At 68.8% G+C, this 57,671-nt stretch carries 49 protein-coding genes and 1 pseudogene (1 of these 50 only partly in view); 23 read left to right on the top strand and 27 right to left on the bottom strand.

Annotated features, from left to right (window positions below; translation table 11 throughout):
* On the bottom strand, positions 1–865 hold the 5' portion of the coding sequence (locus tag ACZ7KI_RS25920; protein WP_470275658.1) for a heme o synthase. It extends 116 nt beyond the left edge of the window; only the first 865 of its 981 coding nucleotides appear in the window; the start codon lies at positions 863–865; the stop codon falls past the left edge of the window.
* A 299-nt stretch (positions 866–1,164) separates the two neighbouring features.
* Here ACZ7KI_RS25920 and tkt point away from each other — a divergent pair, with 299 nt between their 5' ends.
* The 6 genes from tkt to pgl are packed head-to-tail and all read left to right on the top strand — an operon-like array spanning position 1,165 to position 9,321.
* Positions 1,165–3,267 carry a transketolase gene (gene tkt / locus ACZ7KI_RS25915; RefSeq protein ID WP_470275657.1) on the top strand — a complete coding sequence of 701 codons (2,103 nt, stop codon included), beginning with the start codon at positions 1,165–1,167 and terminating at the stop codon, positions 3,265–3,267.
* Positions 3,268–3,277: 10 nt separating this feature from the next.
* Complete coding sequence (gene tal / locus ACZ7KI_RS25910; RefSeq protein ID WP_470275656.1) at positions 3,278–4,390, top strand: transaldolase; 1,113 nt, start codon at positions 3,278–3,280, stop codon at positions 4,388–4,390.
* Between the two features lie 8 nt (positions 4,391–4,398).
* Complete coding sequence (locus tag ACZ7KI_RS25905; protein ID WP_470275655.1) at positions 4,399–6,018, top strand: glucose-6-phosphate isomerase; 1,620 nt, start codon at positions 4,399–4,401, stop codon at positions 6,016–6,018.
* Entirely contained in the window at positions 6,015–7,544 is a 1,530-nt protein-coding gene (gene zwf, locus ACZ7KI_RS25900) for a glucose-6-phosphate dehydrogenase (RefSeq protein ID WP_465503401.1), read from the top strand. Before ACZ7KI_RS25905 ends, zwf begins: the two co-directional genes overlap by 4 nt.
* On the top strand, positions 7,541–8,545 hold the full coding sequence (gene opcA / locus ACZ7KI_RS25895; protein ID WP_470275654.1) for a glucose-6-phosphate dehydrogenase assembly protein OpcA: 1,005 nt from the start codon (positions 7,541–7,543) through the stop codon (positions 8,543–8,545). The genes zwf and opcA overlap by 4 nt, the downstream gene beginning before the upstream one ends.
* Positions 8,542–9,321: a 6-phosphogluconolactonase gene (gene pgl, locus ACZ7KI_RS25890; RefSeq protein WP_470275653.1), complete on the top strand. Its 780-nt coding sequence runs from the start codon at positions 8,542–8,544 to the stop codon at positions 9,319–9,321. Before opcA ends, pgl begins: the two co-directional genes overlap by 4 nt.
* A gap of 408 nt (positions 9,322–9,729) precedes the next feature.
* Here the strand turns inward: pgl and ACZ7KI_RS25885 are convergent, their stop codons facing one another.
* Entirely contained in the window at positions 9,730–10,062 is a 333-nt protein-coding gene (locus ACZ7KI_RS25885) for a hypothetical protein (protein ID WP_470275652.1), read from the bottom strand.
* 281 nt (positions 10,063–10,343) lie between these two features.
* Between ACZ7KI_RS25885 and ACZ7KI_RS25880 the strand changes: the two genes are divergently transcribed.
* Positions 10,344–11,546 carry a sensor histidine kinase gene (locus tag ACZ7KI_RS25880; RefSeq protein ID WP_470275651.1) on the top strand — a complete coding sequence of 401 codons (1,203 nt, stop codon included), beginning with the start codon at positions 10,344–10,346 and terminating at the stop codon, positions 11,544–11,546.
* 16 nt (positions 11,547–11,562) lie between these two features.
* Here the strand turns inward: ACZ7KI_RS25880 and ACZ7KI_RS25875 are convergent, their stop codons facing one another.
* From ACZ7KI_RS25875 to ACZ7KI_RS25845, 7 genes are all read right to left on the bottom strand, one after another.
* Positions 11,563–11,904: an RNA polymerase-binding protein RbpA gene (locus tag ACZ7KI_RS25875; RefSeq protein ID WP_034311760.1), complete on the bottom strand. Its 342-nt coding sequence runs from the start codon at positions 11,902–11,904 to the stop codon at positions 11,563–11,565.
* A 65-nt stretch (positions 11,905–11,969) separates the two neighbouring features.
* Positions 11,970–12,200: a preprotein translocase subunit SecG gene (secG, locus tag ACZ7KI_RS25870; RefSeq protein ID WP_470275650.1), complete on the bottom strand. Its 231-nt coding sequence runs from the start codon at positions 12,198–12,200 to the stop codon at positions 11,970–11,972.
* A 139-nt stretch (positions 12,201–12,339) separates the two neighbouring features.
* On the bottom strand, positions 12,340–13,125 hold the full coding sequence (gene tpiA, locus ACZ7KI_RS25865) for a triose-phosphate isomerase (RefSeq protein WP_470275649.1): 786 nt from the start codon (positions 13,123–13,125) through the stop codon (positions 12,340–12,342).
* Positions 13,125–14,333: a phosphoglycerate kinase gene (locus ACZ7KI_RS25860; RefSeq protein ID WP_470275690.1), complete on the bottom strand. Its 1,209-nt coding sequence runs from the start codon at positions 14,331–14,333 to the stop codon at positions 13,125–13,127. The genes tpiA and ACZ7KI_RS25860 overlap by 1 nt, the downstream gene beginning before the upstream one ends.
* 9 nt (positions 14,334–14,342) lie before the next feature.
* Complete coding sequence (gene gap / locus ACZ7KI_RS25855) at positions 14,343–15,347, bottom strand: type I glyceraldehyde-3-phosphate dehydrogenase (RefSeq protein ID WP_034311751.1); 1,005 nt, start codon at positions 15,345–15,347, stop codon at positions 14,343–14,345.
* A 178-nt stretch (positions 15,348–15,525) separates the two neighbouring features.
* Positions 15,526–16,713 carry a winged helix DNA-binding domain-containing protein gene (locus ACZ7KI_RS25850; protein WP_470275648.1) on the bottom strand — a complete coding sequence of 396 codons (1,188 nt, stop codon included), beginning with the start codon at positions 16,711–16,713 and terminating at the stop codon, positions 15,526–15,528.
* Between the two features lie 45 nt (positions 16,714–16,758).
* Complete coding sequence (locus tag ACZ7KI_RS25845; RefSeq protein WP_470275647.1) at positions 16,759–17,181, bottom strand: nitroreductase/quinone reductase family protein; 423 nt, start codon at positions 17,179–17,181, stop codon at positions 16,759–16,761.
* A gap of 86 nt (positions 17,182–17,267) precedes the next feature.
* Here ACZ7KI_RS25845 and ACZ7KI_RS25840 point away from each other — a divergent pair, with 86 nt between their 5' ends.
* Positions 17,268–18,191 (top strand): AraC family transcriptional regulator, encoded by a 924-nt coding sequence (locus ACZ7KI_RS25840; protein ID WP_470275646.1) that lies wholly within the window; start codon positions 17,268–17,270, stop codon positions 18,189–18,191.
* An 854-nt stretch (positions 18,192–19,045) separates the two neighbouring features.
* Here the strand turns inward: ACZ7KI_RS25840 and ACZ7KI_RS25835 are convergent.
* Genes ACZ7KI_RS25835 through ACZ7KI_RS25815 form a run of 5 tightly spaced genes read right to left on the bottom strand, consistent with a single transcriptional unit; the run spans position 19,046 to position 26,487 of the window.
* The gene (locus tag ACZ7KI_RS25835) at positions 19,046–19,462 is read right to left on the bottom strand and encodes a PIN domain-containing protein (RefSeq protein ID WP_470275645.1); all 417 of its coding nucleotides are present in this window, start codon (positions 19,460–19,462) and stop codon (positions 19,046–19,048) included.
* On the bottom strand, positions 19,452–19,718 hold the full coding sequence (locus tag ACZ7KI_RS25830; protein WP_470275644.1) for a type II toxin-antitoxin system Phd/YefM family antitoxin: 267 nt from the start codon (positions 19,716–19,718) through the stop codon (positions 19,452–19,454). The genes ACZ7KI_RS25835 and ACZ7KI_RS25830 overlap by 11 nt, the downstream gene beginning before the upstream one ends.
* 50 nt (positions 19,719–19,768) lie before the next feature.
* A complete protein-coding gene (locus tag ACZ7KI_RS25825; protein ID WP_470275643.1) occupies positions 19,769–24,235 on the bottom strand; it encodes a coiled-coil domain-containing protein in 4,467 nt (1,488 codons plus the stop codon).
* A gap of 9 nt (positions 24,236–24,244) precedes the next feature.
* Complete coding sequence (locus tag ACZ7KI_RS25820; RefSeq protein ID WP_465503659.1) at positions 24,245–24,985, bottom strand: hypothetical protein; 741 nt, start codon at positions 24,983–24,985, stop codon at positions 24,245–24,247.
* A 47-nt stretch (positions 24,986–25,032) separates the two neighbouring features.
* Complete coding sequence (locus ACZ7KI_RS25815) at positions 25,033–26,487, bottom strand: hypothetical protein (RefSeq protein WP_470275689.1); 1,455 nt, start codon at positions 26,485–26,487, stop codon at positions 25,033–25,035.
* 406 nt (positions 26,488–26,893) lie between these two features.
* On the opposite strand from ACZ7KI_RS25815, the gene ACZ7KI_RS25810 reads away from it, so the two are divergent.
* The 5 genes from ACZ7KI_RS25810 to ACZ7KI_RS25790 all read left to right on the top strand — a co-directional run bounded on the left by ACZ7KI_RS25810 (position 26,894) and on the right by ACZ7KI_RS25790 (position 32,809).
* Positions 26,894–27,331 carry a PPOX class F420-dependent oxidoreductase gene (locus ACZ7KI_RS25810; protein ID WP_470275642.1) on the top strand — a complete coding sequence of 146 codons (438 nt, stop codon included), beginning with the start codon at positions 26,894–26,896 and terminating at the stop codon, positions 27,329–27,331.
* Between the two features lie 309 nt (positions 27,332–27,640).
* Positions 27,641–30,145 (top strand): PQQ-dependent sugar dehydrogenase, encoded by a 2,505-nt coding sequence (locus tag ACZ7KI_RS25805; protein ID WP_470275688.1) that lies wholly within the window; start codon positions 27,641–27,643, stop codon positions 30,143–30,145.
* Between the two features lie 215 nt (positions 30,146–30,360).
* Positions 30,361–30,972: an RICIN domain-containing protein gene (locus tag ACZ7KI_RS25800; protein ID WP_470275641.1), complete on the top strand. Its 612-nt coding sequence runs from the start codon at positions 30,361–30,363 to the stop codon at positions 30,970–30,972.
* Positions 30,973–31,019: 47 nt separating this feature from the next.
* A complete protein-coding gene (locus ACZ7KI_RS25795; protein WP_470275640.1) occupies positions 31,020–31,964 on the top strand; it encodes a hypothetical protein in 945 nt (314 codons plus the stop codon).
* Between the two features lie 335 nt (positions 31,965–32,299).
* Positions 32,300–32,809, top strand: coding sequence for an NUDIX domain-containing protein (locus tag ACZ7KI_RS25790; protein WP_470275639.1), 510 nt, complete (start codon positions 32,300–32,302; stop codon positions 32,807–32,809).
* Here ACZ7KI_RS25790 and ACZ7KI_RS25785 read toward each other — a convergent pair.
* Positions 32,784–33,395 carry a TetR/AcrR family transcriptional regulator gene (locus ACZ7KI_RS25785; RefSeq protein ID WP_470275638.1) on the bottom strand — a complete coding sequence of 204 codons (612 nt, stop codon included), beginning with the start codon at positions 33,393–33,395 and terminating at the stop codon, positions 32,784–32,786. The genes ACZ7KI_RS25790 and ACZ7KI_RS25785 overlap by 26 nt on opposite strands.
* An 84-nt stretch (positions 33,396–33,479) precedes the next feature.
* Between ACZ7KI_RS25785 and ACZ7KI_RS25780 the strand changes: the two genes are divergently transcribed.
* A complete protein-coding gene (locus ACZ7KI_RS25780) occupies positions 33,480–34,349 on the top strand; it encodes a sterol desaturase family protein (RefSeq protein WP_470275637.1) in 870 nt (289 codons plus the stop codon).
* Here ACZ7KI_RS25780 and ACZ7KI_RS25775 read toward each other — a convergent pair.
* Together ACZ7KI_RS25775 and ACZ7KI_RS25770 are read right to left on the bottom strand one after the other, a co-directional pair.
* Positions 34,346–35,350, bottom strand: a complete 1,005-nt coding sequence (locus ACZ7KI_RS25775; protein ID WP_470275636.1) for a glucosyl-3-phosphoglycerate synthase — start codon at positions 35,348–35,350, stop codon at positions 34,346–34,348. The two genes, ACZ7KI_RS25780 and ACZ7KI_RS25775, sit on opposite strands and share 4 nt — an antisense overlap.
* Before the next feature lie 484 nt (positions 35,351–35,834).
* Positions 35,835–36,743 (bottom strand): hypothetical protein, encoded by a 909-nt coding sequence (locus ACZ7KI_RS25770; RefSeq protein ID WP_470275635.1) that lies wholly within the window; start codon positions 36,741–36,743, stop codon positions 35,835–35,837.
* Positions 36,744–36,824: 81 nt separating this feature from the next.
* Between ACZ7KI_RS25770 and ACZ7KI_RS25765 the strand changes: the two genes are divergently transcribed.
* From ACZ7KI_RS25765 to ACZ7KI_RS25750, 4 genes are all read left to right on the top strand, one after another.
* Positions 36,825–39,599 (top strand): FHA domain-containing protein, encoded by a 2,775-nt coding sequence (locus tag ACZ7KI_RS25765; protein WP_470275634.1) that lies wholly within the window; start codon positions 36,825–36,827, stop codon positions 39,597–39,599.
* Between the two features lie 190 nt (positions 39,600–39,789).
* A complete protein-coding gene (locus tag ACZ7KI_RS25760) occupies positions 39,790–41,004 on the top strand; it encodes a glycosyltransferase family 4 protein (protein WP_470275633.1) in 1,215 nt (404 codons plus the stop codon).
* Positions 40,998–41,705, top strand: a complete 708-nt coding sequence (locus tag ACZ7KI_RS25755) for a class I SAM-dependent methyltransferase (protein ID WP_470275632.1) — start codon at positions 40,998–41,000, stop codon at positions 41,703–41,705. Before ACZ7KI_RS25760 ends, ACZ7KI_RS25755 begins: the two co-directional genes overlap by 7 nt.
* Complete coding sequence (locus ACZ7KI_RS25750; RefSeq protein WP_470275631.1) at positions 41,702–42,655, top strand: prenyltransferase/squalene oxidase repeat-containing protein; 954 nt, start codon at positions 41,702–41,704, stop codon at positions 42,653–42,655. Before ACZ7KI_RS25755 ends, ACZ7KI_RS25750 begins: the two co-directional genes overlap by 4 nt.
* A 21-nt stretch (positions 42,656–42,676) precedes the next feature.
* Here ACZ7KI_RS25750 and whiA read toward each other — a convergent pair whose 3' ends face one another.
* The 4 genes from whiA to uvrC are packed head-to-tail and all read right to left on the bottom strand — an operon-like array spanning position 42,677 to position 47,515.
* Complete coding sequence (gene whiA / locus ACZ7KI_RS25745) at positions 42,677–43,666, bottom strand: DNA-binding protein WhiA (RefSeq protein ID WP_061980674.1); 990 nt, start codon at positions 43,664–43,666, stop codon at positions 42,677–42,679.
* Between the two features lie 18 nt (positions 43,667–43,684).
* The gene (locus tag ACZ7KI_RS25740) at positions 43,685–44,662 is read right to left on the bottom strand and encodes a gluconeogenesis factor YvcK family protein (protein WP_470275630.1); all 978 of its coding nucleotides are present in this window, start codon (positions 44,660–44,662) and stop codon (positions 43,685–43,687) included.
* Entirely contained in the window at positions 44,649–45,506 is an 858-nt protein-coding gene (gene rapZ, locus ACZ7KI_RS25735) for an RNase adapter RapZ (protein ID WP_034311885.1), read from the bottom strand. Before rapZ ends, ACZ7KI_RS25740 begins: the two co-directional genes overlap by 14 nt.
* A gap of 50 nt (positions 45,507–45,556) precedes the next feature.
* Positions 45,557–47,515 carry an excinuclease ABC subunit UvrC gene (gene uvrC, locus ACZ7KI_RS25730; protein ID WP_470275629.1) on the bottom strand — a complete coding sequence of 653 codons (1,959 nt, stop codon included), beginning with the start codon at positions 47,513–47,515 and terminating at the stop codon, positions 45,557–45,559.
* Between the two features lie 239 nt (positions 47,516–47,754).
* Here uvrC and ACZ7KI_RS25725 point away from each other — a divergent pair, with 239 nt between their 5' ends.
* Positions 47,755–48,492 (top strand): S1 family peptidase, encoded by a 738-nt coding sequence (locus ACZ7KI_RS25725; protein WP_044850378.1) that lies wholly within the window; start codon positions 47,755–47,757, stop codon positions 48,490–48,492.
* Positions 48,493–48,585: 93 nt separating this feature from the next.
* Positions 48,586–49,365 carry an exodeoxyribonuclease III gene (locus ACZ7KI_RS25720; protein ID WP_465466573.1) on the top strand — a complete coding sequence of 260 codons (780 nt, stop codon included), beginning with the start codon at positions 48,586–48,588 and terminating at the stop codon, positions 49,363–49,365.
* Between the two features lie 695 nt (positions 49,366–50,060).
* Here ACZ7KI_RS25720 and ACZ7KI_RS25715 read toward each other — a convergent pair.
* The 5 genes from ACZ7KI_RS25715 to rpe form a co-directional block, all read right to left on the bottom strand.
* Positions 50,061–50,504 (bottom strand): PH domain-containing protein, encoded by a 444-nt coding sequence (locus tag ACZ7KI_RS25715; protein WP_470275628.1) that lies wholly within the window; start codon positions 50,502–50,504, stop codon positions 50,061–50,063.
* A gap of 17 nt (positions 50,505–50,521) precedes the next feature.
* Positions 50,522–51,028, bottom strand: a complete 507-nt coding sequence (ribH, locus tag ACZ7KI_RS25710) for a 6,7-dimethyl-8-ribityllumazine synthase (protein ID WP_007029653.1) — start codon at positions 51,026–51,028, stop codon at positions 50,522–50,524.
* Positions 51,025–52,299 (bottom strand): bifunctional 3,4-dihydroxy-2-butanone-4-phosphate synthase/GTP cyclohydrolase II, encoded by a 1,275-nt coding sequence (locus ACZ7KI_RS25705; protein ID WP_177242276.1) that lies wholly within the window; start codon positions 52,297–52,299, stop codon positions 51,025–51,027. Before ACZ7KI_RS25705 ends, ribH begins: the two co-directional genes overlap by 4 nt.
* A gap of 53 nt (positions 52,300–52,352) precedes the next feature.
* Positions 52,353–52,976, bottom strand: a complete 624-nt coding sequence (locus ACZ7KI_RS25700) for a riboflavin synthase (protein ID WP_037320883.1) — start codon at positions 52,974–52,976, stop codon at positions 52,353–52,355.
* A 111-nt stretch (positions 52,977–53,087) separates the two neighbouring features.
* A complete protein-coding gene (gene rpe, locus ACZ7KI_RS25695) occupies positions 53,088–53,756 on the bottom strand; it encodes a ribulose-phosphate 3-epimerase (RefSeq protein WP_061980667.1) in 669 nt (222 codons plus the stop codon).
* A gap of 145 nt (positions 53,757–53,901) precedes the next feature.
* Here rpe and ACZ7KI_RS25690 point away from each other — a divergent pair, with 145 nt between their 5' ends.
* From ACZ7KI_RS25690 to ACZ7KI_RS25680, 3 genes are all read left to right on the top strand, one after another.
* Positions 53,902–55,137, top strand: a complete 1,236-nt coding sequence (locus tag ACZ7KI_RS25690; RefSeq protein WP_470275627.1) for a sensor histidine kinase — start codon at positions 53,902–53,904, stop codon at positions 55,135–55,137.
* The gene (locus tag ACZ7KI_RS25685) at positions 55,134–55,793 is read left to right on the top strand and encodes a response regulator transcription factor (RefSeq protein WP_470275626.1); all 660 of its coding nucleotides are present in this window, start codon (positions 55,134–55,136) and stop codon (positions 55,791–55,793) included. The genes ACZ7KI_RS25690 and ACZ7KI_RS25685 overlap by 4 nt, the downstream gene beginning before the upstream one ends.
* Before the next feature lie 224 nt (positions 55,794–56,017).
* Positions 56,018–57,136, top strand: coding sequence for a serine hydrolase domain-containing protein (locus tag ACZ7KI_RS25680; protein WP_470275625.1), 1,119 nt, complete (start codon positions 56,018–56,020; stop codon positions 57,134–57,136).
* Here the strand turns inward: ACZ7KI_RS25680 and ACZ7KI_RS25675 are convergent.
* Positions 57,133–57,567: pseudogene (locus ACZ7KI_RS25675) on the bottom strand (flavoprotein); the annotation flags it as partial. The gene ACZ7KI_RS25680 and the pseudogene ACZ7KI_RS25675 overlap by 4 nt on opposite strands.
* Positions 57,568–57,671 lie beyond the last annotated feature (104 nt).

The following is a 57,671-nucleotide window of genomic DNA, read 5'->3' as shown; positions in this document are numbered from 1 at the left end:
CGCCGCGCCGCACCGCCGCGTTCAGGCTGTGCGCGTAGAAGAGGAACCAGCCGCCCGCCAGGATCGCGAACGTCGTGTAGATCCAGCTGGTCACGGGGACCAGCAGCAGCGTCCAGGCGACCATCACCCACGAGTAGATGACGATCTGCCGCGCGACGTGCTGCGGGGTGGCGACCACCGGCAGCATCGGCACGCCGGCGCGCTCGTAGTCGTCGCGGTACTTCATGCCCAGCGCCCAGGTGTGCGGCGGGGTCCAGAAGAAGATGACGCCGAACATCACGAACGCGGGCCACTCGACGGTGCCGGTGACGGCGGCCCAGCCGATGACGACCGGCATGCAGCCGGCCGCGCCGCCCCAGACCACGTTCTGTGACGTACGCCGCTTCAGCACCAGCGTGTAGACGAAGATGTAGAAGAGGATCGTCGCGACGGCGAGGATCGCCGAGAGCAGATTCACCGTGAAATAGAGCACGACGGCCGACAGGACGCCGAGTGCGAGGCCGAAGATCAGCGCGCCGCGCCGGGGCACCGATTCCTTCACCAGCGGACGGCGCTTCGTGCGGTTCATCACCTTGTCGATGTCCGCGTCGATGACGCAGTTCAAGGCGTTGGCACTGCCGGCGGCCATGGTGCCGCCCACGAGCGTCGCGAGCACCAGCCAGGGCGACGGGATTTCCCGGCCTGCCAGGAACATCGCGGGAATCGTGGTGACGAGGAGCAGCTCGATCACCCTGGGCTTCGCGAGGGCGGCGTACGCGCCGACGACCTGGCGGATTGTTCGCCGGCCACCGTGCGGTCGTTCACCGGTCGGATGTACGGCGCTGGTGCTGTCACTGCGTCCGTGCGCAGCGTTCACCAACGACATTTCACTCCCTGCGTCAGTTTTCGGGCCGGGTCCCGCCAGGCTTCCGGGTGATGTGGCGGCCCCGGATCCCCGCGTTCTGAACCCTCGCTCGATGTTAGACGTGCTGTTTCCAGAGGGTGATCGCGGGTCCTTCACCGGCCGAACCATTAGGCTGGCCGGGGTAGCTCGCGGCGTGCTTCTGCGAACGGTCCGGAGCAGGAATATCGTCCCTTCCGGATCGATTGAGATTAGTAGCGGTGCACGTGGGTTATCCACGAGGGAAGAGAAGCCACAACCTGATGACGGGGAGTTCGAGTTCAGTGTCCGAAACCGCCTCTACCAGCGAGAAGAACCCACTCCTGGAGCGCAACGTGCCCGCCGACTGGACCGACCTCGACACGCGGGCCGTCGACACCGTCCGGGTGCTCGCCGCGGACGCGGTCGAGAACTGCGGCAGTGGCCACCCCGGCACCGCGATGAGCCTGGCGCCGCTCGCCTACACGCTGTTCCAGCGGACGCTGCGCCACGATCCGGCGGACCCCGAGTGGCCCGCTCGTGACCGCTTCGTCCTCTCCGCCGGTCACTCGAGCCTCACCCTCTACATCCAGCTGTACCTCGCCGGGTTCGGCCTGGAGCTGGAAGACCTGAAGCAGCTACGCAAGTGGGACTCGAAGACCCCGGGTCACCCGGAGTACCGCCACACCAAGGGCGTCGAGACCACCACCGGCCCGCTCGGCCAGGGCCTGGCCAACGCGGTCGGCATGGCGATGGCGGCCCGCCGCGAGCGCGGCCTGCTGGACCCGGACGCTCCGCAGGGCGAGAGCATCTTCGATCACTACGTCTACGTCGTCGCCTCCGACGGTGACATCGAGGAAGGCGTCACCGCCGAGGCCTCGTCGATCGCCGGTCGCCAGGAGCTGGGCAACCTGATCGTCTTCTGGGACGACAACGAGATCTCGATCGAGGACGACACCAAGATCGCGCTGTCCGAGGACGTCGTGAAGCGCTACGAGGCCTACGGCTGGCACACCCAGGTCGTCGAGGGTGGCGAGGACGTCGTCGCGATCGAAGAGGCCATCAAGGCCGCCAAGGCCGAGACCGGACGCCCGTCGTTCATCGCGCTGAAGACCGTCATCGGGTACCCGGCGCCGAAGAAGATGGGCACCGGCAAGGCCCACGGCGCCGCGCTGGGCGCCGAAGAGGTCGCCGCGGTCAAGGAGATCCTCGGCTTCGACCCGGAGCGGACCTTCCAGGTCGACGACGAGGTCATCGCGCACACCCGCCAGGCCGTCGAACGCGGCAAGACCGCGCGCGCCGAATGGCAGGAGAAGTTCGAGGCGTGGGGCGCCGCCAACCCGGAGCGCAAGAAGCTCGCGGACCGGATGTCGACCCGCACGCTGCCCGAGGGCTTCGCGGACAACCTGCCGAAGTGGGAGCCGGACGCCAAGGGCATCGCGACCCGCAAGGCCTCCGGTGAGGTGCTCAACGCGCTCGCCGAGCCGCTTCCCGAGCTGTGGGGCGGTTCCGCGGACCTCGCGGAGAGCAACAACACCACCATGAAGGGGGCCGACTCGTTCGGCCCGGAGAAGGCTTCCACCGAGATGTGGAAGACCAGCCCGTACGGCCGGACGCTGCACTTCGGCATCCGTGAGCACGCGATGGGCTCGATCCTCAACGGCATCGCGCTGCACGGCGGCACCCGCCCCTACGGCGCGACGTTCCTGATCTTCTCCGACTACATGCGCCCGCCCGTGCGGCTGGCCGCGCTGATGAAGGCGCCGGTCACCTACGTGTGGACGCACGACTCGATCGGCCTGGGCGAGGACGGCCCCACCCACCAGCCGATCGAGCAGCTCTCCGCCCTGCGCGCCATCCCCGGCCTCAACGTCGTCCGCCCGGCAGACGCCAACGAGACCGCGTACGCGTGGAAGGCCGTCCTGGAGGACGTCCACCACCCGTCGGGCCTCGCGCTGACCCGGCAGAACGTGCCGGTGCTGGAGGGCACCAGCGCCGAGGGCGTCAAGCGAGGCGGTTACGTCCTCGCCGAGGCGTCCAACGGCAGCCCCGAGGTCGTGCTGATCGCGACCGGCTCCGAGGTCCAGCTGGCCGTCGAGGCCCGCAAGACCCTCGAGGCCGACGGGATCCCGGCGAGCGTCGTCTCGATGCCGTGTGTCGAGTGGTTCGACGCGCAGGACCAGTCCTACAAGGACTCCGTCCTCCCGCCGTCGGTCAAGGCACGCGTCTCCGTCGAAGCCGGTATCGCCCAGTCGTGGCACCGCTTCACCGGTGACGCCGGGGAGAACGTCTCGATCGAGCACTTCGGTGCTTCGGCCGACGCCGCCACGCTGTTCCGCGAGTTCGGTTTCACCGCGGAGGCAGTCGTCGACGCCGCCCGTCGCTCGATCGCCAACACCAAGAACTGAAGGGGAAAGCATGAGCAACGACAAGCTCGCTCAGCTGTCCGAGGCAGGCGTCTCGATCTGGCTCGACGACCTGTCCCGTGAGCGACTGAACACCGGCAACCTCGCCGACCTGATCCGCGACAAGCACGTCGTCGGCGTCACCACCAACCCGACGATCTTCGCCAACGCGATGTCGAAGGGCGAGGCCTACGACGAGCAGACGAAGGAACTCGCCGCCCGCGGTGCCGACGTCGAGGCCACCATCCGCGAGCTGACCACCACCGACGTGCGCAACGCCGCGGACCTGTTCCGCGACGTCTACAACGCCACGAACGGGGTCGACGGCCGGGTGTCCATCGAGGTGGACCCGCGGCTGGCCAAGGACGCCGACAAGACGGCGGCCGAGGCGCAGGACCTGTGGAAGACCGTGGACCGGCCGAACGTGCTGATCAAGATCCCGGCCACCGAAGAGGGTCTTCCCGCGATCACCAAGACGCTCGCCGAGGGCATCAGCGTGAACGTGACGCTGATCTTCTCGGTCGACCGCTACAAGGCGGTCATCGAGGCGTTCTTCGCCGGGCTGGAGCAGGCCAAGGCCAACGGCCACGACCTCAAGGGCATCCACTCGGTCGCGTCGTTCTTCGTGTCCCGTGTGGACACCGAGATCGACAAGCGGCTCGACGCCATCGGCACCGAGGCTGCCACCGCGCTGCGCGGTGAGGCCGCCATCGCCAACGCGCGCCTCGCGTACGCGGCGTTCGAAGAGCTGTTCTCCTCGGACCGCTGGAAGGCGCTCGCCGAGGCAGGCGCGAACGCGCAGCGTCCGCTGTGGGCCTCGACCGGCGTGAAGGACCCGCAGTACTCCGACACCCGCTACGTGGACCAGCTCGTCGTCAAGGACACGGTCAACACGATGCCGGAGAAGACCCTCGACGCGGCCGCGGACCACGCCGACGTCACCGGTGACACGGTGACCGGCAAGGGCCCCGACGCGCAGATCGTCTTCGACAAGCTGCGTGTGGTCGGCATCGACATCGAAGACGTCTTCAAGGTCCTCGAGGACGAAGGCGTCGAGAAGTTCGAGAAGTCGTGGACCGAGCTTCTCGAGACCGTCAACGGACAGCTGGCAAAGGCGAAGGACTGATCTGGACCATGGCAGGGGAAACGACCGGCGTCGAAATCGCCGACGCCGCCCTGGCCGGCAAAGCCGCTCCGTTCGCGGAGCGGCTTGTCGCCGACCAGGTCGCATCGAAATTGGCGTCCCAGGACGCCACACTGTGGGGTCCCGAAGCCGAGTCCGAAGCGTCGATCCGTCTCTCGTGGACGACGCTGCACAAGTCCTCGCGGCCGTTGATCGGCGAGATCGAGGCACTGCGGACCGACCTGCGCTCGGAAGGGGTCGACCGTGTCGTCCTCGCGGGCATGGGCGGTTCGTCGCTGGCACCCGAGGTGATCGCCGCGACCGAAGGGGTCGCGCTGACCGTCCTCGACACCACCGACCCCGGCCAGGTGGCCGACGCGCTCGCCGGTGACCTGGAGCGCACGGTCATCGTGGTCTCCTCGAAGTCCGGCGGCACCGTCGAAACCGACAGCCACCGGCGGATCTTCGCGAAGGCCTTCACCGAAGCGGGCATCGACGCGGCCCGGCGGATCGTGGTCGTCACCGACCCCGGCTCCCCGTTCGCGGAACTGTCCGAAAAGGAGGGTTACCGCAAGGTCTTCCTCGCCGACCCGAACGTCGGCGGCCGTTACTCGGCGCTGACCGCGTTCGGCCTCGTCCCCGCCGGGCTCGCCGGCGCGGACATCGCCCGCCTGCTCGACCAGGCCGCGGCCGTCGCGGGCAACCTGGCCGAAGACGTCACTGAGAACCCCGCGATCAAGCTGGCTTCGGCCTGGGCCGCGGCCCACGAGGACGGCGCGGAAAAGGTCGTCATCGGCGACACGGGTTCCGGCATCAAGGGCTTCGCCGACTGGGCGGAGCAGCTGATCGCCGAGTCCACCGGCAAGCAGGGCACCGGTCTCCTGCCGGTCGCCGTCGAGGGGCCGGACTCCCCCGGGTTCGCCGACGCGAAGTCCGACGCCACCCCGGTGGCGGTCGGCCAGGCCGAAGGCGCCGCGAAGATCTCGGTCACCGGCCCGCTCGGTGCCCAGATGCTGCTGTGGGAGTTCGCCACCGCGCTCGTCGGCAGGCTGCTCGGGATCAACCCGTTCGACCAGCCCGACGTCGAGGCCGCCAAGAAGGCCGCACGGTCCCTTTTGGACAACCCGGACGCGCTCAAGGGCGGCGAAGAGCCGTCCACTGTGGACGGCGCGGTCCAGGTGTTCGGTTCGGCGGGCGTGGCCACCGACGGAAAGCTCGCGGACATTCTGCGGGCTTTCTTCGATTCCGCACCGGAAACCGGGTACATCGCGGTGCAGGCCTACCTCGACCGGCTCGACGATGCTTCGACGTCCCTCCTGCGCGGCGAGATCGCCAAGCGGACCGGACGGCAGACCACGTTCGGCTGGGGACCGCGGTTCCTGCACTCCACCGGGCAGTACCACAAGGGCGGGCACCAGAACGGTGTCTTCCTGCAGCTCACCGGCGCCGTCGAGCAGGATCTCGACGTACCGGACCGGCCGTACACCCTCGGGGTGCTGCAGCACGCGCAGGCGCTCGGTGACGGCCAAGTGCTCGCCGAGCACGGTCGTCCGGTCCTGCGCCTGCACCTCACCGACCGGGCCGCCGGCCTGGCCGAACTGGTCCGCGCGGTACAGGAGGCCGGCGAGTGACACGTGCCTGGAACAACCCGCTGCGCGATCCGCGCGACAAGCGGCTGCCGCGGATCGCCGGGCCGTCCAGCCTGGTGATCTTCGGCGTCACCGGTGACCTCGCCCGCAAGAAGCTGATGCCGGCGATCTACGACCTCGCCCACCGCGGGCTGCTGCCAGCCGGGTTCTCCCTGGTGGGCTTCGCCCGCCGCGACTGGGAGCACCAGGACTTCGGCGAGCTCGTGCACGATTCGGTCAAGGAGCACGCGCGGACGCCGTTCAAGGAGTCGGTGTGGAACCGGCTCGCCGAAGGCATCCGTTTCGTACAGGGCACCTTCGACGACGACGAGGCCTTCGACAAGCTCGCGCAGACGGTCAAGGACCTCGACGCCGAACGCGGCACCGGTGGCAACACCGCGTTCTACCTGTCGATCCCGCCGAGCGCGTTCCCGGTGGTGACCAAGCAGCTCGCCCGCTCCGGCCTCGCCGACGCGAGCGAGGAGACCTGGCGCCGCGTCGTCATCGAGAAGCCGTTCGGCCGCGACCTCAAGAGCGCCAAGGAGCTCAACGAGATCGTGAACGACGTCTTCCCCGAGGAGTCGGTGTTCCGCATCGACCACTACCTCGGCAAGGAGACGGTGCAGAACCTGCTGGCGCTGCGGTTCGCGAACCAGCTGTTCGAGCCGATCTGGAACGCCAACTACGTGGACCACGTGCAGATCACCATGGCCGAGGACATCGGCCTCGGCGGCCGCGCGGGGTACTACGACGGCATCGGCGCCGCGCGCGACGTCATCCAGAACCACCTGCTGCAGCTCCTCGCGCTGACCGCGATGGAGGAGCCGGTCTCGTTCGCGCCGCGTGCTCTGCGAGCCGAGAAGGTCAAGGTGCTTTCGGCGACGAAACCGCTGGGGCCGTTCGAAGAGACGACCGCGCGCGGACAGTACGCGGGCGGCTGGCAGGGCGGCATGAAGGTGCCCGGACTGTTGCAGGAAGGTGGCTTCGCGAAGGACTCGACGACCGAGACCTACGCCGCGGTGACCCTCGAGGTGCAGAACCGCCGCTGGGCGGGGGTGCCGTTCTACCTGCGGACAGGCAAGCGGCTCGGCCGCCGGGTCACCGAGATCGCCGTGGTGTTCAAACGGGCGCCGCATCTGCCGTTCGACTCGACCTCGACCGAGGAACTGGGTCAGAACGCGCTGGTGATCCGGGTGCAGCCCGACGAGGGCATCACCCTGCGGTTCGGGTCGAAGGTGCCGGGGACCACGATGGAGGTCCGCGACGTCACCATGGACTTCGGCTACGGGCACGCGTTCACCGAGTCCTCGCCCGAGGCCTACGAGCGGCTGATCCTGGACGTGCTGCTCGGTGAGCCGTCGCTGTTCCCGGTGAACGAAGAGGTCGAGCTGTCCTGGGAGATCCTGGACCCGATCCTCGACGCCTGGGCCAAGAAGGGCGCGCCCGAGCAGTACCCGCCGGGTTCGTGGGGCCCGCCGTCCGCGGACGAAATGCTGGAGCGTACCGGCCGGAATTGGAGGCGTCCGTGATCATCGACCTGCCGTCGACCACGACGTCGCAGCTGAACAAGAAACTCGTCGAGATCCGCGAACAGGGCGGGCAGGTGGCGCTCGGCCGGGTGCTGACGCTCGTCATCGTGGCCGACGACGACGAAAGGCTCGAAGAGGCGATCGAGGCCGCCAACGACGCCAGCCGGGAGCACCCCTCGCGGGTGATCGTGGTGGCCAAGGGCGCGCGGACCGCGGCACCGCGGATCGACGGCCAGATCCGGGTCGGCGGCGACGCCGGCGCGAGCGAGGTCATCGTCCTGCGGCTCTACGGCCCGCTGGCCTCGCAGGGGCAGAGCGCGGTCGTACCGCTGCTGCTGCCGGACGCGCCGATCGTCACCTGGTGGCCGGGTACCGGTCCCAAGGCGCCGGCCAAGGACCCGCTCGGTGAACTGGCCCAGCGCCGGATCACCGACTCCGCCGCGGAGAAGGCGCCGATAAGAGCTCTCACCACGCGGGCGAAGTCCTATGTGGAGGGTGACACCGACCTGGCGTGGACCCGGCTGACCAGCTGGCGCGCGCAGCTCGTGTCCGCCTTGGACCTTCCGCCGCACGAGAAGGTCACCGGGGCGACCGTGACCGGTGAGGCCGACTCGCCGTCGACCGAGCTGCTCGCGGGCTGGCTGGCCGAGTACCTGAAGGTGCCGGTCAAGCGGGTCAAGAGCACCGGCGCCGCGGGCATCATCTCGGTGACGCTGGACCGGCGTTCCGGTCCGGTGGAGCTGCACCGGCCGGACGGGCGGGTCGGCACGCTGACCCAGCCCGGCCAGCCGACTCGCCGGATCTCCCTGCAGCGTCGGGACAACAAGGACTGCCTGATCGAGGAGCTGCGTCGGCTCGACCCGGACGAGGTCTACGAGGCTTCGCTCCACGGGCTCTCGAAGATCTCCTCCGGCACGGCCACCAAAGCCGTCCCGGCGAAGAAGGCTCCGGCGGCTTCCAAGAAGAAGACCGCGGTCGCCGCGAAGAAGAGCGAATCATGAGCAAGACGGAGGTCGTCGTCTACGCGAACCCGGACCTCCTGGCCGCCGCCGCGGCGGCCAGGCTGGTCACCCGGATCGTGGACGTCCAGGCGGCCAAGGGCTCGGCTTCGGTGGTGCTCACCGGCGGCGGCACCGGGATCGCGATCCTGAAGGAACTCCGCGAGTCCAGTGCCCGTGACGCCATCGACTGGTCGCGTCTCGACGTCTACTGGGGCGACGAGCGTTTCGTCCCGGCGGACTCGGACGAGCGCAACGAGAAGCAGGCCCGCGAGGCCCTGCTCGACCACGTCCCGATCGACCCGAAGCGGGTGCACGCCATGGCACCCTCGGACGGCGAGTTCGGCGACGACGTCGACGCCGCGGCCGCCGCTTACGCGGAGGTCCTGGCGGCCGACGCCCGTCCCGAGGACCACGGCGACGTGCCGTCGTTCGACATCCTGCTGCTCGGCCTCGGCGGGGAGGGGCACACCGCCTCGATCTTCCCCGAGAGCCCGGCGGTGTACGAAAAGGAGCGTTCGGTCGTCGCGGTGCGCAACTGCCCGAAGCCGCCGCCGACCCGGATCTCGCTGACGCTGCCCGCGATCCGTCGCGCGCGGGACGTCTGGCTGGTCACCGGCGGCGACGCCAAGGCCGACGCCGTCGCGCTGGCGCTGGCCGGCGCGGGCGAGGTACAGATCCCGGTGTCGGGAGCACGCGGCGATCGCCGCACGCTCTGGCTGCTGGACCGGGGTGCCGCTTCGAAGCTCACGAAGATCTATCAGCCTCCGACGGCCTGACCCTTTTTGCGCGTGAAGGCCCCTTCCCTGAGTTGAGCCGCAAAGCCAGGAACTTAGGGCCGGTGGGCCGGATGGGTCGTGAGTGGCGAGTGTCGTTCTAACGACACCTACCACTCACGACCCCGTCGACCAACCGGAACCACGCCGCGAAGGTATCCCGCCCGAGCTCGGAGAGCTTTCGCCGGTCCGACGCTGGTGAAGTGTTGGAAGTCCGTGAAGGCCTCCTTCCCTACTTTGAAGGTAGGGAAGGAGGCCTTCACGGACCACGGTATACGGTCAAACAGTATTCAATCAGACATTTCAACTCGACCTGTGTCCCTTGTGGACGATCGAGAGCGTCACGTGTGAAGGCCTCCTTCCCTCGGCCGAGCCGAGGGAAGGAGGCCTTCACACGCTTCAGGTCAGGACTCAGTCGGGCAGGTCGTAGTCGGCGCTGACGGACTCCCAGCCGGCCGGGCAGAAAGCGGTCGCGGGGACGCCCTTGTTCGTCCAGTCGCTGTAGAAGACCTGCCAGTTGCCACTGGTCGACTTGCACCGGACGCCCACCCGGAACGCGATGTCATAGCAGGTTCCCCCGGCCCGGTCGCTGAGGCGCCAGATCGGATCACAGTTGGCCATCAGCTGGACCGCCGACTCCGACCCGGTGCTCGTGGCGGGGGCGGCGGAGGCGATTCCGGCCCCCATGGTGGCCAGGACGCCGGCCACGGGCAGGCCGGCCAGGGCGAGCAGGGACTTCCTCATTGTTCTCCTTCGTCTTCGGGCCAGGAAGATCGAAATCTAGAGGGAGCCGCTGTCAGCGGACTGTCACGGTAAAGTCCGATTCGATCCGACCGACCGAACGTTCATGCACTTGTCCGCAGAACGGACAGTGACCAGACAGTCGCTAGCCCGACTGGGGGAAACTTACCGCCTTCGTACATCCACCCGTTAGCATCCGCACATTTGTTCGTTCCTGCGCGTCCCGATCGGGCGAAGAACACGTCTCACCATCCAAGTCCACAAGACGAGTGAGGTCGCCAGCGATGAGCACAGAGGGTCTCTCGATGCCAGGTATCTCGGTGGGCGGCTCCGGAGCGGACGCCGCCGACCGGATGCGCCGTGCCGCCGGGGTCATGTCGTTCGCCAAGATCAAACGTCCGGCGCTGGTCGCGCTGGGCGTCGACACGCTCGCGATCTTCCTGGCCGCGCTCGACGTCTGGCTGGTGATCCCGGAGAAGGCCCAGCCGTACTCCATCTATCTCTCCGGCGCCGCCTGCCTCGGTCTCGCCTTGCGCCGCAAGCTGCCGTTCCTCGCGGTGATCGCCACGGTCCCCGGTTTCCTGGCCGGCTGGTCCCAGCTCGCCGCGATGATCGCGCTCGGCTTCCTCGCCACCCGCAAGCAGATGCACTGGCAGACCTGGACCGGCTTCGCGCTCGTGTTCACCTGCCGGTTCGTCCAGTGGCCGTTGCCGGACTTCGTCGAGCTCAGCTGGCGCGAACACGTGCTGGACGGCATCTACGGCGTCATCGTCGCCGGGATGCCGGTCGCCATCGGCCTGCTCATCGGAGCGCGGACCGAGATCTCGCAGAAGCTGTCCGAACTCGCCGCCAGCCGCGATCGCGAGCGCCGCTTCCACGCCGACGCCGTCCGCGCGGAGGAACGCGCCAGGCTGGCACGGGAGATGCACGACGTCGTTTCGCACCAGATCACGCTGATCGCGATGCAGGCCGGCGCGTTGCAGGCGCAGACGACCGACCCCCGTTCGCTCGAAACCGCGCAGGTCATCCGGAAACTGAGCACCAAAACGCTCGAGGAACTGCGTTCGCTCGTGAGCGTGCTGCGCTCGGGTTCCGAGGACGACGGGCCGCGGCCGGGGATCAACGAACTCGACCGGCTCATCCGGGGCTCGGACGTCCCGGTGCACCTCACCGTCGAGCGGATCCCCGAACTGCTGCCCAGCCAGGTTTCCGCGGCGGCCTACCGCACCGTGCAGGAATGCCTCACCAACGTGCACAAGCACGCACCGGGCGCCACCGCGACCATCCGGATCCAGGGTGAGCACGGCTCACTCAAGGTCGAGATACGCAATGAGCGCGCCCGGACCGCCGGTGCGGCCCTGCCCTCGGGAGGGCACGGGCTGACCGGTTTGGCCGAACGCGCTCGACTGCTGGGTGGGAGCTTCGAGACCGCCGACACCGAGGACGGCGGGTTCCGGGTGCGTGCCCGGTACCCGCTCGACCGGTGAGCGTCCAGAGCGGAGGCTAGATCTCCCGGCGCTGGCGCAACCGCTCCAGCGCCTCGGCGAGAATGGCCTCGCCGTCGGCGTCGGAACGCCGTTCCTTCACGTAAGCCAGGTGGGTCTTGTAGGGCTCGGTCCGCGGCGCGGCAGGCGGGTTCTTCTCGTCCTGCCCACCGGGAAGCCCGCAACGCGGGCAGTCCCACTCGTCGGGAATCTCGGCGTCCATCGAGAACGAGGGCTGCGCCTCGTGCCCGTTGGCACACCAGTAGGAAATGCGGCGCCTCGGCGCCGACTCACCCCGTTCCGATTCGCCCGAAGGACCGGCACCCACACGGGTGCCTCGAATCGCGTTACCGCCAACCATGAATCCTCACACCTATAGGGATCGGCGGCGCGCCCCCCATAGGCACGCCGAAACACCTGGATCGATCAGACCTTGAGCAGGAGCCCGAGGCCGATGATGCTGATCAGCCACACCGCGCCCAGGCCCAGCGTGATCCGGTCGAGGTTCTTCTCGGCCACGCTCGAGCCCGAGAGGCTCGATTGCATACCGCCACCGAACAGCGAAGACAGACCGCCACCGCGGCCGCGGTGCAGCAACACGGCGACCACCAGGAAAAAGCTCGTGGCGATCAACAGGATTTGCAGGAACAGCTTCATGTCATCCTCTGCGCTCTTGGAGAATGCAGGAAAACGGTGCGTGCTGGCGGCTGTTGACCACCAGGACACACCGTACTCCTGGACTCGTCCACTGCTGTGTGACGGACCGGATACACAGGTTACCCGGTAGGTGCCCCGATCAGGGCAGGGGCCCGCCCGCGGCGAGTGCGCAGAGTTTGGTGAACTCGTCACCATCCAGGCTGGCACCACCAACGAGGGCACCATCGATGTTCTCGCAGGCGACGAGGTCACTGATGTTGTTGGCCTTCGCCGAGCCGCCGTAGAGCACGCGGACCGAAGACGCGACCTCGGCGCCGTATTTCTCGGCGAGGGTGGCACGGATGGCTCCGCACACCTCCTCGGCGTCCGACGGGGTCGCGACCTTGCCGGTCCCGATGGCCCAGACCGGCTCGTAGGCGACGACGACATCCTTGACCTGCTCGGCCTTGAGCCCCTTCAGGCCCTCGACCAGCTGGGCCGTGGTGTGGGCGATGTGCTCGCCCGCCTCGCGGACCTCGAGCTTCTCCCCCACGCACAGGATCGGCTTGATCCCGTGCTTGAGCGCGGCCTTCACCTTCTTGTTGACCAGTTCGTCGGTCTCGCCGTGGTACTCGCGCCGCTCCGAGTGCCCGACGGTGACGAAGCTGCAGCCCAGCTTCGCCAGCATCGGGCCCGACACGTCACCGGTGTAGGCACCGGAGTCGTGCGGCGACAGGTCCTGGGCGCCGTAGGTGAGCGACAGCTTGTCGCCGTCGGTCAGCGTCTGGACGCTGCGGATGTCGGTGAACGGCGGCAAGACCGCGACGTCGACCTTCGCGTAGTACTTCTCCGGCAGGGCGAAGGCGATCTTCTGAACCAGCGCGATGGCTTCGAGGTGGTTCTGGTTCATCTTCCAGTTGCCGGCGATGAGCGGTTTGCGCGCCACTAGTCGTTCTCTCCCAGCACAGCGACTCCGGGCAGTTCCTTGCCCTCCAGGTACTCCAGCGACGCGCCGCCGCCGGTCGAGATGTGCGAGAAACCGTCCTCGGGCAGGCCCAGCTGCCGCACGGCCGCGGCGGAGTCGCCACCGCCGACCACGGTGAAGGCGTCGCTCTTGACGAGCGCCTCGGCCACGGCACGGGTGCCACCGGCGAAGGACTCGAACTCGAACACGCCCATCGGGCCGTTCCAGAACACGGTCGCCGCGTCGGCCAGCTTGCCCGCGAACAGCTCACGCGACTTGGGACCGATGTCGAGACCCATCCGGTCGGCAGGGATGGCCTTCGCGTCGACGACGTCGAACTCCGCGTCGGCCGCGAAGCCCGTCGCGGCGAGGACGTCCACCGGCAGGATCAGCTCGACGCCGCGTTTCTCCGCCTCGGCGAGGAACCCGCGGACCTGCTCGAGCTGGTCCTCCTGCAACAGCGAGTTCCCGACCTCGTGGCCCTGAGCCTTGAGGAAGGTGTACGCCATGCCGCCGCCGATGAGCAGCCTGTCGACCTTGGTCAGCAGGTTGGCGATGACACCGAGCTTGTCCGAGACCTTCGCGCCGCCGAGGACGACGACGTACGGCCGCGCGAGGTCCTCGGTCAGCTTCTTGAGGACGTCGACCTCGGCCAGCACCAGACCGCCGGCATACGCCGGAAGCGCCCGCGCGATCTCGTAGACCGAAGCCTGCTTGCGGTGCACGACACCGAAGCCGTCGGAGACGAACGCGCCGCCCGGGACCAGCGCGGCCAGCTCGGCGGCCAGTTCCTGGCGCTCCGCCTCGACCTTGCTGGTCTCGCGCGCGTCGAAGCGCACGTTCTCCAGCAGGGCCACCTGACCGTCGGTCAGGCCGGCGACGGTGGCCTTGGCGGACTCGCCGACCAGGTCATCGGCCAGCGGCACGTCGACGCCGAGCAGCTCCGTGAGCTTCGCGGCGACGGGCGCGAGCGAGAACTTCGGGTCCGGCTCGCCCTTGGGACGGCCGAGGTGCGCCGTGACGACCACCTTCGCGCCCGCCTCGGCGAGCCGCTTGAGGGTCGGCAGGGCCGCGCGGACGCGGCCGTCGTCGGTGATCTTGTCCCCGTCGAGCGGGACGTTCAGGTCGGAACGTACGAGTACGTACCGGCCCGAGACGTCCTCGCCCAGCAGGTCTTCGAGGTTCTTCAGCGCCATGGGTCAGGAGAGCTTGTTGCCGACGAGCTTGACGAGGTCGGCGAGGCGGTTGGAGTAACCCCACTCGTTGTCGTACCAGCCGACGACCTTGACCTGGTTGCCGATGACCTTGGTCAGCGGCGCGTCGTAGATGCAGGACGCCGGGTCGGTGACGATGTCGGCCGAAACGATCGGGTCGTCGCTGTAGCGCAGGATGCCGGCCAGGGGGCCCTCGGCGGCGGCCTTGTACGCGGCGTTGATCTCCTCGAGGGTCGCGCTCTTGGTCAGCGTGACGGTGAGGTCGGTGGCCGAACCGGTCGGGACCGGGACGCGGACCGCGTAGCCGTCGAGCTTGCCGTTGAGCTCCGGGAGGACCAGGCCGATGGCCTTGGCGGCACCGGTCGAGGTCGGGACCATGCTCAGCGCGGCGGCACGGGCGCGGCGCAGGTCCTTGTGCGGCGCGTCCTGCAGGTTCTGGTCCTGCGTGTACGCGTGGATCGTGGTCATGAGGCCCTGCTCGACACCGAAGGCGTCGTTCAGCACCTTGGCCAGCGGGCCGAGGCAGTTGGTGGTGCAAGACGCGTTCGAGATGATGTTCTGCGAACCGTCGTACTTGTCGTCGTTGACGCCGAGCACCACGGTCAGGTCCTCGCCCTTGGCGGGCGCGGAGATGATGACCTTCTTGGCCCCACCGGCGAGGTGCGCCTTGGCAGCGTCACCGGTGGTGAAGAAACCGGTCGACTCGACGACGACGTCCACGCCGAGGTCGCCCCAGGGCAGGTTGGCCGGGTCGCGCTCGGCGAGTGCCTTGATGGTCTTGCCGTCGACGACGATGCCCTCGTCGCTGACGCTGACCTCGCCCGGGAAGCGGCCGAGGATGGAGTCGTACTTCAGCAGGTGGGCCATGGTGGCGACGTCGCCGAGGTCGTTGAACGCGACCACCTCGATGTCGTGACCGGCGGCCTGCACGGCCCGGAAGAAGTTGCGGCCGATGCGGCCGAAGCCGTTGACACCTACGCGAACCGTCACTGCTGCCACTCCCTTGAGACTCGTCCGGGATCGCCCCGGAAAGACGTCCGTTACTCGGGCGCAACCCTAGCGTGCGCGCTCGGGCGGCCCTCTTTGCCCTGACGAGACTTCCACCACTCGGTGGGTCAGGTCAAGAATCGATTAAGACCACCGCCACCAGGAGCTCTGCGGAAAACTCTCAGCTTCGTTGTGCTAGCCGTCGCTCCAGCGGCGTACGCATCCGTGGCGTGACTCGCACCTCTCCGAACCACTCGGCCAGGTGGTTCGCCTCCGCCTCGACGGCCCGTTCGACGTCCGCGCCGACGTCCTCCAGGAAGTGATGGACCACCTCACCGTCGGGACGCTGCGCCCAGCCGCCGACGATCCGGCCGTCGGCCCAGACCGTGGGGCCGATGTTGCCGGTGCCGTCGAACAGCGGCGCCCGGTGCGGGCCGAGGTACCACTCGCGGTCGAGCCATCCCATCGACGTCGGGTCGAGGGAAGGAAGCAGCGCGACCCACGGCTCGGGTTCCGCGACGGGCTCCACATCGTCGGCGAGCAGCACGCCGGGGACGCCGTCGAGATCGACCTCGATCGGCTGAACGGCCGCGAGCGCCTTCTTGGTCTGCCCGACCGTCCAGCCCGTCCACCACCGCAGATCCGCGATCGGCGCCGGTCCGTAGGCGTAAAGCCACTTCCGGGCCAGTTCGGCTCTGGCCTCGTCGGCGTCCCACACCGCGAGGCCATGGGGAAGCCAGTCCGCCATCGTGGCCCAGTAGTACTGGCTGCTGAGCCAGCTGCCGCGCGGACGCCCGCGCACGATGCGGCCGTCGACCGCGAGCTGGAACAGGACCCGGCTGGTGACGTTGGCGATCGCCTCGTACGGCTTGCCCTTCGACATCAGGAGCTGCTGCCTCAGCCGGGGCTCGTCCTCGGACAGCTGTTGTGCCGTCGCGGACCCGCGGGCCTTCAGAGCGCGCTCTGTCGCGTCCTCGACCTCGGCCAGCCAGCGTTCCGGATCGGGCACGTTCTCCGGATGCCCTTGCTGGCCGAGGTGCTGTTCGAGCAGGCGGCGCTGTTTCTTGGCGATGTCGGCCGAACAGGCCGCCTGGACGAGGGCCGCGTTCTCGCGCCCGGCCACGAAGACCGTGCGGCGCATGCCGAGGATGCGCACCAGCGTGCGCTCTTCGTAGAGCGCGTTTTCCAGTTCCGCGACGCCGTCACCCTTGACCCTGGCCCACGCCGAAAGGTGGACCGTCGCGGGATCCGTGGCGTGCAGTGCCACGACCGCGTCCGCCGCGGCGTGCACCGACGAGGCGGGCGTGGCGAGGTGATGGCGCACGGCGAGCCGGGCGCGCCGCTGCCGGAGACCGATCTTGGGGAGCACGGATCGGTTCTACCACCGGCTACCGACAAACCCGGTCGCCGGCTTTCAGATCCGCTCCAGCTCGATCACCGGGATGACCCGGCTGGTCTTGCGCTGGTACTCGGCGAACTGCGGCTGGTCGGCGGCCTGCTTGGCGTAGATGTCGTCGCGCTCGGCGCCGGTGAGCACCCGCGCGCGCACCGGGAAGGTCTCGGTGCCGAACTCGACCTTGGTCTCGGGGTTGGCCACCAGGTTGTGGTACCACGCCGGGTTCTCGTCGGCGCCGCCCTTGCTGGCGAAGATGTAGATCCGGTCGTCCTCCACGAACGGGACCAGCGGCGCGATCCGTTCGGTGCCGGACTTGGCGCCGATGTGGTGCACGAGGATCAGCAGGTAGCCCTCGAACATCCCGCCCGCCTTGCCGCCCTTCTCCCGGAATTCGGCGATGACGCCGCGGTTGATCTCATCGAAGTCGAACGTGTCTGCCATGGCGCGATCATATGAAGCACAGCGTGGTCGTATCGATGCCTGAAACAGCCATGAACATATCCATCTGTCGCACTATCCTCGGCGGTATGGACCTGTTGGCCGAGACACTCGCCGTGGGCGGCGTCCGCGGCACCGCCGGCGCCCGGATCGAGGCGTCCGGGCCGTGGGGGATCCTCTGGCACGGCATCGCGGGCGCGGCCTTCTACGCCGTCACCTCCGGCACGGCCTGGCTGGAGGTGACCGGCCACCCGCCACGGCAGCTCATGCCCGGCGACGTCGTCCTGCTGCCGAACGGACCCGAGCACACCTTGCGCAGCGCCCCGGACGCGCCGGTCATTCCCAAGCTGTGCGCGGTGGCGGAGAAGGCGCGGTCCTGCGGTGGGGTGCTGCGCCTCGGTTCCGGGGAGGTGCAGACCCATGTCTTGGGCGCCTCCTACGACTATGACCCGGCCGTGTCCATCCAGGTGCTCACCACGCTGCCGGAACTGGTGCACATCCGCGCGTCCCACGGCGGCGACGGCCTGGACGACACCGTCCGGCTGCTGTCGCGTGAACTCGCCCGTCCGCAGATCGCCACCGAGTTCGTCCTCAACCGGCTTGTCGACATCCTGCTCGTCCAGTTGCTCCGCGTCTGGCAGGCCGAAAAACCGGACGAGACACGCGGAACCTGGCTTGGCGTCCTCGGCGATCCGCTGGTCAGCGTGGCACTGGCCAAGCTCCACGAAGAACCGGCGAAACCGTGGACCACCGACCTGCTCGCGGCGGAGCTGGCGACCTCACGCAGCACGCTGACCCGCCGCTTCCGCGAAACCACCGGCCGGACCCCCGGCGACTACCTCACCCAGTGGCGAATGGATCTGGCCGCGGTCCGGCTCCGCGACACCGACGACACGGTGGACAGCATCGCCCACTCTGTCGGCTATACGTCGGTCTACGCGTTCAGCCGGGCGTTCCGGCGGGCTCGCCGTCAGGCGCCGGGGCGGTACCGCGCCGCGGCGCGGGAGAACTGACGACCGGCCACTTCCTTCTGCTCGGGTCAGATGAGGGGCCGGGCGGGAGTGTCCCGGCGAAGTCGCATAACTGCTGGTCGGCTCCATTGCTAGGGCGGGGTCAAGGCGAACGTGCCGTGGTGGCCCCGGCGGGAGCGGGCTCACGCAAAAGGCCTCACCCGGCTTCTGACCGTCTATAAGGGACACTTTTCGAGTCAAATGTGCCCGATTTGGGAGACTTGCACGGTTTCGAGAGGGGGTCATGAGTGATTTGAGTCGTTCTATTGAGGGGTAAGGCAAAGGTGGCGTGGTGGGTGGTAAGTCCGTGAAGGCCTCCTTGAGGGACTCTGGGTCCCTCAAGGAGGCCTTCACGGACTTCAAGACGGGACGTTGATGTCACAGCCGTCCCACTGTCACCAGGGATCACGCCTGACGGTAGTGAAGGGCCCCTTCACTACCGTCAGCGTAGGCAAGGAAGCCTTCACCACCAGGGAAACGCGTAGGCAGCAGCGACCACAGCCCGCGACACGACACGTTTGACTTACCCCTCAATAACCCTCATTAACACTCACGACCCCGCACGGAAACGTATTTAGCGGCATCAATCGGACAGTCGATCGGCTGGCGGTGTCCCTTGTGGACACTGAAGCCCCACTGGCATCCAGAATCAGGCCTGCCCCACCTCGGCTCGACCTTGACCAACGGAAGATCAGGGACGTTGAGTGTCCCTGATCCTCCGTTGATCAAGCTCCACGACCGGCACATGCGGCCCCGCGACAATGCAGGAATAGTCACCTGACCTGCAAGACCGGGACTTTCCCGGGCCCTTGCGCCAGACGCAAGCAAGGGGGCCTTCATGTCCTTAGCCCCTAGGATCAGCTTCCTGGGCGGGTGACCGGTACGACGTCGAGAAGTTCTTTCAGGCCATCGAAATCCTGCGGATTCGTGGTGTACAACGGCATCCGATGCGCGATGGCCACACTGGCGATCATCAGGTCGGCCACACGCCGCCGCGGCGTCCTGCCCATCGCGAGCACCGACGCCGAAACCCGGCCGAAGATCCGTGCCGCCTCGGTGCCGAAAGGCAGCGGGTCGAACTCGGACTCGACTCGCTGCAGCAGATCCGTGCGTCGCGCTCGTTCCGCCGGGTCGTCGGCGTAGTGCGGCCCCGCCGACAGCTCGGCGAGCGTGATCGTGCTGATCGACATCAGATCCGGCAGCTGGGCGTGGTCGATCGCTCGCCGGAGGATGAGGATGTTCGTGTCGAGCAGCCCGTGGACCTCAGCGGCCATAGGGATCGTCCGCTTCCCCGGCCAAGGCCTCGTCGAGGTCCGCACGGAAGCTGTCCGGGTCGATGAGCGGAGCGTTCGCCGAACCCGCGGCGAACTGGTCACGGGACACGGCGTGCCGTCGGCACAACGGAACCAGCTGGGCGATGGGTGAGCCGCTACGCGTCACGGTGAAGGTTTCACCGTGCTCGACCGCGTCCATGATCTCGCCGGACCTGTTCCGGAGATCACGCTGAGAGATCTCGTGCTGAACGCTCATATTCCGCATCTTAGCACCGGGTGCCCCAAGGTGCTACAGCGTGCCACACCCTAGGCGGTCTCCTCTTCCTGGCCCGGTTCGTCCGACGGCCGCGTGAACAATCGCGTCGCCGAGAGCCGCGCGACGCCGTCCGGATCCCCGAGTTCGTCGGTGGCGTTGCGGATCGTCGCGTCGACGGACAGGTACTTGCGCCCCGCCCGCAGGTCCGCGTCGTTGCGAAGCCGCACGATGAGCGGGAACTCGCTCAGCGCGCCCGCGTCGAACAGGCCGGTCGTGTAGATCAGCTGGACACCCAGCGCCTCGGCCACCGCCCGCTGCAGCTCCAGCAGATACCCGGCCGACGCGCGGCCGATCGGGTTGTCGAGGAACAGCACACCGGAGTGCCGGTTGCGCGCCTTGCCCCGGTTGTTGGCCCGCAGCGCGGCGAGCGTGCAGTACAGGATGATCGCCGCGGTCAACTGCTGGCCGCCGGAGAACACGTCCCGGATCTCCGAGACGCGCTGCCGTTCGGTCCTCAGCACGGAATCCGGCTTCAACATGTCGACGCGGAAACCTTTGGGCGCGGCGGCCTGCACGCCGCGCAGCACGAGCGACAGCCCGTCCCGCTTGACGTCGCGGCCGTCGGAGGTCTTCCCCACCGCGGCCTCGTCGACGACCTCGCCCAGCTTTTCCGCGAGCACGTTGTCTTCGAGTTCGGTGAAGCGGATCCGCAGGAACTCCTGGCCCGACCAGTCGCCGAGACCGTCCGGCAGCCGCGAAACCCGTTGTGCCGCACGGAGAGTGCGCAACGCGCCGTCGACCATGCCCTGCAGGCGGGTGATGATGCCGCCGCGGTGGCGGTCGATCTGCGCGAGGTCGTCGGTGAGCGTGCGCAACCGCGGGCGCAACGCCTCGGCCCATTCCGCGGCGTGCGCGGGCAGCTGGTCGCGGCGGACCGAGATCACCTGCTGCCGCACGGGGGTGCTGAGCTTTTCGAAGCGCTTGTCAGTGGCGTACTGCGCCAGCTGGTCGGCCGCGGCGCGCACCCGGCGGTCACCGGCGTCGGCTGCGTCCTGTGCCTCGGTGAGGGCGGTGTTGAGCCGGGAGTGCTTGGTCCGCGCGGATTCGACGTCGCCGTCGAAGGCCACCGCGTCGTCCTCTTTGGACAAAAGGTGCGCCATCGACTCGGCCAGCAGGCCGAATCCGGACGCGGACGTCTTCGCGGACTCCAACGTCGCTTCGGCCGCGGCGCGGCGCTCCTGCAGTTCCTCCCATTTCCGGGCGGCCGCCGACACTTCGAGGCTCGCTTCGTCGATCAGCTCCAGGCCGTGCTCGATGTCCTTCGGCCTGGCGTCGAGGGCGAGCGCGGACGGCTGTTCCGGAAGCTGGCTCAGTTCCGCCTTGCGGGTGGCGACGAGACCGACGATCTCGGTGCGTTCCTCCTCCAGCACCGCGACGGCCCGGTTCGCCCGCGCCTGCGCGGCCGCCCGCGCCGAAGCGTCGGAACCGTCCGGCGTCTCCAGCAGCATCAGGGCCCGCTCGCGGACGGCGTCGTCCAGTGCCTCGACGGCCGCCCGTGCGGACGCCTCGACGCTTTCCGCCTGGTCGAGTTCGGCCCGCAGATCGCTGCCGACCTCGACCTTCGAGTAGGCCTCGAACGCCGACGCGAAGGTGCGGCGCAACGCGTCCACCGGTTCGGCGGGCGTGGGGTCGTTTTCGGTGACGTCACTCGAACCCGGGACCTCGGCAAGTTCCGACTTCGCCGTCGTCGCCGTGCGGCGGTGCCCGTCGGCGGTCCGCTGTTCCTCACCGGCCTGCTCGCGCAGCCGGGACGCCTTCACCGCGGCTTCGGACGCCGTCGACTCGGCTCGCTCGGCGGTCTCGGTCGCGCGTTCGACGTCGTCCATCCATTCGGGAATCTTCGCGGCCCGCGTCGCGAGCGCCTCCAGCCCACGAGCCCGCTCCCCCGCCTCCGCCGAAGCCGCGCGCAGCTCGGGAATCCGCTCCCGCAACCCGGTCGCCTTCTCGCCGAGACGCTGGAATTCCTTCTCCGCCTGGTCCAACGCGGTCTGCGCGGTCTCGTGGGCGGTACGCGCGTTCTGCAGCTGTTCGGCCAGCGTCGCGATGCTCCCGGGCGGGTAGTCCTCGCGCCAGGTCTTGAGTTTCCACGACAGCGCGGCGTCTTCGGCCAGCGAAGCCGCCAGCGCTTCGAGGCGACGCTGCCGTTCCGCGTGCCGGAGCGCGATGGCCTCACGCTCGGCGTCGGCGGCTTCCTCGTCGTACATCGCCGGGTTGGGCGGAACGAGGAATTCGATACCCGCCTCACCCGGCAGGCGGTCGGTCGTGGTGGCCTCGGTGGTGGCGACCGGGATGATCGTGGTGGGCAGCAAACGCCGCTCCGCCAGCACCTTTTCGGCGAGCCGGACCTGCTCCGGTTCGTTGAGCAGGATCCCCGAGACCAGCTGGGGCGCGCGGGCCAGCACGGCCGCCCGCCGCTTCTTGTCCAAAGTGGACAGATAGCGCCAGCCGGACCACGCGTTCATCCCCGCGGCTTCCAGCGCGTCCAACGCGGCCTGGACCTCTTCGGTGGCGGGCAGGAGACCGCCGGAACCGAGCGCGTTCAGCGCGCGCTCGTCGACGGACTCCTCCATCCGCAACGCCGTCTGTTCCTTCTCCGCGGTCGTCCCTGCCTCGCGAAGACGTTCCAGCAGTACCGGGAGATCCGTCTCCAGCGCGACGTCGTCGGCGCCGAGGAGTTCGACCAGCCGGGGTTCGACGGCGAGCGCGTCGGTGCGCCGGTTCGCGCGGTCCAGCTCTTCGGCGGCGCGCTCCAGCCGGTCCTTCGTGGACCCGGCGAGCCGGTGCGCGTCGTTGACGGTCGCCTGCGCGGCACGCAGGTCCTCGGTGACGCGTTCGAGTTCCTGTTCGCGGCGGACGAGTTCGGCGGCGGTCGTCTCGGCCTCCGCACGGGCCGCCCGCGCCGCGTCGGCGACGTCCGCCCCGGCCTTGAGCGCGCCGGACCGGACGGCTTCCGCGATCTCCTCCCGGATTTCGGCGATCCGGGCGCCCAGTCCGCGGGCCTCCGCCCGGCGCGAGGCGGCGAGGTTCGCCGATTCGTCGCGTTCCGCCTGGGCCTTCTCCGCTTCGGCACGCAGAGCGTCGGCGTGGGCTTCGGCCTTCGACGCCTGATCGGTCGCGTTCTTGGCCAGCGCCAGCAGACCTCGGGCGAGCGCGGCCGCGGCGGTGTTGCGTGCCTGCAGCGCGGGCTGTGCCTTCTGCTCGCGATTCCCCACCAGTTCCCGGAAATCGCGGGCCTTGCGGGCGGCGTTGAGGTGGTTGAGCACGGTGGCGCATTCACGCCAGGCCTCGGCGGCGGTCTTGGCCTCGGCGAGTTCTCCGTCGATCCGCTTCTTGCTCTCCTGCGCCTCGTCGAGCCGCAGTTTCCCGACCAGGCGCCGGAGTTCGGTGACCCCGGCGGCGAGGCGGCGGTGGTCGCCCTCGGCCAGCTTCTCGGCCGACTTCACCTCGTCGACGTGCTGTTCGAGCCCGCTCAGCCGCTCGTTCTCCAGCTTGTCCCGCGCGGCGACCTGACCGGCCAGCGTCCGCATCTCGGCGCGGGCGGCATCGGCGAGCTTCCGTGACGCGGCGGCGACGCCTTCCTCCTCCGCCAGCGGCGTGAGCAGATCGAGCGCGCCAGCGACGAAATCCCGTTCCGACAACAGATCCCCGCGCTGGGCGAGATTGTGCGCGTAGGTCGCGACGACCTCGGCGAGGTCCTTCGGTTCGTCCTCCGACAGCACCGCGCGCAGCAGGAACTCGACGAACGCCTCGTCGGTGTTGAACGCGAAGGCGTCCGCCGCCTCGCCTTCACCGGCGTTCATCGCGCGCTGGTACCGGAAAAGCTCGGTGTCGAGACCGAGGCCGTCCAGCCGGGACGTCCACTCGTGGTGGCGCCGGGTCCAGAACAGCTCCAGCTCCGGCTCCCCGCCGTGCACCTTGTCGAGCTGGTCGTGGAACCCCGACATCGTCAGCAGCCTGCCGTCCGACGTCAGCGGCAGTGAGTCCAAGTCCAGCGAAGGCGTGGGGCGGAAGCAGTACCAGGAGTCGACGAGGTTCTCCGAATCCGCCGACACCACGTGCCCGCGCCATTCCGACACCTTGCCGGTGATCACCCGGTGGCCGGTCTCGACCTGCAGCCACTCCAGCACCACATGCGAGACGTCCTTGGCTGCGACGAACTTCTCCAGCACCTTGGTGTTCGTCGTACCGACGACCTGACGGCGGCCGGGCAGCATGACCGAGAAGATCAGCTTGATCAGGACGGATTTGCCGCCGCCGTTCTCCAGGAACAGCACGCTCGCCGGGGACGGCCGCCGCGGCGGCCCCTCGCCGGCCAGGTGGATCCCGGCGCTGAACAGCGCGTCCTGTTTGGGCGCGGTGATGGCCGCGCCGACGCCGCTGAAGTCCAGCACGACGTCCTGGTAGCGCGCGCCGGCCGGGCCCACCGAGTGCAGGCGAACCCGCGAAAGCTCGTACATCTTCTCCCCTTAGAGCGTGTCCGACGCGGCCGCGCGCAGCGTCCCGCCGCCGTTGGCGACCGAGACCACGTTCAGCGCGAGCAGATCGTCGAAAGCCGCGTCGGCGGCGAGTTCGCGGACCTGCACCTGATAGCGCGGTGTGGTCCGGTAGGTCCCGCCCTGTTCCCCGCTGACCTGGACCAGGAAACCCTGATCCGCGAGGAAGCGCAGTGCTCGCGCGACCATGCCGCGGGTGGTGTCCGACGCCAGCCTGCCGTCCTTGGTCGCCGCCGCCGCGGGACGCCTCGCGTAAGCGCGCCAAGCCTGTTCGAGTTCGGGCGCGTCGGCGAGCGGGTCGTTGTTCGCCTCGGCCTCGGCCGCGCGTTCGTCGAGGATCCGGCAGGCCTCCCGCACCATCGCGTCCACCTGTTCGACGCTGACGCGGCCGATGTAGGTGTCGTTGGCGAGGTCGTCGGGGCGCGGATAGCCGAGCGCGGCGGTGGCCAGGTGGATGAGGCCGTGCAGGACCTTCTCGGTCTCGCGGCGCTCACGGATCTTGCTCTGGCGCGCGTAGCTGTCCATCTTGATCTCGAAGACGGACTCGTCGGTCGCCGCGAGCACCGCACCGGCCTGGAGGTTGACTTCGAGCACCATCAGCCCGAGTCCGGCCGCGACCGCGTGCGTGAGCTGCTTGAACGCGCTGTCCTCGCCGTAGCGCCGGACGAGATCGCCGTAGACGACGTCTCGCGACGGCAACTGCTTCGGGCGCATGCCGAACGAGACCAGCCGGGCCGCGGATTCGACGTCCCCTGATGTCGTCACGCGACCTCCTCCTCTTCCTGGTCATCACGGTCCACCCGCGCCGACGAAAGCAGCAGATCCGCTCCGCCGAACTCGGGGTCTTCGAGCAGCGTGCCGTCGTCGACGGCCAGCAGCACCTGGCGCTCCCCCAGCCGGAGCGCCGCGCCGACCTCGGGACTGTAGGCGTGCACCGCCCGCAACGCGACCAGAGCGGGCAGCCCCGGGTCGATCCGGCGCGCCTCTTCGAGCAGCCCGGACAGCCGTCGCGGCACCTCGGGCAGGTCGAGCAGGTCGTCGGCGAGGCGCCACTGCTCGTCGCCGAACTTGTCGGTGACCTCGGCGGGCATCAGCTCGGGTTCGGGGATCTCGCCGACGAGCTGGTCGCGTTCCGGTGCCGGCCGCAGCAACAGCGACACCAGCGAGGACAGCGACGGCACGGTCGGCGGGGAGATCCCGGCGCCGGCGTGGAAGAACGATTCCGCGGGTGCGACGGCGTCGGCGATCGGCAGGCCCAGCGTCGGCATCAGGAGCTGGCCGAACAGGTCGATCGTCGCGCGCTGCGGCGGCCCGGAGAACTGCTGGCGGTCCTGTTCGGCGCGGAACACCGCCCCGGCGTCGGCCAGCCGGGACTGGAGCCGGGTGTGGCGGCGGATGCAGTCACTGACGATGTCGACGAGTTCGGCGGCGCGGCGTTTGCGGTCGAGGTCCTCGGTCTCGTCGCGGGACGCGGTGATGTTCTTGAGGATCGCGTTCTCGGCGCGGAAGCGGGACTCGATATGGGACAGCGCCTGGTCCAGCAGGTCCGGGACCTCGCGTTCCCAGTCGACCGCGCGGACGTCGCGCCGGGTGGCGTCCAGCTTGGCGCGCAGCGTCTCGCCGTACTGGACGGTCCGGTAGCGGGCCTGCTCGGCGGCGAGCTTCGCGTCGGCGAGGCGGCCGCGGTTGATCAGGTTCTCCAGCTTGACCTCGGCCGCGATCTGCGCGGATTCGACGTCGGTGTCCAGCGCGCCGACGAGGACGTTGATCGCCTCGTCGGTGGCGCGCAGGTAGACCTCACCGTCGGGCGCGGCCAGTTCGACGAGCAGTTTGAAGTCGAACTGGCGCCGCTGGTAGCCGCCGCCGGGGCCGATGGAGCCGTAGACGCGGCGGAACCCGCGATCGGTGGTGCCGACGTTGATCAGGTTGTCGAGCACCCAGCGGGCGACCTTGGCGTGCTCGTCCGGGGTCCGGCCGGGAGCCTGGAGCGCGACGAACGGCAGCAGCCGCACGATCACCTGTTCGTGGTCGGCGCCGGTGTCGAAGTCCATCGATACGGTGACCTGGTCGATCGTGTGCAGCGCGATCTCGGCCATCTGGTAGATCGTCGCGTCCGCCCAGTCCAGCTTCGCCTTGCGCGCGTCGAGGTCGTGCAAGGGCGCGGTGCAGGCCAGCGCCTTGAGGCGGCGGGTCAGCCCCTCGTCGGCCAGCCCCATCCCGGTCAGCTCGTCGTCTCGCACAGCAGGCCAGGCTAGTCGCCGCCCCCGGCACCCCGCACGGGTGACCGGCCTCGGCCCGGCTGTGGCTCGCGGGACTGGATGAGGATCGAGGGTCCAGTGCCCCCTCGGCGTCTCTTTCGGATCTTTCGGATGCCAGGCATCCGGTGCGCTTTGCTCGCGGTGAAGTACGTGATGGTCCCCTTCTTGCTGTCGGGCGGACACGCGTGATCCGACGGAGAACACCCGACGAAACCTGCCGCTCCCGCGTGTCATCCATTCAGTCACACGTGTCCTCCGTCTGATCACACGCGCCATCCATCCAGCCACGCGAAACACCCACTCACGACTCACCCACGGGTGACCGGGACAGCCCACGACGGGAAGTCCCGGTAGCGTTCGGTCCATGCGTGAGATGAACCGGGACGAGTGGTGGAAGTTCGCGAGCGAGGGCACCCGGACGGGCATGCTCGGCCTGGTCCGGGCCAACGGCGCGCCGATCGTGACGCCGGTGTGGTTCCTGCTCAATGAGGGACCCGACGGCGACGAGCTGATCTTCACCACCGGGACGGACACGCTCAAGGGGAAGGCGATCCGCCGCGACGGCCGGATCTCGCTGGCCGTCGACGACCAGAAGCCGCCGTTCTCGTACGTGCAGTTCACCGCCGAGGCCGTGTTGCACAACGACTACGACGAGATGCTCGAGTGGGCGACCCGGCTCGGTGGCCGGTACATGGGCGAGGACAAGGCCGAGGCCTACGGCAGGCGCAACGCCGTCCCCGAGGAGTCCTTGGTGCGCGCCAAGATCACGAAGGTGATCGCGCGCGCGGACATCGCCGGCTGACCCTCTTCTTCTAGAACGCCATTAGTCCTCTAGTTGCGGTGCTTGCGCGTGCAAGTACCGCAACTAGAGGACTAATCGCGTTCTGGCGTGACGCTCCGTGTTGATGATGGTGAGCTATTGACACAAAGCACGAGCTGGTGTGTGATCTGAACCATAGATAGGAAAGTTTCCTAACTAAAACTCCCGCTCCCCCGCCGGGCTCGCCCGGTCCGCCGTTGTACCTCCCCGACCCCGACTGCACGCATGGAGGCACCAGTGGCACCCCGACCACCGTGGCGCGCGCTGTTCACCTGCGCCGCCGCAACGGCGATGACCTTCGCCGTCCTGCCGGCCCTGCCCGCCGGCGCGGCGGCGACAGACTACGAATCCGAGACCGCGACGATCTCCCAAGGCGCCGTCGAATCGAACCACGCGGGCTATTCCGGCACCGGGTTCGTGAACTTCGACAACGTCGTCGGCAGCTATGTCGAGTACACCGTGAACGCCGCGCAGGCGGGCACGCAGACGCTGACTTTCCGCTATGCCAACGGAACCACGATCGACCGGCCGGTCGCGCTGAGCATCAACGGTGCCGCCGCCGGGACCCTGTCCTTCCCCGGAACCGGCGCGTGGACGACGTGGAAGACCGTGACGAAGGACGTCGCGCTGGCCGCCGGGGTCAACAAGATCCGCACCGCCGCGACGACCGCGAACGGCGGACCCAACGCGGACAAGCTCACCGCGAGCGGAGTGCTCGACGCCGAAGCGCCGACGCCGCCCAAGAACCTGGCAGCCAAGGACGTCAAGGCCCGGTCCGCCACCTTCACCTGGGAGGCCGCGACCGACAACGTCGGCGTGGTCCGCTACGAGGTCATGCGCGGCGGCAACGTCCTGAAGACCGTCGACGGCACCACGCTCACCGCGACCGTCGACAACCTGACGCCGAACACCGCGTACGACATCTCGGTCGGCGCCTTCGACGCGGCCGGAAACCCTTCGCAGCAAAGCAATGTCGTGCAGTTCACCACACCGCCCAGCGGGGACACCACGCCGCCGACCGTGCCGGGGAATCTGCGTTCGACGTCCGTGACCGCGAACAGCGTCTCCTTGGCGTGGAACGCTTCCACCGACGACAGCGGCACCATCGCCGGTTACGACGTCTATCAGGGCACCACGAAGGTCGCGACGACACCTTCGCTCGAAGCGACCATCACCGGGCTGGCGGCGAACACATCGTACACGTTCACGGTGAAGGCACGGGACCTCGACGGCAACGCCTCCGCGGCGAGCACCGCGCTCTCCGTCAAGACGGGCGGCGCCTCCGGCGGCGGGATTCCCGAGTACGACAAGGACATCACGAAGGCCGACCTCGCCTGGTCCGTCGACTTCCTGCCGGACGGCACGGCGCTGGCGACCGAACGCGACCGCTTCGAGATCCTGCGGATCACGCCGTCGGGCCAGAAGACCACGGTGGGCAAGGTCCCCGGCGCGGTCGGCACCAGCGGCGAAGGCGGCCTGCTCGGCATCGCGATTTCGCCGAACTACGCCACCGATCACGCGATCTTCCTGTACCACACGGCGTCCGGCGACAACCGGATCGTGAAGATGACCTACGACAACGGAACGCTGTCGTCGACGTCGACACCGGTGCTCACCGGGATCGCCAAGAACCGTTACCACAACGGCGGAAGGCTGCGCTTCGGCCCGGATGGCAAGCTCTACGCCACCGCGGGCGACGGGCAGAACAAGGAAACCGCGCAGAACAAGGGTTCGCTCAACGGGAAGATCCTGCGGCTCAACCCCGACGGATCGGCGCCGAGTGACAACCCGTTCTTCTCCACCGGCGGGAACGCCCGGTACGTCTGGAGTTTCGGGCACCGCAATCCGCAGGGCCTGGCGTGGGACTCCCGCGGCCAGCTGTGGGCGTCGGAGTTCGGGGACGGCACCCAGGACGAGCTCAACCTGATCCAGAAGGGCGGCAACTTCGGCTGGCCCCAGTGTGAAGGCACCACGGGCACCTGCGGTGGCACGGTCGCGCCGAAGAAGACCTGGCCGACCAGTTCCGGCGGGCCGAGCGGGATCGAGATCGTCAACGACTGGATCTACGTCGCGGCCGTCACCAGCCAGCAGCTGTTCGCCACGCAGATCAACGCGGCGGGCAACGGCGTCGGTTCGGTGCAGTCGCTGTTCTCCGGTCGCTGGGGCAGGCTCCGTTCGGTCACCAAGACCCCGGACGGCGGCCTGTGGGTCACCTCGACCAACGCGGACAAGAACGGTGGCACGCCGAGCACGATCGACAACGTGGTGGTACGCCTGAAGTTTGCTGGTTCCTCGCAGCCCGGCGCGTTCAAACTGACCAGTTCCGCGTTCGCCGACAACGCGGCCATCCCGGACAAGTACACCTGCGCCGGTGACGGCACCGCGGGTCAGGACACCTCACCACCGCTGGCGTGGGGTGCCGGGACCACGGGCGCCAAGGGCTACGCGGTCGTTTTCGCGGACGTGGCCAACAACGGCAACAAACTGCACTGGGCGATCTGGGACATCCCGGCGGCCGCGGCGTCACTGCCGGAAGGCCTGGGATCGGGCTTCACCGTGCCGAACCAGAACGGCGCCAAGCAAAAGGCCATGGGCAGCGGGTCGAACACACAGAAGTACTTCGGCCCCTGCCCCGGCGGCTCCACCCACCCGTACACGTTCACGCTCTACGCGCTGAACACGGCGACGGTGCCCGGCCTGACCTCGTCCTCGACGATGGCGCAGATCGAGACGGCGATCAAGAACGCCTCGACGGCCAACGTCAAACTGCGCGGCAATTCCAACGCCGCGACCTGAGACGCGGCTGGGGTGCCCGGAGCGGCGCCGGGCACCCCAGCCGTATCCATCGGGTACGTCGACGATCGCCACCTCGTTCGGGATTTCCCGTCGGGGTGGCGTTTTCGTGGGAAAGAACCTCATTGACGTGACGGCGGCCGAACGGCAAGATCATGGTCAGCAGAGTGTCCTGGTCGGGGCCCAGTTGAGACACCTGCGGCAATCTGGGGAGCTAAATGCGTAATCTCAAGCGATTTCTCGTGTCCGTGACAGTGCTGGCCGGATTCTCGGCACTGTTCGGCGCACCCGCCGCGCAGGCGGCGGACGAGCAGCAGCGTGTCGACGTCGGGCAGCTGTCGCTGCGTCCGGCGAACGTGCGCGGTGCCGGTTTCAGCGTTCAGCAGCAGGCTTACCTGCTCGGCCCCGCGTCCGACGAGAGCCGGTGCCTGGACGCGGATCTGGGCACCATCAACGGAAACGGCACCAAGGTTCAGCTCTGGACCTGCCTCATCGCCCCGGACAACACGATCCCGGCGAACCAGGCCTGGTACATCACCCAGATCCCCGAGGGGCACTACCGCCTTCAGAACGTCCAAAGCGGACGGTACCTGGACGCCGACCTCGGCTCGATCGACCGCAACGGCACCAAGGTCCAGCTTTGGGACTACATGCCGGGCGGATCGAACCAGTGGTTCACCGTGACCGAGAACCCCGAGGGCTTCCTGCGTCTGCAGAACGTGCGCAGCGGGCGTTACCTCGACTCCGACCTCGGCACCGCGGGGCGTGACGGCGGCGTCGTGCAGCTGTGGGAGTACGTCGCGGGTGCCAAGAACCAGTGGTGGTTCTGAGTATGGCGATCGGCCGGAGACTCGCCGTTCTGGGAGCGACGCTCCTCATGACGGCGATCGGGGTCCAGACGGCACAGGCCGTGCCCGCTCAGGACCCCGCCGGCTGCTCCTGGCGGCAGACCAGGCTGCCGATGCCCTCCGGGATCGACTATGCCTACATCGACGGCTCCGCCGGGACCGAGTGGATCCTCGGGAACGGCAGTAATTACCCCGAACCCAGCTACGGGATCATCTGGCACAACGGACAGCCGCGGAAGATGCTGCGCTTCCGCGACGGCGCTTGGAACCACACCCGGGACATCAACCGGAACGGGGTGGTCGTGGGAGCGAAGGTCGACGACTCGCGCAACGCCGTTCCGTACGTGTACCAGACGTTCTATCGCTGGCTGCCGGCACCGGCAACAGGGCACACCTATCCCTCGTGGCTCAACGATCGCGGGGACATCACCGGTGTCGTGGAGGCCCCGGGCAAGAACCAGATCATCTCTTGGCCCGCGGGTGGCACGGGTTACCGGATCCTCGGGGACGGGTTCCCGGTCGGGATCGACGAAACGGGACGCGTGGTGGCCTCGACCGGCGAGATCTACCACACCGACGGCTCCAGGGGCATGCTCCAGACCCCACCCGGTCTCACCGGGATCGTCGCGTCGCAGTTCGACGAGGGCGTGACCGCCGGTTATGGCGTCGATGCCGCGGGCGGCCGCGTGGCCGTGGTGTGGGACGCCGTGGGCAACGTGGTCTCGACCATTCCCGGCGCGACCGCGAAGGCGGCCAATTCACGGGGAGTCGTGCTCGGGTTCCACGGTGCCTCTTCGGGGGATTCCGTGAGCGTCTGGCGCGACGGGGCGAACGAGAGCACGATCACCGGCCCCAGGCCGAATTTCTCGGACGTGCCCCATCCCTTTGGTTCGAACGCGTTCGTGACCGCGGACGGCGCGATCATCGCCACGCCGATGGGCTTGCCCGAGCCTTCGTACTGGCGCTGCTCGTAAGGTGCGAGGTCACCCCAAGGGCGGCGTGTCCGTGAAGGCCTCCTTCCCTACTTTCAAGGTAGGGAAGGAGGCCTTCACGGATTTTCTGGCTTGAGGTCGCGGGTGAGGGGTGGGCTGGGTGATGTGGCACCGCACCCGCGTGCCTGAAGCCGGAACTCGCGTGCTTGGGGCCGGGACACCCGAGTGCGGGATCCAGGCATGCGAGTTACGCGTCTGAGCACGTGCGTTACGCCTTCGCACTGCCCCGCCCCCGCGAACAGGCCGCCCACAATCACGACACGTTTCGCTTACCCCTCAATGAATTCTCTTCTCCACCGGCCATTAGGCTCCGGCCGGTGAAGGACTGGAAGTTCTGCCCCCGCTGCGGCGCGGGCACCCGGCTCGCCGGGACCGGTGAAGACGCCCATGTCGAGTGTCCCGCTTGCGGCTTCACCAAATACGACAACCCGCTGCCGACCACGGTCGGTCTCGTCCTCGACGGCGACCGGATCCTGTTGCTGCGCCGGGCCCATGAGCCCCGGAAGGACAGCTGGGACACCGTCGGGGGCTTCCTTTCCGGCGCCGAAACCGCCGAAGAGAACCTCGTCCGCGAAGGACTCGAAGAAATCGGCTGCGAACTCCGGAACCTCCGGTTCGCCGGGTCGTACCCGTCGGTCTACGGCGACACCGGCCTGGTGACGATCGCGTTCACGTTCACCTGCGAACTCCCGCCGGACGCGGAAATCGTGTTGTCGGAAGAGAATTCCGAATACGCCTGGTTCCCGCTGAACGACCGTCCTCCGCTCGCCTTCGCCGACGGCGAGGCCGCCGCGGCCGCGCTCACCAGCCGAACAGGTTCCGCATGATCCGCGCGCACCGTTCGGTCATCGCCGCCGCGTCCTGATCCGGCTGGTCGATCCACCAGCTGATCAAGGAATCGACGACTCCGGTCCACACCTGGGCGATGGCCTCGATGTCACGCTCGTCGCCGAGCCCGCGCGACCGCATCAGCTGGGCGGCGCCGACCAGCGCGAACCCGTCGAGGCGGAAGCGGTAGCCGGCGGCGACTCCGGCGATCTCCCCCGTCGAGGGCACTGTCGGGTCGCGGAGCAGCTTCCACGCATAACGGTCGTGGTCGAAGGTCTCGAAGATGGCCGAAAGCACTGCCAGCGGCATCCGCTCCGGCGGCTCGCCCTCCCGCGCCATCGTCTCGGCGACGCCTTCGGTCAGCCTGTCCCCCGCTCGGTGCAGGCAGGCGAGGTACAGCCCGTCCTTCGAGCCGAAGTACTGATACAGCAAGGGTTTCGTGACGCCGACCCGACGGGCGATCTCCACCATCGACGCCCCGGCGTACCCGTTCTTGCCGAACTCCTCCGTACCGGCACGCACGATCTGCGTTTCCCGCTCTTCACGGGGCACGCCCTTCGTGCCGACGGCCCTTGCTTCTGTCACGGCGGCTATCTTACCCTGAGGTAAATGACCCCAGGGTAAGTTACCGTAAGGTCAGATCAAGCGGCGAGAAGAGGGAGCGGTGCGGTGGCGGATTTCCTTGCCCATCTGAGTGACCCGGTGCTGATGGCGACACCGGTGTTCCTGCTGTTCGTCGCGATCGAGATCCTCGCGCTGCACGTGCTGGGGCACGACGACAACGTCATCGGCTACAGCGTCAAGGACACCCGGACCAGCATGGCCATGGGCGCGGTGGCGGTCGTGATCAACGGCGTCTTCCGCATCGCCATGCTGTTCGTGTTCGCCGCGCTCTACCAGGCGGCACCGGTGAAGTTCAGCCCGGACGACTGGTGGACGTGGGCACTGATGCTGCTCGGCCAAGAGCTCGTCTTCTACGCCTATCACCGGGCCAGTCACCGTGTCCGGCTCATGTGGGCGGGCCACCAGGTCCACCATTCGAGTGAGCACTACAACTTCTCGACCGCGCTGCGGCAGAAGTGGACCCCGTACTTCCAGCTGCCGTTCTGGTCGATCCTGGCCTTCGCCGGCATCCCGCCGTGGATGATCCTCACCGGCCTGTCGATCGACCTCGTCTACCAGTTCTTCGTGCACACCGAGAAGATCCGGAAGCTGCCGCGCTGGTTCGAGTACGTGTTCAACACGCCTTCACACCATCGAGTGCACCACGGCAGCGACAAGGAGTACCTCGACGCGAACTACGGCGGCATCCTGATCATCTGGGACCGGATGTTCGGCAGTTTCGTGCCCGAGGGCAAACGGCCCACCTATGGGCTGACCAAGAACATCGAGACCTACAACCTGCTCGAAGTCGGCTTCCACGAGTACGGGTCGATCCTGCGTGACGTCCGCGCGGCCCGGTCGTGGCGGGACAAGTTCGGTTACGTGTTCGGCCCGCCCGGCTGGCAACCCGCGAAGACACCGATTCACACGGTCTAAGCCGTCCTCCGCAACGCGGGTGAGTTCTCCGGCCGGATCTCCGGCGGGAGGCTCTCCAGCGGCGGCCGCTGGGTGAGGGCGACGTCGGTGAGCACCAGCTCGCGTTCGACGCCTTCCCCTTCGCCCCGCCTGAACTGGGCGAGCGAGGTGGACGGCGGCGCCGCCGAGATCACGCGGCCACCGCGTTCCAGCCGGTCCATCAAGGTCAGCATGATCTGCGCCGCCATCCGGCCGAGTGCCTGCGTCCCCTGGTGCCGGTGGGTCCGGTGGCCGAGGTCGACCTGCGCGAGCGCGTCGAGCCCGTGCAGTTCGAGCAGATCGATCAGATGACCGACCTCGACGCCGTAGTGGGTGACGAACGGGATGCCTTCGAGCACTTCGCGCCGTCCGGCGTATTCACCGGCGAGCGGCTGGACGAAACCGGCGAGCTCCGGCCAGTACATGTTGAGCAGCGGCCGGGCGACGAGCTCGGTGACCCGGCCGCCGCCGTCGGGTTCGGTGCCCGCCGTTCCGATCAGCGGACGGTGGTAGAAACCCTTGACGTAGGCGATCGCCGGGTCGGTCAGCAACGGTCCCAGCAGTCCGGTCACGTAGTCGGCGGTGAAATCGCGGAGATCGCCGTCGACGAAGACGACGAGGTCACCGGTGGTTTCGGCGACGCCTTTCCAGAGCGCTTCCCCTTTGCCGGTCAGGCTTTCCAGTTCGGGGAACACCGCGTCCTGTGCGACGACGTCCGCTCCGGCCGCCCGCGCGACCTCGGCGGTGGCGTCGGTGGAATGGCTGTCCACCACCAGGATCTCGTCCACCAGCGGAACGCGTTCGACGAGTTCGCGCCGGATGGTGCCGACGATCGCGCCGACGGTCTCCTCCTCGTCGCGGGCCGGGATCACCACCGAAACCCGCGTGCCGCGTTTGGCGGCGGCCAGCTCCGCCGCCCACCAGTCGCCCGCCCGGCTGCTGCGCCGGGTGAGCCACGTGCCGACCTCTGCCGATACCCGCATGGCTGCCCCTTCCCTCGAAGATCACCTCGGCAGTGAGCTTCGAGTGACGCTGTTTCCTTCCGCCGTCGCCGCGGAAACCGCTGGGTTACGCCTTGCGGGGGCAGGTAACGGTCGTGAGTGGCGATTCGGGCTAGAACGAACCCTCTCTCAGGTGCCTACTCGTGGCCTGCGGGCTTGCTCGCGTGAAGTACATGATGGCCCCCTTCCTTGCGTTAGGCGCAGTGAAGGGGGCCTTCATGTACTGGGAAAGGTGTGAGGGTCGAGTTTCCTCAGCTGAGCCGAGGGACGGGGTCCTTCACGCGCCGCTGTTGTGACTGGTGGTGCCGCTGGGGTTTGTGATGGGGTTTCGGGTCCGTGAAGGACTCCTTGAGGGACTCTGGGTCCCTCAAGGAGTCCCTCACGGACCAGCGCTACCCAGCTCACCCGCCGTAGGTAACCAAAACACCGTTGGCCAGAGCCGTCATCACCACTCACGACCGAAGGACTAGCCCAGCGCGGCGGAAAGGACTTCACCGGTGCGGCGCTTGGCCAGATAGAACGCCGCTTCGTGCGGTTTGGCCCCGTTGTCGACCGTGTAACCGCTGTCGAGGACGCCGTCCGCGCCGGGGAACAGCGGCGTGAGATCCGGGCGTGCGGCGACGAGATCGTCGCGATCGGCGAGGTTCACCCAGCGCGCCACCCCGGGCGGGACGGCCGGCGGCTGCGGGCGGGTCCGCTCGTAGACCACCGTGCGCAGGCCGAGCGGCGAGCCGAGGGTGAGCAGCAGCGGCAGTGGGCGGCCGTGCAGATGAGCGGCTTCGTAGGCGACGACGGAACCGAGCGAATGCCCGATGATGACTTCGGTCTCCGGGCCGATGTGCTCGGCGACGCGCTCCTGGACGCGTTTCCGGATCGTTTCGTCGGTGAGGTACAGCGTCACTTGTTTGAGCGCCTTGACCACCACACGTTCGGCGAACGCGACCCCGAGGCGGGCGAACGGCCGCAACCGCACCAGCGCGTTCAGCACCGGACGGGCGGCGGCGCGCACGCCTTGCTCTTCCCCGCGATCCTCCGTCAGCCGGGCCAATTCGGCCTGAGCCCTGGTCCGGTCCGGCTCGCGGGCGGCCGACGAAGCCGCGTTCCGCAGCCATTCCGCGGCCAGCGTCTCGGCGAGTCCCCATTCCTCGGCGGTCAGCTCGTCCGCACCGCCCTGCTGACCGTCACGGAGGAAAAGGTCGCCGTAGAAGGCCATCCGCGCCGCACCGGGCCGGGCGTCCCGCCAGAGGTCGTCGGCCAGCGCGGGGTCACCGGCGAGCCGGACCCCGCCCGCCAGGCTCGGGAGCCACTCCGCCTCGAGGGTGTCCGCGGACTTCTGTTCCTGGGCGATGCCGTGCACCAGAACGATCCGAGCCACCGGCACCCCTTTCCCGTATCGACACGCACAGTATCGCGCATGCCCTTGCCGGTGACCCTTCGATGAGACAAAGTGATCTCCGTGGGAGAGCGGAGGTCACTGGTCGTCGCGTCGCAGTGCGAGGCGTTGAATCTGTTGTCGTTCCTCCCGGACGCGGGCAGGCAGGTCTCGGCGGCTTTGCTCGATCCCGAGATCGGCGGCTGCGTCCCCGCTCTCGCGGACGGACGCGGACTGCTCGTCGACCCGACCATGGTCGAACTCGACGACGCGTTGGTCGAAGCGTTCGAGCGCGCGTCGGAGGACGAGGCGACGCTCTTCCTCTCTCTCGTCGGGCACGGCGAATACGCCGACGACGACTTCTACTTCCTCACCAAGGACACCAGCCTGCCGGTGGACAGCCGGAGATCGTTCCTGTTCGCGCAGCGGATCAAGGAACTCCTAGGCCGCTACTCGATGCTGGACGGCCTGGTGATCCTGCTCGACACCTGCCACGCCGGCATCGGGGCGTTGCAGGCCGGCAGGCGCTGGCTGCGGATCGTCGGCGAGGCGGGGAAACGGTTCGACCTGCTCACCGCGTCCGATGACCGCGTCGCGGCCAACGGCTGTTTCAGCCGCTCGCTGGTCACTGTGCTGCGCTCGGGACACGAGAGTCTCGGCGAGCGCGTCCGCTGCGCGGATCTCAAACGGGTCATCGCCGGGCTGTGCCCCATGCAGACCGCGGTGCACCTGGGTTTCGACGGCACCCGCGAGGTGACCGAGGCCGATCAAGGACTCTGGATCGCGCTCAACTCCTCCCCCACGTGGCGACGTTCGCCGCTGGCCGGCAACCCCGCCGCCCCACTGATCGAGCGGCTGACCGAGGACTACGAGCCGGACCCCCGGCTCGGGAAGACCGTCGGGCACCTGCTCACCGGGGCGCGCCTGGTCGCGATCACCGGTGAGGAGAAGTCCGGGAAGTCGACCATGCTCGCCGCGCTGGCGCGGCCGTCGGTGGCCGGCGCGTACGTGCCACCGGACTTCCTGCACGCCGTGCTGTTCGCCGCACGCGGCCAGACGGCGGAGCAACTCGCGCGGGAACTTGCCCGCCAGTTGCGGCGCACCGTGCCCGGTTTCAACGAAGCCGGTGAGCGGTTTTCGAGCGGGCTCGACGACGAGGCGCGCAGCGGCGCAAGCGTTTTCGATCTGACCCTTCTCGGCCCCTTGCACACCCTTGCTCCACAGTGGACGGACGGCCACGTGCGGATCGCGGTCGACGGGCTCGACGACCTCGACCCGGACGTCGGCGCCCGGCTGGGCGACTTTCTCCGGACCCTGTCGGCCGATCCGGCGCTGGAGTGGGTCAAGACGGTGATGGCGACGCGTGAGCGGAGCAGCCTCACGGCCGCCGCCGTCACTGTCGACATGTATCCCTCGGGACGTAATTGGGTGCTCGGCACTCGACCGGGGCCGGGCCAGAGCCAGCCGGTGATCGTCGAGCCACGGCCGGTGCCGGGACAGGTACAACCGCGAGACGGTTCGCCCACCTCGCCGAAGCTCACACCCGGCACCCTGATCATCGACGTCCCCGGCCAGCCTCCGGTCACGCACGAACTGTCCTACGGGCTCATCACCCTCGGCCGCAGCAGGAAGGCCGCCCTCCGCCTCAATGACTCGCGGGTTTCCCGGCTCCACTGCGAGATCCGCTGGGACGGCGAGACCGCGTGGCTGACCGACCTCGACTCCGCCAACGGCTCCTTCGTGAACGGGCGCCGCGTGCTGAACGCCGTACTGACGCACCGCGACGTCGTCCGGCTCGGCGATTCGACGGTCACGTTCATCAGCGTCACCCAGGAGGAAGCCTGGCCGGAGGAGGCCGATGAGTACAGCGACTCGACGGCCGCGCCTCAGTCCGCGCGGGCGACCCTGCTGGAGCTGCTGCAGCTGGCCGCCGCACGTGGCCCCATCCCGCTCTCGATCCTCACCAAGGCGAGCGCGGCGAGCGGGGGCCCGGACAGGCAGGTGCACGTCCGCGACCTCCTCGCCGAACTCGGCGACTCCGTCAGCCGGACGCAGGCGGGACTTGCCGACGAAACCGTTCAGTGGACCGACGCCCCGCCTTTGCCGTTCCCCAACATGGCGAGGCGGCTGCGCGCCCAGCTGGCGAAGGCGATCTCGGAGGTGGCGCCGGTGACCGGAGACGACGAGCCGACACTCGAACAGAGTTACGCCAGCGCCAACGAAGCCGAGTACTTCTGGCTGGCGAACCTGCACGAAGACGCTTTGCGCGCCCTGGAGCACCGAGCCTCTCCCATTCCCGTCGAGAACCGGGAACGCTGGGCGTCCTGGGCCCACCGCGCGGCCCGGCAGCTCGGGGAGACCGACCGGATCACGTTGCGCTGCAAGGCAAGGCACGCCACCTGGACCGGCAAGGCAGGAGACGCCGCCACGGCTCTCACGCGGTTCGAGGAGCTGTTGCCGATCGTCACCACCACACTGGGCGAGGGCGACGAAGACGTTTTGAGCGTCCGCAACAACATCGGGCACCTCCTCGCCGAACTCGGCCGCCTCGAGGAATCCCGGGCCGCGTTCGAAGCCTTGGTCCGGGACGCCACCAGGGCACTCGGCCCTGAGCATCGCGAAACACTGCACGCGCGGCACTTCCTCGCGGTGGCGACGGGCAAGACCGGGAACGGCGAGGAAGCCCTCCGGCTGGCACGGGAACTGCTGCCGCAGGCGAAACAGGCCCTGGGCGACGACGAGATCGTCAGCCACATCCGGCACAACATCGCTTTCTGGAGCACCGAAATCGAGCACCCCCCCCCCCGTTGTTTCGGAGTACCGACGGCTCCTCGACGAAGCGACGGGACGGCTGAATGACCGGCATCCCGACGTCCTCGACCTCCGCTTCGGCCTCGCCCTCACACTCGCCAAAGCCGGTCAAGTCACCGAAGCCCTCTCGGTCTGGACCCAGTTGCTCGACGATTCCGTCGAAGTCCGCGGCGAACGGCACCAGGAAACCCGCAAGATCCGTACGCAGCTCGAGTACTGGGGCGCCAGGGAGTGAGCGGTGAGCGCGCTGCGGATCGCGCTCCTGACCTACCGGGGCAATCCCCGCAGCGGCGGTCAAGGGGTGTACGTCCGGCATTTGAGCCGCGAACTCGCCGCATTGGGACATCGGGTCGAGGTCCTGTCCGGGCCGCCTTATCCGGAGGTCGATGACGGCGTGCGGTTGACGAAGCTCCCGGGGCTCGACCTGTTCGCGGAGCCGGATCCGTTCCGGACACCGCGACCGCGAGAACTGCGTGACCTGCCGTCGTGGGTCGAGTTCCTCGGCATGCGACGCGGCGGCTTCCCGGAACCGCTGGCGTTCTCCCTGCGCGCCGCCCACCATCTCGCGAAACGCCGGGTCGAGTTCGACCTCGTCCACGACAACCAAGGCCTCGGCTATGGAACCCTCCATTGTGGACTTCCCACCATCGCCACGGTCCACCATCCGATCGCCGTGGACCGCGACCTGAAGCTCGCCACCGTCACTGGGCGGGAGGCATCGAGGGTCAAGCGGTGGTACGGCTTCGTCGACATGCAGCACCGCGTCGCGCGGCGGCTTCCCACGCTGACCGTGTCGCACGCCTCCCGTGCGGCGATCAGCCGCGAAATGGGTGTACCTCAGGAGCGGATCCACGTCGTCCCGCTCGCCGCGGACACGCGTTTCTTCCGGCCGCGACCGGACATCGACCGCGTGCCGGGCCGGGTGGTCGCCACCGCCAGCGCCGACGAACCGTTGAAGGGGCTCGAACACCTCTTGGTGGCCTGGGACCGGATCGACGGTGAGCTGGTGATCGTGGGCAAGCCGAAACCGGACGGCCCGGCCGCGCGGGCGCTCGCCCGGCTCGGCCCCAGCGCGAACGTCCGCTTCGTCACCGGACTGACCGACGACGAACTCGCGCGGTTGCTCTGCTCGGCCGAGATCGCCTGTGTGCCTTCGCTGTTCGAAGGATTCTCGCTGCCGGCCGTCGAAGCGATGTCCTGCGGCACCCCGGTGGTCGCGACGACCGGCGGTGCCCTTCCCGAAGTCGTGGGTGACGCGGGGATCCTGGTGCCGCCGGGTGACGCGCCCGCGCTCGCGGAGGCGCTCACCAAGGTTCTCGGCGACGAACACCTGCGTGCCGATCTCGCGGCCCGCGGGCTGGAAACGGCGTGGGCGTTGAGCTGGCGGCGCACCGCCGAGGAGACCGCGGCGCACTACCGGCGCCTGCTCGGGCAGGAGCGTGCCGAGTGCTGACCGTCGACTTCGACCGGTTCCCCGTCGGCCCCGGCGACCGGGTCCTCGACCTCGGCTGCGGGAACGGACGGCACGCGTACGAGGCCTACAAACGCGGCGCGGACGTGGTCGCCGCCGACCTCGACGACACCGCGCTCAAGTACGTACGGGACATGTTCGCCAACCTCGCGGAGGCGGGCGAGGCACCGGCGTCGGCTTCGGCGCTGGCCGTCCGTGCCGACGCGTTGCGGCTCCCGTTCCCGAGCGGCTCCTTCACGCGGGTGATCGTGGCCGAGACGCTGGAACACCTCCACGCCGATCGGACGGCCCTCGCGGAGGTCAGCCGCGTACTGGCGCCCGGTGGCCGGATGGTGGCGACCGTTCCCCGCTGGTGGCCGGAGCGGATCTGCTGGCTGCTCTCGGACTCCTACCACGAGGTCGAGGGCGGGCACATCCGGATCTACCGGCGCCGGGAACTCCTCGGCAGGCTCAGGGAGGCGGGGCTGCGGCCGACCGGCGGCCATCACGCGCACGCGCTGCACTCGCCGTACTGGTGGCTGAAATGCGCCGTCGGCCCCGACGAAGACCACCGGCTCTGCACGCTGTACCACCGATTCCTGGTGTGGGACATCATGCGGAGCCCTCGCCCGGTGAGGTTCGCCGAGCGCGTGCTGAATCCGGTACTCGGCAAAAGCCTCGTCGTCTACGCCCGCAAGCCGTGAAGGCCACCGCGGCCACCATCGCCGCCGTGCAAGGGCCGGACGGCGGGATCCCCTGGCGGTCCGGCGGCCACCTCGATCCGTGGAACCACCTCGAAGCCGCCATGGGACTGGACGTCGCGGGGCGGCACGCCGAGGCCGAAGCCGCCTACGACTGGCTGGCACGGAACCAGCGCTCCGACGGCTCGTGGGCGGCCGAATACCGCGACGGCGGGATCAGTTCGTCCACTATGGACACCAACTTCACCGCCTACGTCGCGGTCGGGGTCCGGCACCACTTCCTGCTGCGCGAAGACCACGCGTACCTGGAGCGGATGTGGCCGGTGGTGGACAAGGCCGTCGACGCCGTCCTCACCCGGCAGCAACCGTCGGGCGCCATCGCCTGGCGGGCCGATCCCGGCGTCCGGCTGGTCACCGGGTGCAGCAGCATCCACCACGCGCTGACCCAGGCGATCGCCCTCGCGGCTTCGCTGGGACTGAGCCGTCCGCGATGGCGGGACTCGGCTCGCCGTCTCCGCGAGGCACTGATCGGCGAGCCGGGGTTGTTCGCCGCGAAACCGCACGCGATGGACTGGTACTACCCGGTTCTGGGCTCGGTGGTGACCGGCCCCGACGCCACGGCGAGGCTGGCCGACGGCTGGGACCGGTTCGTCGAGCCCGGGCTGGGGGTGCGCTGTGTGCACCACGAACCGTGGGTCACCGGCGGGGAGACCGCCGAACTCTGCCTGACCCTCGCCGCCCGCCGTGAGCGCGCCCGCGCCGCCGAACTCCTCGCGTGCCTTGCCCGGCTACGGCACGAGGACGGTTCGTACTGGACCGGCTATCAGTTCGCGGACGACGAGTTCTGGCCGGACGAGCGCACCACGTGGACCGCGGGCGCCGTCCTGCTGGCCACCGCCGCGCTCGACGGTGACCCGACCACCTGCGACGTCTTCGGCGAACACCGCGTTTAGTCCTCTAAATGCGGCAGGTGCTCAGGCCTCGTCCTCTTCCAGCATGTCCGGGGTCACGGCGGATTCGGTGTCCGGGATGCCCTGTTCCTTCGCCTTCTTGTCGGCCATCGCCAGCAGACGGCGGATCCGGCCGGCGACGGCGTCCTTGGTCATCTGCGGGTCGGACAGCTGGCCCAGCTCTTCGAGCGAGGCCTGCCGGTTCGACAGCCGCAATTTGCCCGCGGCGAGCAGGTGGTCCGGCGCGGATTCGCCGAGGATGTCCAGCGCCCGCTCGACCCTGGCCGCCGCCGCGACGGCCGCGCGGGCCGAACGCCGCAGGTTGGCGTCGTCGAAGTTCGCGAGCCGGTTCGCGGTGGCACGCACCTCGCGGCGCATCCGCCGCTCTTCCCACGCGAGCACACTCGTGTGCGCGCCGAGCCGGGTCAGCAGGGCACCGATGGCGTCGCCGTCGCGCACCACGACCCTGTCCGCTCCGCGCACCTCACGCGACTTGGCCTGGATGCCCATCCGGCGGGCGGCGCCGACGAGCGCCAGCGCGGCCTCCGGGCCAGGGCAGGTGACTTCGAGCGACGACGAGCGGCCGGGTTCGGTGAGCGAACCGTGCGCCAGGAACGCGCCGCGCCAGGCGGCTTCGGCGTCGGCGACCCCGCCGGACACGACCGCGGCGGGCAGCCCGCGCACCGGACGGCCCCGCTGGTCGATCAGACCGGTCTGCCGGGCGAGGCCCTCACCGTCCTTGACCACCCGGACGACGTACCGCGTGCCCTTGCGCAAGCCGCTGGAGGAGATGACGTGGACGTCGGACTGATGTCCGTACAGTTCGTGGATCTCCTTACGCAGCCGCCTCGCCACCGAACCGGTGTCCAGTTCGGCCTCCACCACGACGCGACCGGCCACGATGTGCAGCCCACCCGCGAATCGCAGCATCGACGCGACCTCCGCGCGGCGCGGGCCGATCTTGGTGATCTCCAGCCGGCTCAGCTCGTCCTTCACGGCGGCGGTCATCGCCATCGCTGCCCCTCCATACCTTCAGCTCCTCCCCCGGTGAGACTCCAGAGCGTCTCGCATACAGCCCGCGAGCGCATCAGGATCATGCCGCCCCGTCACGACCGGGTCAGCCACCGCCCCCAGCAACGCCCGTGCGCCGAGTCTCTCGGCCGCTTCCCGTAACCGGGCTGGTGAGGGCACCGAGTCACGGTCCGCGATGACCGCGTCCACCCGCAATTCCGGGGCGTGTTCGAAGAGCACGTCCAGATGCTTCTCCGGAGAGAAGCCCGCTGTCTCCCCCGGTTGGGGGATCAGATTGAGAATGACGACCTTCGTGGCCTTCGTCCGGACCAGCGCGTCGTGCAGGTCCGGCACCAGCAGATGCGGAAGCACGCTGGTGAACCACGACCCCGGGCCGAGGAACACCACGTCCGCGCCGAGCACCGCTTCGATCGCCTCCGCGCAGCCGCGCGGCGGCCTGTCGGCCTGTCCCGTCGGGTGCAGGCTGATCCGATGCACCTGACCGGGTGTGGTCGCCACCGCCACCTGACCGCGGATCCGCCTGAGTGCCTCGGGATTCTCGGCGTCCAGCCCCGAAACCTCACCTTGGATTTCCAGCGGTTCGGGTGACATCGGCAGGACCCGGCCGGAGATGCCCATGAGCCTGCTCGCCTCGTCGAGCGCGGCGACCGGATCCCCGAGCACCTCGAACAACCCGGCCAGCAACAGGTTCCCGACCGCGTGCCCGGCGAGCGCGCCGTCACCGCCGAAGCGGTGTTGGAACACCTCCGCCCACAGGGTTCCGCCGTCTTCGGCGGCGAACGCGGCGAAGGCCTGCCGCAGGTCGCCCGGCGGCAGCAGTCCCAGTTCCCGGCGCAGCCTGCCGGACGAGCCCCCGTCGTCCGCGACGGTGACCACGGCGGTGACCTGCGAGGTCACCCGGCGCAACGCGGTGAGGGTGGCGTGCAGGCCGTGCCCGCCACCCAAGGCGACCGCGCGCGGTGCGCTACTCGCGGCCAAGGTCGCGGTGCACCACCTTCACGGCCATACCGTCCTCATTGGACAGACGCTGGGCGAGTTCCTCGGAAATGGCGACACTGCGGTGTTTCCCGCCCGTGCAGCCGACGGCCAGCGTCAGGTACCGCTTGCCCTCGCGCTTGTAGCCGGCGCCGATCAGACGCAGCAGCTGGTGGTAGCGGTCGAGGAACTCGTCTGCGCCTTCCTGGCTGAGCACGTAGTTGCGGACCTCACCCTCGAGGCCGGTGTGATCGCGCAGTTCCGGGATCCAGAAGGGGTTCGGCAGGAACCGGACGTCCATCACCAGGTCCGCGTCCATCGGCAGGCCGTACTTGTAGCCGAAGGAGAGCACGGTGACGCGGGTTTGAGTACTGGCTTCGGAGCCGAACGCGTCTTCGATCTTCGCGCGCAGATCGTGCACCGAGAGCGACGACGTGTCGAGCACGAGGTCGGCTTCTTCCCGCAGCGGCTCCAGGAGCGTGCGCTCGGCGGTGATGCCGTCGGCGAGCCTGCCGTCCCCCTGCATCGGGTGCCCGCGGCGGACGGCCTCGAAGCGGCGCACCAGCACCGCGTCGGTGGCCTCCAGGAACAGCACGCGCGGCTTGTACCCACGGGCGTCGAGGTCCTTGATGACCGACGCCAGGTCGTCGGTGAACGCGCGCGACCGCACGTCCATCACGACGGCGACCTTGGTGATCGCGCCCCGCGCCTGTGCGCCGAGTTCGACCATGGTGGCGATCAGCTCGGGCGGCAGGTTGTCCACCACGAACCAGCCGAGGTCCTCCAGGCATTTCGCGGCGGTACTGCGGCCTGCCCCGGACAACCCGGAGACGACCGCGACCTCCATCCCGGAACCGCGGCCTTCTTCTTGCGCACTCACGATGGTCCTTTCCCCGATCACGTCGTACCTGACTCCCCCGTCGTCGCGGGCTCCCCTGCGAGCGCCGCCACGACCGCTTCCGCGGTGCGCCTGCCGAAGCCGGGCACCGCCTCGATCTCCTCGATCCTTGCCTCGCGGAGTTTCTTCACCGAGCCGAAATGCTTGATCAGCGCGGTACGGCGAGCCTGCCCCAATCCCGGCACACCGTCCAATGCGGACACCTGCATCCGCTTGGACCGCTTCTCCCGGTGGTAGCGGATGGCGAAGCGGTGTGCCTCGTCGCGCAGCCGCTGCAGCAGATACAGCGCGTCGGAGGTGCGCGGCAGGATCACCGGATCGGGATCACCGGGCAGCCACACCTCTTCCAGCCGCTTCGCCAGGCCGACCACGGCGATGTCGGTGATGCCCAGTTCGGAGAGGACGTCCGCGGCGGCGGTGGCCTGCGGGCCCGCGCCGTCGACGACGAGCAGGTTCGGCGCGTAGGCGAACTTGCGCGGTTTGCCGGTCTCCGGGTCGATGCCCGGCCGGTCCGGATCGACGGCGGCGCCCTCGGCGTTTTCCTTGAGATACCGGTAGAAACGGCGGCGGACGACCTCGGCGATCGAGGCGACGTCGCCTTCCTCCGCGGCTTCGCGCAGCGCGAAACGCCGGTACTCGGACTTGCGCGGGATGCCGTCCTCGAACACCACCAGCGACGCGACGACGTCGCTGCCCTGGATATGGCTGATGTCCACGCATTCGATGCGCAGCGGCGCGGTTTCCAGCGCCAGGTAATCCTGCAGTTCCGCGAGCGCGGCCGAACGCGCGGTGAGGTCGCCCGCCCGGCGCAGTTTGTGCTGGGTGAACGCCTCGCCGGCGTTGCGGGTCACCGTCTCCGCGAGCGCGCGTTTGTCCCCGCGCTGCGGCACCCGCAGGCTCACCCTCGAACCACGCAGCCCGGAAAGCCAGTCGGCGACCGCTTCCGCGTCGGCGGGCAGTTCGGGGACGAGCACCTCGCGCGGGACCGGCGAGCCGCCGTCGGGCTCTTCCGCGCGTTCGGCTTCTTCGCCGTAGAACTGGGTGAGGAAGTGGTCGACGAGGTCTTTGACGTCCATCTCTTCGGCCTTGTCGATCACCCAGCCGCGCTGGCCGCGGACCCGGCCGCCGCGCACGTGGAAGACCTGGACGGCGGCTTCGAGTTCGTCATGGGCGAAGGCGACGACGTCCGCGTCGGTACCGTCGCCGAGCACGACGGCCTGCTTCTCCATCGCGCGCCGCAGGGCTCCGAGGTCGTCACGCAGCCGCGCGGCGCGCTCGAACTCCAGCTCTTCGGAAGCGGCCGCCATTTCCTGTTCCAGGCGGCGGATCAGCGCGTCGGTGCGGCCTGCCAGGAAGTCGCAGAAGTCCTCGACGATCGCACGGTGCTCGTCGGCGGAGACCTTGCCCACGCACGGCGCGGAGCACTTGCCGATGTAGCCGAGCAGACAAGGCCTGCCGATCTGGCCGTGGCGTTTGAAGACACCCGCCGAGCAGGTGCGTGCCGGGAAGACCCGGAGCAGCAGGTCGAGCGTCTCGCGGATGGCCCACGCGTGCGCGTACGGCCCGAAGTACCGCACACCCTTCTTGCGCGCGCCGCGATAGACGTGCAGGCGCGGGAACTCCTCGTGCATCGTGACGGCGAGCATCGGGTAGCTCTTGTCGTCGCGATAGCGGACGTTGAACCGAGGGTCGAACTCCTTGATCCAGTTGTACTCCAGCTGGAGCGCCTCGACCTCGGTGCCGACCACGGTCCACTCGACGCTCGCCGCCGTCGTCACCATCTGGCGGGTGCGCGGGTGCAGGCCCGTGATGTCGGCGAAGTACGAGTTCAGCCTGCTTCGGAGGCTTTTCGCCTTGCCGACGTAGATGACCCTCTTCGTGGCGTCACGAAATTTGTACACGCCAGGGGCGTCCGGGATGCTCCCCGGCGAGGGACGGTAGGTGGTCGGGTCAGCCACATCGTCAAGCCTATGGGGCCCCACCGACAGTCTTACGAGCCCCCATGGTCTAACCCTCGTACGGGTGGCGACTACCACGATGCGGTCCGCATTTCACTACGCATACCGACCTAAGTCGGGTATTCGGCCGGACCAGACGTTCGTTGGTTCCGAGCGGGTGAACGGGTTGATTACTTTCCGTCCCAGTTCCATTTCACTCGGTTCTTCGTCCTCATGACGCTCGAAAGGACTCCTGCACCGTGAGCCGACTTCGTACGCTGGGCGCCGCGACCCTCGCCGCCGCCGCACTCACCATGACCGCCGGCGCGGTCGCCTCCGCGGGCACCCCGACCGGGGTCCAGCCCAACATCGTGGGCGGCGGCACCGCCCCCACCGTGAGCTGGGGCGCCCAGGTCTACGTCAACACCCCTGGCCGCCAGTGGGACGGCTTCAACTGCTCCGGCAGCGTCATCGCCCAGCGCTGGGTCCTGACCGCCAAGCACTGCCTGGACTCCGACGGCACCGGCATGCGGGTCCGCGTCGGCAGCAACCAGCTGCAGGGCGGCCGCGTGATCGCCGTCGACCGCAAGGTGTCCTCGCCGGCCGGCTCCGACATCTCGCTGCTGCACCTGGCCTCCGACGCCGGTGTCACGCCGATCGCCCTTGCCAGCTCGAACCCGTCGGTCGGCAGCACGAACCAGCTCTACGGCTGGGGCCGTGAGACCCCGACCGGCCCGCCCGCCTCGGCGCTGAAGGTGGCCAACGTCCGCGTCACCGGCAGCTCGTCCGACGCCTACGGCGGCCCGGCCATCCAGAGCGTCGGCATCGACGGTTCGGCCTGGAAGGGCGACTCGGGCGGCCCCCAGGTCTCCAACGGCGTCCAGGTCGGTGTCGCTTCGACCGTGCAGAACCAGAGCGGGTCGAACGTCCGCGGCACCAACAACTACGGCAGCGTCGCTTCGGCGCGCTCGTGGATCCGCTCGACCACCGGGGTCTGACCTCTACCCCGGCGGGGCCCCTCCGAGACGCGACCCGTCTCGGAGGGGCCCTTTTGCGTGGGCGTGTCGGTGGGGTGTGGGACGCTCGCGGGCATGCGGATCGCGACCTGGAACGTGAACTCGATCGGGCCCCGGCTGCCGAGGGTCCTGGACTGGCTCGGCTCGGTGCAACCGGATGTGCTGTGCCTGCAGGAACTCAAATCCGGCACCGACGCTTTTCCGGTCGACGCCGTGCGGGAACTGGGCTACGAGACGGCCGCGTACGGCATCGGCCGCTGGAACGGCGTCGCCATCGTGTCGCGGGTGGGGCTGGAGGACGTGACGCGGGGGCTGACCGGCGAGCCCACCTTCGAGGACAAGACCGACGCGCGTGCCATCGGCGCCACCTGCGGCGGGCTGCGGCTGTGGTCGGTGTACGTACCGAACGGCCGTGAGCTGGGGAACCCGCACTACGACTACAAACTGGCCTGGCTCTCGGCGCTGGAAGCGACCGTGCGCGAGGAGCAGGCGCGCGGGCTGCCGTTCGCGGTGCTCGGCGACTTCAACATCGCGCCGACCGACGCGGACGTGTGGGACATCGCCCTGTTCGCCGAGTCGACGCACGTGACCGAGCCGGAACGGAAGGCGCTGGCCGCGCTGCGGGACCTTGGGCTGTCCGACGTGTTCCCGCGGCCGCTGAAGTACGACCACCCGTTCACCTACTGGGACTACCGGGCCGGGAACTTCCCGAACAACAAGGGAATGCGGATCGACCTCGTGTACGCCGACGCGGTGGTGGCTGGCGCGGTGACCGATTCCTATGTGGACCGTGAGGCGCGGAAGGGGAAGGGTCCGTCGGACCACGCGCCGATCGTGGTGGATCTGTCGCTTTGAGGGGTTGCTGATCGGTGAAGGCTGGTCGGTGGAGGCCCCCCGAACGCTATGAAAGGTCCTTTCCTTGCAAATTTTGCAAGGAAAGGACCTTTCATAGCGGCAGGGGTCCAGACGAGCGGTGAGTCGTGGGTGCAGGTGGTCGTGAGTGGTGAGTGTCGTTGCCCGGTCCGTGAAGGACTCTTTGAGGGACTCTGGGTCCCTCAAAGAGTCCTTCACGGACTCGATGCTCGCCGCATGTGGCACACCAGCATCAGTAGTCACACCGGCTGCGCGTGAAGGCCCCCTTCCCTCGGCTCAGCCGAGGAAACTCGACCTTCACGCCTTGCCGAGCCCGATACTGGCTAAAACTCGTGAGTGGTGAGTGTCGTTAGAACGACACTCACGACCAGGGTCCACGGAAAGTCCCAGGGCGCCCTGGGTGACGTGTGGTCGGTACAGAGCCGGCGGCGGGCGCTGACCCGTGAGAGGCATGGGGCGAGCGTGAGCGGCCCTGAGCGGCATGACCAAGGCCGCGACCGGCGCGCTCGCCGTACCCAGTCGACTGCTTGCGCCCGTCTTCACGAGCCGCCATCCGAACTTCGGTCCAACCGAGAAGCACCCACGAACCAGGTAACCCATGTTATGAACGGGACTTTCATTACAAATTTTGCAATGAAAGTCCCGTTCATAACACTTCGCCGCCGAGAAAGAGCGCGTCAGCCGTTCCAAGCCGCCTTGTGCAACTTCCGCAGCGCCCGCACCGCGGCCACGGCCCGGTCCCGGTCCACCGCCTGCACGGCCATGACCGAGTAGTACTCGTCGTCCGGCAGCTCCAGCCGCGCCCACGACGCGCCATCCGGGAAGCTCACCGAAAGCACCTCCGACCACGCGAACCGCTTGGTCATCAGCACGTTCCGGACCTCGATGCCGTCGGCGTCGGCCTTCACGCGCGGCATCGCGAACAGCATCGTGCCCGCCGAGAGCAGGACGCCGATGCCGATCATCGCCACCTGGTCGGACGGCTGGAAGATCACCCCGGTATCCGAGCCGCGCAGCAGCACCGCGACGACCACGAAAGTCGCCAGCAGGATCACCGCCAGCACCGAGCACATCACCACGGCACGGCGGGGCCGCACCACCACGGTCTCGGGCTCTGTCATCACATCCGCCTCGACGCTCACACGAAGCCCCGCTCGGTCCACGGCTGGCGCAGGTTCCGCAGCGCGTGCGCGGCGTCCAGGGCGGCGACGGTCGCTTCGTAACCCTTGTCCTCGACGGAGCCCGGGAGACCGGACCGGTCGAGAGCCTGCTGTTCGGTGTCGCAGGTGAGCACGCCGTTGCCGACCGGGGTGCTCTCGTCGAGCGCCACCCTGGTCAGGCCCGCGGTGACCGCGTCGCAGACGTACTCGAAGTGCGGTGTCCCGCCCCGGATGACCACGCCCAGCGCGACGACCGCGTCGTGCGTGCGGGCCAGTGCCTGCGCGGCGACGGGCAGTTCGACGGCGCCCGCGACGCGCACGACCGTCGGCTCTTCCTCCAGGTCGGCCGCCTTGGCCGCCTCGAGCGCGCGTTCCAGCAGCGCGCCCGTGATCTTCGTGTGCCAGCGCGTGGCCACGATCCCGAGCCGGATGTTCTTACAGTCGGACAGGTCGAGTTCGACGTCCGGACGGCCCTCGCCGCTCACCGCGTGCCACCTCCGTTGCCCTGGTCGACCTCGGCGCCGACCTGGTCGAAATGCTCCAGCTGGGACAGGTCGTGCCCCATCCGGTCCCGTTTGGTCTTGAGGTAGCGCAGATTTTCCGGGTTCGGCGAGATCGGCAGCGACACCCGGCCGCTGACCCGCAGACCATAGCCCTCCAGCCCGACACGTTTGGCCGGGTTGTTCGTCAGCAGCCGCATCGAGCGGACGCCGAGATCGCACAGGATCTGCGCGCCGGTGCCGTAGTCTCGCGCATCGGCGGGGACGCCGAGCTGCAGGTTCGCGTCGACGGTGTCCGCGCCGGCGTCCTGCAGCTGGTAGGCCTGCAATTTGTGCAGCAGCCCGATCCCCCGGCCCTCGTGGCCGCGGATGTAGAGCACGACGCCGCGCCCTTCCTTGGCCACCGCCTCCAGTGCCGCCTCCAGCTGCGGGCCGCAGTCGCAGCGCAGCGAGCCGAAGACGTCGCCGGTGAGGCATTCGGAGTGCACGCGGACGAGGATGTCCTCGCCGTCACCGATCTCGCCGTAGACGAAGGCGATGTGCTCGATGCCGTCGAGCAGGCTGTCGTACCCGACCGCGCGGAACGTGCCCGCCGACAGCGGGATGCGGGCCTCGGCGACCCGCTCGACCTGCTTCTCGGTGCGGCGGCGGTAGGCGATCAGATCGGCGATGGTGATCATCTTGAGGTCGTGGTCCGCGGCGAAGACCTCGAGTTCGTCGCGGCGGGCCATGTCGCCCTCGTCCTTCTGCGACACGATCTCGCAGAGCACGCCGGACGGGGAAAGCCCGGCGAGGCGGGCCAGGTCGACGGCGGCTTCGGTGTGCCCGGGGCGCCGCAGGACACCGCCCTGTTTGGCGCGCAGCGGGACCACGTGGCCGGGACGCCGGAAGTCCGACGCCTTCGACGCCGGGTCGGCGAGCAGGCGGATGGTGTGCGAGCGATCGGCCGCGGAGATACCGGTGGTGATGCCCTCGGCGGCGTCGACCGTGACGCTGTACGCGGTGCCGCGCTGGTCCTGGTTCGTGTGGTACATCGGCGGCAGGTCGAGCCGGTCCGCCTCGGCCTCGGTCAGCGCCACGCAGACGTAACCCGAGGTGTAGCGCACCATGAAGGCCATCAGTTCCGGCGTGGTCTTCTCCGCCGCGAAGATCAGGTCGCCCTCGTTCTCGCGGTCCTCGTCATCCACGACGACGACCGGACGGCCCGCCTTGATATCGGCGATCGCCGCCTCGATGGCATTGGCGTTCACTGCCACCCCGCCTCCACAGGGGGTCAGATCCGCCGACCCCGGAATCGCACTCGTCTCACTCACGCCCGCTCCTCCGCGCCACCATTGTCCCCCTGCGTACGCAGGTGCGGCATGGCCAGCTTCTCGACGTACTTGGCGACCACGTCGACCTCGAGGTTCACCAGGTCACCCGGCTGATTACGGCCGAGGGTGGTCAGTTCGAGGGTGGTCGGGATCAGGGCCACGGAGAACTCCTCGTCGGTCACCGAAGCGACCGTGAGGGAGACGCCGTCGACCGCGATCGACCCCTTCTCGACCACGTAACGTGACAGTTTCCCGGGCAAGGCGAACGTGGTGAGCCCTTGCTCGTCCCGCTTGAGATAGACGCCGGTGCCGTCCACGTGGCCTTGCATGATGTGCCCGCCGAGCCTGCCGCCCGCCGGCGTCGCGCGTTCCAGGTTCACGACGTCGCCGACGTTCACCTTCGCGAGGCTGGAGCGCTGCAGGGTTTCGTGCACGACATCGACGGTAAACTCACCGCCCGCCACCGCGACCACGGTGAGGCACACGCCACTCACCGCGATCGAGTCGCCGTGACCGGCGTCGCTGGTCACCAGCGGCCCCCGCACGGTCAGCCGCGCGGCGTTCGGTACCTGCTCGACCGCGGTGACCTCGCCGAGTTCCTCGACAATGCCGGTGAACACTCCTGCTGCCCTCCTCCTGGTCGCACCGTCGCTGGAAACGATGCTTCCTTCATCCAACACCCATCGGGCCCGATTCCTTCTCCTGACCCGATGGCGGATCAAGAGGCGGGATCAGCCGCGGACGCGGGCCGCCTGCTCACGCAGCGCCGCGACGGCCTTACCTGGGTCTTCGGCACCGTAGACGGCGGAACCGGCGACGAAGCAGTCCACACCGGCCTCGGCGGCCTGCTCGATGGTGTCGGCGTTGATCCCGCCGTCGATCTCGACGACGAGCTTGAGGTGACCGGTGTCGACCAGGCGCCGCGCGGTGCGCACCTTCTCCAGGACATCGGTGATGAACGACTGGCCGCCGAAGCCGGGCTCGACCGACATCACCAGCAGCGTGTCGTAGTGCTTGAGGGTCTCGAGGTGGTCTTCGAGCGGGGTGTTCGGCTTGATCGACAGCCCGGCCTTCGCCCCGGCGGCACGGAGGTTCTTCGCCAGCGCGACCGGGTCGTGCGCCGCCTCGACGTGCACGGTGACGTTGTAGGCGCCCGCCTCGGCGTACCCGATGGCCCACTTGTCGGGGTTCTCGATCATCAGGTGGCAGTCGATCGGCACGTCGGTGGCCTTGAGCAGCGACTTCACCACGGGAAGCCCGAGGGTCAGGTTCGGCACGAAGTGCGCGTCCATGACGTCGACGTGGACCCAGTCCGCGCGGGTTTCCCCCTCACCCGCGACGGCGCGGATCTCGTCGCCGAGCCGGGCGAAGTCCGCGGAGAGGATGCTGGGTGCGATCAAAGGTCGGTGAGCCACGCGCCCGAGTGTAGGAGGGCGCCGCTAACGTCCGCTAACCGGCTGTGACCGGCGAGCCGGTCTTGAGGATGACGCGAAATGGCACCGGAGTGGGAGGTGCGCGCACGCGCCGCCGAATAGCGTTCCGGTCATGGTCAACCCTTTCAGAACCCTGGTGCGGATCGGCAGTTACCGCAGCCTGCCCTTCGGTTTCCTCGGCATGGCGATCACCGCGATCCCATTCCCGATCGCGCTGATCCCCGCCGTCCTCATCCCGGGCGATGTGCGGGCGAAGGCGGTCTACGGCGTGCTGGCCATGGGCGTGCTGGTCGCGCTGGCCGGCTTGCCGGGGCCGATGCGGCGGGTCGGCATCTGGTTCTCCAACCAGATGCTGGGCACTCGGATCGCGCAGCCCCTGCCGAACACGAAGGTCGCCTGGGCGGAGCGCTGGCGTTCGGCGGCCTGGCTGCTCGTGCACACCGCGCTCGGCTGGGTGCTGTTCGGCCTCGGCTCCTTCCTGATGCTCGGCTTCGTGTTCGCCGCGGTGTGGGCGGGAGGCGGCGGTAGCCCGATCGAGGTCTTCGGGGAGCGGGTGACGGTCGAATCCGGCACCGGCGGGCTGTGGACGTTGCCGATCGCGCTGATCACGCTCGTCCTCATCGCGTTCGTCCTCGCCGGCTTCACCAAGCTCTTCCAGTACAGCGCGGTCGCGCTGCTGGGTCCGTCGGCCGCCGAACGCGTCGCCGCGGCCGAAGTCCGGGCGAACCACTTCGAGCAGCGCAACCGGCTGGCCCGCGAACTGCACGACTCGATCGGGCACACCCTGACGACGTCGACCATCCAGGCGGCCGCGGCCGCCGAACTGGTCGAGTCGCAACCGCAGCTGGCCCGGCAGGCGCTGGGCACCATCGAGGAGTCGTCGAGGATGGCGCTCGAAGACCTCGACCACGTCCTCGGCCTGCTGCGTGAGGACAGGTCGTCCCGCGAGCCCGAACGACGGCTCATCGAGGCCGCGACGCTGGCCGAGCGGGCACGATCCGGTGGCGCGGTGATCGACTACGAGCTGACCGGGCCCGCCGCGGAACTTCCCGCGACCCTTTCCCGGGAGGCGTACCGGATCGTCCAAGAAGGACTGACGAACGCGCTGCGGCACGCCCATCCCGGCCCGGTGACCGTGCGGGTCGCGGTGCTCGCCGACGCGTTGCGGATCGAGATCGTGAACCCGCTCGTGGAGCACGCGGTCGCTTCCGGGCGCGGCGGCAACGGACTGCCCGGTCTCACCGAACGGGTCGAGGCGCTGCGCGGCGAGCTCATCGCGGGGCCCGCCATGGACGGGGAACCGCTGTGGCGGCTGGTGACCACCATCCCGCTACGGTCCCGCTCATGACATTGCGGGTCCTGATCGTCGACGACGAGCCACTGCTGCGCGCCGGGCTGCGGTCGCTGCTGGACAACCAGCCCGACCTGACCGTGGTCGGCGAGGCGGGCGACGGCGGCGAGGTGGTGGACCTGGTGCGGCGGACGCACCCCGAGGTGGTCCTGATGGACGTCCGCATGCCCGGCGTGGACGGGATCGAGGCGACCCGGCGGGTGCTGGCGGAAGTGCCCGAACCGCCGAAGGTCCTCGTGATCACGACGTTCGACAACGACGACTACGTCTACGACGCGCTTCTCGCCGGGGCGAGCGGGTTCCTGCTGAAGCGGGCGCGCAAGGAGGAGTTCGCGCACGCGATCCGGACCATCGCCGCCGGGGAGACACTGCTCTTCCCCGACGCGATCCGGCGGATGGTCGCCGCGCGCCCGGCGGAATCGGGTCTCGCGCCCCGGCCGTCGTCGCTGACGAAACGGGAGACCGAGGTGCTGCGCCTCATCGCCACCGGGATGTCCAATGTGGACATCGCGGCCCAGCTGGTCATCAGTCTCGAAACCGTCAAAACCCATGTGGGCAACATCTTCGGGAAGCTGGGCGCGGCCAACCGCAGCCAGGCGGTGGTGTTCGCCTACGAGACCGGCATCGTCTCGCCGGGGCACAGCCTGCGCTGACGGTACCGCCAGCCGCCTGACGCGCGCACACGGGGATCCCGGAGTGAACCGCCCCGGGTTTGATGGAGGCTCCATCAAACCCGGGGCGGTTCACACACACCCTCCACCGGCACACCTCAAACGCGCCGGGGCACAGCCTGCGCTGACGTGGGTGGGGTGTACCCCCCTTCGACGCGGCGGCCTGCACCATGGCCGCCCGGTGCCGGTGTCCCTAACTTTGCCTCATGCGAAAAACCTTGCCAGGCAGGAAGATCATCGCAATCGGCTCGCTGATCGCGTTGCTGGGCACCACGACCGCCGCACCGGCGCTCGCCGTGACCAAGCCGCGCGACGAAGTCGACAAGGCACTGAAAACCTTGGTACAGGACGGGGTTCCCGGCGCACAGGCGACCGTGACGGGCGCTTCCGGGCGAACGTGGTCGGAACGCGAAGGCGTCGGGAACGTCGAGACTCGGACGCCGTTCCCGCATGGATCGAAGTTCCGGGCAGGCAGTGTCACCAAGACCTTCGTCGCCGTCGTGGTGCTGCAACTGGTCGCCGAAGGAAAGGTACGGCTGGACACACCGATCGACCGGTATCTGCCGGGTCTGATGACCGGGAACGGCAACGACGGCACGAAGATCACCGTGCGGCACCTGCTCCAGCACACCAGCGGCTTGTACAACTATCTTCGGGACCTCGACATCGACGAGTGGCGGCATCGCGGTGCCGAGCCCGGAGAACTGGTGGCCATCGCCCTCGCCCATCCGCCGTCGTTCCCGGAACCGGGGAAGGGGTGGGCGTATTCCAACACCAACTACATCGTCGCGGGCATGCTCGTCGAGAAGGTGACGAAGCGCTCGCTCTCCACCGAGATCGACGCCAGGATCGTGAAACCGTTGAACCTGCGCGGCACCTACCTGCCCTCTCGCGGAGACGAGCGTCTGCCGAACCCGCACGCCAGGGGCTACGCACCCGATCTCGCCGACTACACCGAGCTGGACCCGTCAGCGGCTTGGGCCTCCGGTGGGCTCGTCTCGACCGGCGAGGACCTGAACCGCTTCTTCGCCGCCCTCACCGGCGGCCGTCTGCTTCTCCGTCCGCAGCTGGCGGAGATGCACCGGACGGTGCCCGTGGAGCTGGGCATTCCCGGCGCGGCGTACGGACTGGGAATCGTCTCGGTCCCGTTGACGTGCGGCGGAGTGTTCTGGGGCCACCGTGGGAGCATTCGGGGCTTCTCGACCCTGTCCGGCGCTGTCCCGCACGGCAAGCAGGTGAACGTCGTGGTCAATCAGGATCCCTTGCCCGCCAACGCGGCCAAGGACCTCATCACCGCCGTCGATACCGCGTTCTGCGCCCGCTAGACCGCCGGGAGCAGGTCCAGCACAGAGGTCCAGGGCGCTTCGGGCGTCAGCCGGGCGGTGGTGACACCAGCCGACGCGAGTGTGTCGAGATGCCGTTGCCACGCCGGGTGGTGCACCCGGGTGTCCTGGATCTGATAGCCGACCACGATCGTGATGCCCGGCGTGCCGAGCACGTCGCCGAGCAGGGTCAGCGCCTGGTTGTCGGCGATGCCCAAGGCCAGTTTCGCCACGGAGTTCGCGGACGCGGGCGCGAACAGGAACACCGTGGGATCCGGATGCGGGCGTGGTTCGCCCGGCAGCCGGGCGGTACTGCGGACCGGCAGCTCGGTGAGCTTCTCCAGGTCACCGAGCCCGCCGGTCTTCTCCAGCCAGCGGGCCGCGGTCGGGGTGAGCGTGATCGCGAGCTCCCAGCCGCGGTCCGCGGCCGGTCTCGGGGGGGGGGGGGGGGGGGGGGGGGGGGGGGGGGGGGGGGGGGGGGGGGGAAAGGAGGGGGAAGAGAGGAGAGGGAAGGGAGGGGGGGATAGTGGGGAGGGGA

This window comes from Amycolatopsis sp. NPDC039088 (assembly GCF_055598845.1).
This window is presented reverse-complemented; position numbering and strand designations above follow the sequence as displayed.

Bases quoted from the DNA above. Each gene is read 5' to 3' on its own strand.
- tal (WP_470275656.1), top strand. From the start codon at position 3,278: ATGAGCAACGACAAGCTCGCTCAGCTGTCCGAGGCAGGCGTCTCGATC.
- ACZ7KI_RS25905 (WP_470275655.1), top strand. From the start codon at position 4,399: ATGGCAGGGGAAACGACCGGCGTCGAAATCGCCGACGCCGCCCTGGCC.
- pgl (WP_470275653.1), top strand. From the start codon at position 8,542: ATGAGCAAGACGGAGGTCGTCGTCTACGCGAACCCGGACCTCCTGGCC.
- ACZ7KI_RS25885 (WP_470275652.1), bottom strand. From the start codon at position 10,062: ATGAGGAAGTCCCTGCTCGCCCTGGCCGGCCTGCCCGTGGCCGGCGTC.
- ACZ7KI_RS25880 (WP_470275651.1), top strand. From the start codon at position 10,344: ATGAGCACAGAGGGTCTCTCGATGCCAGGTATCTCGGTGGGCGGCTCC.
- ACZ7KI_RS25875 (WP_034311760.1), bottom strand. From the start codon at position 11,904: ATGGTTGGCGGTAACGCGATTCGAGGCACCCGTGTGGGTGCCGGTCCT.
- secG (WP_470275650.1), bottom strand. From the start codon at position 12,200: ATGAAGCTGTTCCTGCAAATCCTGTTGATCGCCACGAGCTTTTTCCTG.
- ACZ7KI_RS25845 (WP_470275647.1), bottom strand. From the start codon at position 17,181: ATGGCAGACACGTTCGACTTCGATGAGATCAACCGCGGCGTCATCGCC.
- ACZ7KI_RS25840 (WP_470275646.1), top strand. From the start codon at position 17,268: ATGGACCTGTTGGCCGAGACACTCGCCGTGGGCGGCGTCCGCGGCACC.
- ACZ7KI_RS25835 (WP_470275645.1), bottom strand. From the start codon at position 19,462: ATGGCCGCTGAGGTCCACGGGCTGCTCGACACGAACATCCTCATCCTC.
- ACZ7KI_RS25830 (WP_470275644.1), bottom strand. From the start codon at position 19,718: ATGAGCGTTCAGCACGAGATCTCTCAGCGTGATCTCCGGAACAGGTCC.
- ACZ7KI_RS25825 (WP_470275643.1), bottom strand. From the start codon at position 24,235: ATGTACGAGCTTTCGCGGGTTCGCCTGCACTCGGTGGGCCCGGCCGGC.
- ACZ7KI_RS25820 (WP_465503659.1), bottom strand. From the start codon at position 24,985: ATGCGCCCGAAGCAGTTGCCGTCGCGAGACGTCGTCTACGGCGATCTC.
- ACZ7KI_RS25815 (WP_470275689.1), bottom strand. From the start codon at position 26,487: ATGGGGCTGGCCGACGAGGGGCTGACCCGCCGCCTCAAGGCGCTGGCC.
- ACZ7KI_RS25810 (WP_470275642.1), top strand. From the start codon at position 26,894: ATGCGTGAGATGAACCGGGACGAGTGGTGGAAGTTCGCGAGCGAGGGC.
- ACZ7KI_RS25805 (WP_470275688.1), top strand. From the start codon at position 27,641: ATGACCTTCGCCGTCCTGCCGGCCCTGCCCGCCGGCGCGGCGGCGACA.
- ACZ7KI_RS25800 (WP_470275641.1), top strand. From the start codon at position 30,361: ATGCGTAATCTCAAGCGATTTCTCGTGTCCGTGACAGTGCTGGCCGGA.
- ACZ7KI_RS25795 (WP_470275640.1), top strand. From the start codon at position 31,020: ATGACGGCGATCGGGGTCCAGACGGCACAGGCCGTGCCCGCTCAGGAC.
- ACZ7KI_RS25775 (WP_470275636.1), bottom strand. From the start codon at position 35,350: ATGCGGGTATCGGCAGAGGTCGGCACGTGGCTCACCCGGCGCAGCAGC.
- whiA (WP_061980674.1), bottom strand. From the start codon at position 43,666: ATGGCGATGACCGCCGCCGTGAAGGACGAGCTGAGCCGGCTGGAGATC.
- rapZ (WP_034311885.1), bottom strand. From the start codon at position 45,506: ATGGAGGTCGCGGTCGTCTCCGGGTTGTCCGGGGCAGGCCGCAGTACC.
- ACZ7KI_RS25720 (WP_465466573.1), top strand. From the start codon at position 48,586: ATGCGGATCGCGACCTGGAACGTGAACTCGATCGGGCCCCGGCTGCCG.
- ACZ7KI_RS25715 (WP_470275628.1), bottom strand. From the start codon at position 50,504: ATGACAGAGCCCGAGACCGTGGTGGTGCGGCCCCGCCGTGCCGTGGTG.
- ACZ7KI_RS25690 (WP_470275627.1), top strand. From the start codon at position 53,902: ATGGTCAACCCTTTCAGAACCCTGGTGCGGATCGGCAGTTACCGCAGC.
- ACZ7KI_RS25685 (WP_470275626.1), top strand. From the start codon at position 55,134: ATGACATTGCGGGTCCTGATCGTCGACGACGAGCCACTGCTGCGCGCC.
- ACZ7KI_RS25680 (WP_470275625.1), top strand. From the start codon at position 56,018: ATGCGAAAAACCTTGCCAGGCAGGAAGATCATCGCAATCGGCTCGCTG.